The 57671-nt window shown below is 71.2% G+C and carries 43 protein-coding genes and 1 riboswitch (2 of these 44 only partly in view); of the genes, 14 read left to right on the forward strand and 29 right to left on the reverse strand.

The features are described 5' to 3' along the window. Positions 1 to 414, forward strand: the 3' portion of a protein-coding gene (locus H4W81_RS28430; RefSeq protein WP_192777626.1) for a GNAT family N-acetyltransferase. Its footprint begins 162 nt before the window's first position; the window shows 414 of its 576 coding nt (coding positions 163-576); its start codon lies off the left edge, out of view; it ends in the stop codon at positions 412 to 414. Positions 415 to 655: 241 nt separating this feature from the next. Here the strand turns inward: H4W81_RS28430 and H4W81_RS28435 are convergent, their stop codons facing one another. Further along, the gene (locus tag H4W81_RS28435; RefSeq protein ID WP_192777627.1) at positions 656 to 1753 is read right to left on the reverse strand and encodes a branched-chain amino acid aminotransferase; all 1098 of its coding nucleotides are present in this window, start codon (positions 1751 to 1753) and stop codon (positions 656 to 658) included. Between the two features lie 162 nt (positions 1754 to 1915). Then, the gene (locus H4W81_RS28440) at positions 1916 to 2968 is read right to left on the reverse strand and encodes a 3-isopropylmalate dehydrogenase (protein WP_192777628.1); all 1053 of its coding nucleotides are present in this window, start codon (positions 2966 to 2968) and stop codon (positions 1916 to 1918) included. Positions 2969 to 3066: 98 nt separating this feature from the next. Next, positions 3067 to 3211: riboswitch (cyclic di-AMP (ydaO/yuaA leader) on the forward strand. 12 nt (positions 3212 to 3223) lie between these two features. Between H4W81_RS28440 and H4W81_RS47670 the strand changes: the two genes are divergently transcribed. Further along, positions 3224 to 3892: a C40 family peptidase gene (locus tag H4W81_RS47670; protein ID WP_225958828.1), complete on the forward strand. Its 669-nt coding sequence runs from the start codon at positions 3224 to 3226 to the stop codon at positions 3890 to 3892. Between the two features lie 1083 nt (positions 3893 to 4975). Here the strand turns inward: H4W81_RS47670 and serA are convergent. Continuing rightward, positions 4976 to 6565 carry a phosphoglycerate dehydrogenase gene (gene serA, locus H4W81_RS28450; protein WP_192777629.1) on the reverse strand — a complete coding sequence of 530 codons (1590 nt, stop codon included), beginning with the start codon at positions 6563 to 6565 and terminating at the stop codon, positions 4976 to 4978. Positions 6566 to 6791: 226 nt separating this feature from the next. Between serA and H4W81_RS28455 the strand changes: the two genes are divergently transcribed. The 3 genes from H4W81_RS28455 to H4W81_RS28465 are packed head-to-tail and all read left to right on the forward strand — an operon-like array spanning position 6792 to position 9018. Next, positions 6792 to 7664: a hypothetical protein gene (locus H4W81_RS28455; protein ID WP_192777630.1), complete on the forward strand. Its 873-nt coding sequence runs from the start codon at positions 6792 to 6794 to the stop codon at positions 7662 to 7664. A 45-nt stretch (positions 7665 to 7709) separates the two neighbouring features. After that, the gene (locus H4W81_RS49500) at positions 7710 to 8321 is read left to right on the forward strand and encodes an MFS transporter (RefSeq protein WP_192777631.1); all 612 of its coding nucleotides are present in this window, start codon (positions 7710 to 7712) and stop codon (positions 8319 to 8321) included. Next, positions 8269 to 9018 carry a class I SAM-dependent DNA methyltransferase gene (locus H4W81_RS28465; RefSeq protein WP_397126464.1) on the forward strand — a complete coding sequence of 250 codons (750 nt, stop codon included), beginning with the start codon at positions 8269 to 8271 and terminating at the stop codon, positions 9016 to 9018. The genes H4W81_RS49500 and H4W81_RS28465 overlap by 53 nt, the downstream gene beginning before the upstream one ends. Here the strand turns inward: H4W81_RS28465 and H4W81_RS28470 are convergent. The 3 genes from H4W81_RS28470 to H4W81_RS28480 are packed head-to-tail and all read right to left on the reverse strand — an operon-like array spanning position 9011 to position 12740. Continuing rightward, positions 9011 to 11542, reverse strand: a complete 2532-nt coding sequence (locus H4W81_RS28470; RefSeq protein WP_192777633.1) for an FtsX-like permease family protein — start codon at positions 11540 to 11542, stop codon at positions 9011 to 9013. The genes H4W81_RS28465 and H4W81_RS28470 overlap by 8 nt on opposite strands. Continuing rightward, positions 11539 to 12231, reverse strand: a complete 693-nt coding sequence (locus H4W81_RS28475) for an ABC transporter ATP-binding protein (RefSeq protein WP_192777634.1) — start codon at positions 12229 to 12231, stop codon at positions 11539 to 11541. The genes H4W81_RS28470 and H4W81_RS28475 overlap by 4 nt, the downstream gene beginning before the upstream one ends. Next, entirely contained in the window at positions 12228 to 12740 is a 513-nt protein-coding gene (locus H4W81_RS28480; RefSeq protein WP_192777635.1) for a PadR family transcriptional regulator, read from the reverse strand. Before H4W81_RS28480 ends, H4W81_RS28475 begins: the two co-directional genes overlap by 4 nt. Before the next feature lie 89 nt (positions 12741 to 12829). Between H4W81_RS28480 and H4W81_RS28485 the strand changes: the two genes are divergently transcribed. Beyond that, on the forward strand, positions 12830 to 13384 hold the full coding sequence (locus H4W81_RS28485) for a DUF1707 and FHA domain-containing protein (protein ID WP_192777636.1): 555 nt from the start codon (positions 12830 to 12832) through the stop codon (positions 13382 to 13384). Positions 13385 to 13526: 142 nt separating this feature from the next. Next, the gene (gene dacB, locus H4W81_RS28490; RefSeq protein ID WP_192777637.1) at positions 13527 to 15071 is read left to right on the forward strand and encodes a D-alanyl-D-alanine carboxypeptidase/D-alanyl-D-alanine endopeptidase; all 1545 of its coding nucleotides are present in this window, start codon (positions 13527 to 13529) and stop codon (positions 15069 to 15071) included. Between the two features lie 87 nt (positions 15072 to 15158). Here the strand turns inward: dacB and H4W81_RS28495 are convergent, their stop codons facing one another. After that, the gene (locus H4W81_RS28495; protein WP_192777638.1) at positions 15159 to 15497 is read right to left on the reverse strand and encodes a transposase; all 339 of its coding nucleotides are present in this window, start codon (positions 15495 to 15497) and stop codon (positions 15159 to 15161) included. A gap of 113 nt (positions 15498 to 15610) precedes the next feature. Between H4W81_RS28495 and H4W81_RS28500 the strand changes: the two genes are divergently transcribed. Both H4W81_RS28500 and H4W81_RS28505 read left to right on the forward strand, forming a co-directional pair. Then, entirely contained in the window at positions 15611 to 16465 is an 855-nt protein-coding gene (locus tag H4W81_RS28500) for an NAD(P)H-binding protein (RefSeq protein WP_192777639.1), read from the forward strand. Between the two features lie 658 nt (positions 16466 to 17123). Next, positions 17124 to 17972 (forward strand): CAP domain-containing protein, encoded by an 849-nt coding sequence (locus H4W81_RS28505; protein WP_318782008.1) that lies wholly within the window; start codon positions 17124 to 17126, stop codon positions 17970 to 17972. Positions 17973 to 18417: 445 nt separating this feature from the next. Here the strand turns inward: H4W81_RS28505 and H4W81_RS28510 are convergent, their stop codons facing one another. Both H4W81_RS28510 and H4W81_RS28515 read right to left on the reverse strand, forming a co-directional pair. Next, positions 18418 to 20274: a LamG-like jellyroll fold domain-containing protein gene (locus tag H4W81_RS28510; RefSeq protein WP_192777640.1), complete on the reverse strand. Its 1857-nt coding sequence runs from the start codon at positions 20272 to 20274 to the stop codon at positions 18418 to 18420. 151 nt (positions 20275 to 20425) lie between these two features. Beyond that, positions 20426 to 23584, reverse strand: a complete 3159-nt coding sequence (locus H4W81_RS28515; protein WP_192777641.1) for an ATP-binding protein — start codon at positions 23582 to 23584, stop codon at positions 20426 to 20428. 182 nt (positions 23585 to 23766) lie between these two features. On the opposite strand from H4W81_RS28515, the gene H4W81_RS28520 reads away from it, so the two are divergent. After that, positions 23767 to 25539, forward strand: coding sequence for an MFS transporter (locus H4W81_RS28520; protein ID WP_192777642.1), 1773 nt, complete (start codon positions 23767 to 23769; stop codon positions 25537 to 25539). A gap of 158 nt (positions 25540 to 25697) precedes the next feature. On the opposite strand, the gene ilvC is transcribed toward H4W81_RS28520, so the two are convergent. From ilvC to H4W81_RS28545, 5 genes are all read right to left on the reverse strand, one after another. After that, complete coding sequence (gene ilvC, locus H4W81_RS28525) at positions 25698 to 26687, reverse strand: ketol-acid reductoisomerase (RefSeq protein ID WP_192781091.1); 990 nt, start codon at positions 26685 to 26687, stop codon at positions 25698 to 25700. 22 nt (positions 26688 to 26709) lie between these two features. Continuing rightward, positions 26710 to 27234, reverse strand: coding sequence for an acetolactate synthase small subunit (gene ilvN / locus H4W81_RS28530; protein ID WP_192777643.1), 525 nt, complete (start codon positions 27232 to 27234; stop codon positions 26710 to 26712). 82 nt (positions 27235 to 27316) lie between these two features. Further along, positions 27317 to 29110, reverse strand: coding sequence for an acetolactate synthase large subunit (locus H4W81_RS28535; protein ID WP_318782009.1), 1794 nt, complete (start codon positions 29108 to 29110; stop codon positions 27317 to 27319). A 151-nt stretch (positions 29111 to 29261) separates the two neighbouring features. Continuing rightward, a complete protein-coding gene (locus H4W81_RS28540; protein ID WP_192781092.1) occupies positions 29262 to 31907 on the reverse strand; it encodes a putative bifunctional diguanylate cyclase/phosphodiesterase in 2646 nt (881 codons plus the stop codon). Between the two features lie 257 nt (positions 31908 to 32164). Then, complete coding sequence (locus H4W81_RS28545; RefSeq protein WP_192777645.1) at positions 32165 to 33073, reverse strand: 2-hydroxyacid dehydrogenase; 909 nt, start codon at positions 33071 to 33073, stop codon at positions 32165 to 32167. 29 nt (positions 33074 to 33102) lie between these two features. Here H4W81_RS28545 and H4W81_RS28550 point away from each other — a divergent pair, with 29 nt between their 5' ends. Continuing rightward, complete coding sequence (locus H4W81_RS28550) at positions 33103 to 34170, forward strand: PQQ-dependent sugar dehydrogenase (RefSeq protein WP_192777646.1); 1068 nt, start codon at positions 33103 to 33105, stop codon at positions 34168 to 34170. Here H4W81_RS28550 and H4W81_RS28555 read toward each other — a convergent pair whose 3' ends face one another. From H4W81_RS28555 to H4W81_RS28565, 3 genes are all read right to left on the reverse strand, one after another. After that, positions 34171 to 36156 carry a VanW family protein gene (locus tag H4W81_RS28555; RefSeq protein WP_192777647.1) on the reverse strand — a complete coding sequence of 662 codons (1986 nt, stop codon included), beginning with the start codon at positions 36154 to 36156 and terminating at the stop codon, positions 34171 to 34173. It lies immediately after the preceding gene. A 74-nt stretch (positions 36157 to 36230) separates the two neighbouring features. Next, complete coding sequence (locus H4W81_RS28560; protein ID WP_192777648.1) at positions 36231 to 36884, reverse strand: response regulator; 654 nt, start codon at positions 36882 to 36884, stop codon at positions 36231 to 36233. Further along, entirely contained in the window at positions 36881 to 38419 is a 1539-nt protein-coding gene (locus H4W81_RS28565; RefSeq protein ID WP_192777649.1) for an ATP-binding protein, read from the reverse strand. Before H4W81_RS28565 ends, H4W81_RS28560 begins: the two co-directional genes overlap by 4 nt. Positions 38420 to 38555: 136 nt before the next feature. On the opposite strand from H4W81_RS28565, the gene H4W81_RS28570 reads away from it, so the two are divergent. From H4W81_RS28570 to H4W81_RS28580, 3 genes are read left to right on the forward strand one after another with little or no spacing between them, the layout of a single operon-like run. Next, on the forward strand, positions 38556 to 39524 hold the full coding sequence (locus H4W81_RS28570; protein WP_192777650.1) for a Bug family tripartite tricarboxylate transporter substrate binding protein: 969 nt from the start codon (positions 38556 to 38558) through the stop codon (positions 39522 to 39524). Continuing rightward, complete coding sequence (locus H4W81_RS28575; RefSeq protein WP_192777651.1) at positions 39524 to 40102, forward strand: tripartite tricarboxylate transporter TctB family protein; 579 nt, start codon at positions 39524 to 39526, stop codon at positions 40100 to 40102. Before H4W81_RS28570 ends, H4W81_RS28575 begins: the two co-directional genes overlap by 1 nt. Continuing rightward, positions 40103 to 41626 (forward strand): tripartite tricarboxylate transporter permease, encoded by a 1524-nt coding sequence (locus tag H4W81_RS28580; RefSeq protein ID WP_192777652.1) that lies wholly within the window; start codon positions 40103 to 40105, stop codon positions 41624 to 41626. Positions 41627 to 41741: 115 nt separating this feature from the next. Here H4W81_RS28580 and H4W81_RS28585 read toward each other — a convergent pair whose 3' ends face one another. From H4W81_RS28585 to H4W81_RS49505, 12 genes are all read right to left on the reverse strand, one after another. After that, positions 41742 to 43310 carry a heparinase II/III domain-containing protein gene (locus H4W81_RS28585; RefSeq protein WP_318782010.1) on the reverse strand — a complete coding sequence of 523 codons (1569 nt, stop codon included), beginning with the start codon at positions 43308 to 43310 and terminating at the stop codon, positions 41742 to 41744. Continuing rightward, positions 43307 to 44122, reverse strand: a complete 816-nt coding sequence (locus H4W81_RS28590; RefSeq protein ID WP_192777654.1) for a hypothetical protein — start codon at positions 44120 to 44122, stop codon at positions 43307 to 43309. The genes H4W81_RS28585 and H4W81_RS28590 overlap by 4 nt, the downstream gene beginning before the upstream one ends. After that, a complete protein-coding gene (locus tag H4W81_RS28595) occupies positions 44115 to 44675 on the reverse strand; it encodes an RNA polymerase sigma factor (protein WP_192777655.1) in 561 nt (186 codons plus the stop codon). The genes H4W81_RS28590 and H4W81_RS28595 overlap by 8 nt, the downstream gene beginning before the upstream one ends. 138 nt (positions 44676 to 44813) lie before the next feature. Then, on the reverse strand, positions 44814 to 46136 hold the full coding sequence (locus H4W81_RS28600) for an MFS transporter (protein ID WP_225958831.1): 1323 nt from the start codon (positions 46134 to 46136) through the stop codon (positions 44814 to 44816). 78 nt (positions 46137 to 46214) lie between these two features. After that, positions 46215 to 47699, reverse strand: a complete 1485-nt coding sequence (gene gatB, locus H4W81_RS28605; RefSeq protein ID WP_192781094.1) for an Asp-tRNA(Asn)/Glu-tRNA(Gln) amidotransferase subunit GatB — start codon at positions 47697 to 47699, stop codon at positions 46215 to 46217. Positions 47700 to 47704: 5 nt separating this feature from the next. Beyond that, on the reverse strand, positions 47705 to 49195 hold the full coding sequence (gatA, locus tag H4W81_RS28610) for an Asp-tRNA(Asn)/Glu-tRNA(Gln) amidotransferase subunit GatA (RefSeq protein ID WP_192777656.1): 1491 nt from the start codon (positions 49193 to 49195) through the stop codon (positions 47705 to 47707). Next, positions 49192 to 49491, reverse strand: a complete 300-nt coding sequence (gene gatC / locus H4W81_RS28615) for an Asp-tRNA(Asn)/Glu-tRNA(Gln) amidotransferase subunit GatC (RefSeq protein ID WP_183656201.1) — start codon at positions 49489 to 49491, stop codon at positions 49192 to 49194. The genes gatA and gatC overlap by 4 nt, the downstream gene beginning before the upstream one ends. Before the next feature lie 101 nt (positions 49492 to 49592). Further along, on the reverse strand, positions 49593 to 51641 hold the full coding sequence (locus H4W81_RS28620) for a putative bifunctional diguanylate cyclase/phosphodiesterase (protein ID WP_192777657.1): 2049 nt from the start codon (positions 51639 to 51641) through the stop codon (positions 49593 to 49595). A gap of 158 nt (positions 51642 to 51799) precedes the next feature. Then, positions 51800 to 52009 (reverse strand): EF-hand domain-containing protein, encoded by a 210-nt coding sequence (locus H4W81_RS28625; RefSeq protein WP_192777658.1) that lies wholly within the window; start codon positions 52007 to 52009, stop codon positions 51800 to 51802. A gap of 24 nt (positions 52010 to 52033) precedes the next feature. Then, the gene (gene ligA, locus H4W81_RS28630; protein ID WP_192777659.1) at positions 52034 to 54214 is read right to left on the reverse strand and encodes an NAD-dependent DNA ligase LigA; all 2181 of its coding nucleotides are present in this window, start codon (positions 54212 to 54214) and stop codon (positions 52034 to 52036) included. A 76-nt stretch (positions 54215 to 54290) separates the two neighbouring features. Further along, positions 54291 to 54692, reverse strand: a complete 402-nt coding sequence (locus H4W81_RS28635; RefSeq protein WP_192777660.1) for a hypothetical protein — start codon at positions 54690 to 54692, stop codon at positions 54291 to 54293. 9 nt (positions 54693 to 54701) lie between these two features. Next, positions 54702 to 57671, reverse strand: the 3' portion of a protein-coding gene (locus tag H4W81_RS49505) for a caspase, EACC1-associated type (protein ID WP_192777661.1). 1068 nt of this gene lie beyond the right edge of the window; only the last 2970 of its 4038 coding nucleotides appear in the window; its start codon lies beyond the right edge, outside the window — the gene reads right to left on this strand; it ends in the stop codon at positions 54702 to 54704.

Consider the following 57671-nt stretch of genomic DNA (forward strand, 5'->3'; position numbering starts at 1 on the left):
CTGCTGGCCTACTACGAGCGGCCCGACGGGTTCGGGTTCTGGGCGGCCGAGGAGAAGCTCACCGGTGAGTTCATCGGCTGGTTCCACTTCAGGCCGGGGAGGAACGCCCCTCCCGGCGAGCTCGAGCTGGGCTACCGGCTGCGGAAGGCGGCCTGGGGCAAGGGCTACGGCACCGAGGGCTCACGCGCGCTGATCGACAGGGGCTTCACCGAACAGGGCGTGGAGCGGGTGACGGCGGGCACGCTGGCGGCCAACACGGGGTCGAGGCGGGTCATGGAGAAGTCGGGGCTGAGGCACGTGCGGACGTACTTCGACGACTGGCCTGAGGGCATCGTGCGGTCACCGGAGGGCCTGGTCGAGTACGCGCTGACCAGGGCCGAGTGGGAGGCGGGCAGATCCGGCTTGGCGAGATGAGTCCATGTCCGTCTCACACGTCGAGCCGGAGCAGCGTCGGCCGGCTGTCCTGGGCGCGGCCTACCTGCTGCTCGGGACTGTGGCCGACGCCTGAGGACGTGGTAGCGGCTGACCAGTCCTTCGAGAGCCGCTGATCGGCACGTCGAGACCCGGGTGAGACGAGCACAGCCGCCGTGCCACTCGTGGGCGCAGGGCGCGAAGAACCCTCAGTGCAGGCCCTTTGCGCCCTGGCCGGCCGGCGTCAGGAGATCTTGTGGATCCAGCCGTGGGTGTCGGGGCGGGTGCCGTACTGGATGCCGAGCAGTTCCTCGCGGATCTTGAGGGTCACCGGGCCGGGGGTGCCGTCTCCGACGGTCCAGGCACGGTCGGCGCCCTTCACCGACCCCACGGGCGTCACGACCGCGGCCGTGCCGCAGGCGAAGACCTCGGTGAGCGCGCCCGACTCGCAGCCCTCCTGCCACTCCTCGATCGAGATGCGTCCCTCCTCGGCCTCCAGGCCCAGGTCGGCGGCCATGGAGAGGATGGAGTCGCGGGTGATGCCGGGCAGCAAGGTCCCGGTCAGCGCGGGGGTGACCAGCTTGTTGCCGAAGACGAAGAACAGGTTCATCCCGCCCATCTCCTCGACGTAGCGGTGCTCGTGCGAGTCGAGCCACACCACCTGGTCGCAGCCCTGCTCGACGGCCTCGCGCTGGGCGACGAAGGCGGCGGCGTAGTTGCCGCCGCACTTGGCCGCGCCGGTGCCGCCGGGGGCGGCGCGGGTGTACTCGGTGGACAGCCACACCGACACCGGCTTGACGCCGCCGGTGAAGTAGGAGGCGGCGGGCGAGGCGATGACCATGTACCTGTAGGACTTGGACGGGTAGTTCACGCCCAGCCCGACCTGCGTCGCGATGATGAAGGGCCGCAGGTAGAGGCTGTGCCCCTCGGTCGTGGGCACCCAGTCGCGGTCGGTCTGGGTGAGCAGTTCGAGGGACTCGACGAAGGTGTCCTCGGGCAGTTCGGGCATGGCCATGCGCAGACAGGAGGCGTTGAAGCGGGCCGCGTTCGCGTAGGGCCTGAACGTCACGATCGAACCGCCGGCCTGACGGTAGGCCTTCAGGCCCTCGAACAGCTCCTGTGCGTAGTGGAAGACGGAGGTCGCGGGGTCGAGGACCAACGGCCCGTACGGCTGCAGCCGCGCGTCGTGCCAGCCCTGGCCCTCGGTGTAGTCGATCGAGATCATGTGGTCGGTGAAGACCTGCCCGAACCCCGGGTTCGCCAGTACCTGCTCACGCTCTGCCGCAGTGCGAGCGTGGTCGGAGAGCTGCACATCGAAGCTGAGCTTCTGAGCGGTGGTCATGACGGAAATCCTTCTCTTTTCGCGAGATTTGCCCTGAGTCCATTTTGCGCTGGACCGGGTAACGGGAACCTACAGCAAACGCCTGGCGGTTCTCGCTGGCCGCCAGGCGTTGGTTGAGCACCGGCGGCCGCTTGGCCGCCGGGCTGGGGGTGCACACGACGGTCAGGCGCCGCCGGATACTCGTGCGGTGATGTCGTCACCGATCTCGTGCGTGGTACGGCCGGTCCAGCCGGTCAGACGCTCCACGATGTCGTCGGCGACGGCCTGCTCGACGCGGGCGGCCTCCTCGGCCAGGCCGAGGTGGTCGAGCATCATGGCGACCGACAGGATGGTCGCCGTCGGGTCGGCCTTGCCCTGCCCCGCGATGTCGGGGGCGCTGCCGTGAACCGGCTCGAACATGCTCGGCGCGGTGCGCTCGGGGTTGATGTTGCCGCTCGCCGCCAGTCCGATGCCGCCGGCGATGGCGGCGCCGATGTCGGTGATGATGTCGCCGAAGAGGTTGTCGGTGACGATCACGTCGAAGCGCTCGGGCTGGTTGACGAAGAACATCGAGGCCGCGTCGATGTGCTGGTAGTCGGTGGTGACCTCGGGGAAGTCGGCCGCGACCCTGTTGACCGTGCGCTGCCACAGGTCACCGGCGTAGGTGAGGACGTTGGTCTTGTGGACCAGCGTGAGCTTCTTGCGCGGACGCTCGGCGGCCCTGGCGAAGGCGTAGCGGACCACGCGCTCGACGCCGAAGGCGGTGTTGAGCGACTCCTGGGTGGCGATCTCGTGAGGAGTGCCGCGGCGCAGGACGCCGCCGGCTCCCGCATAGAGGCTCTCGGTGCCCTCGCGGACGACGAGCATGTCGATGTCCCCGGGGAGGGTGTCGGCGAGCGGGGTCTCCACGCCGGGGTAGAGCTTGACCGGACGCAGGTTGACGTAGTGGTCGAGCTCGAAGCGGAGGCGCAGCAGGAGGTCGCGCTCGAGGATGCCGGGCGGCACACTGGGGTCGCCGATCGCGCCGAGCAGGATGGCGTCGTAGCCGCGCAGCTCCTGAAGGACCTCGTCGCTCAGGGTCTCCCCGGTGGCGTGGTAGCGGGTGGCGCCCAGATCGTAGTGAGTAGCATCGATCTTGGCGCCGACCGCCTCCAGGACCTTGAGCCCTTCGGCGACGACCTCGGTGCCGATCCCGTCACCGGGAATGACGGCCAGACGAATGTTGCGCGACTCCATGGCCGGTACCTTACCGGGTCGTCTCGCTGGACGAACACCTGATCTCACCTTCCGGACATCTGGTTTGTCCGTATTGCGGTGGTTTGACCCTTTCGTTAGAGTCCGTTGGGCCTAATCCGTTGCGGCGTTCGCACGGAGCCGGGGACCCACTTCCCCCTGGGGCGAATCGGCGTCCCCACGCCGTAGGGCGGCTTCCACGCCCGAGCCCGTCAGCTAACCCGGTCGGCCACCTGGAAGGACAGTCCCCTGTCTCGCATGGTCACGACCGCGCTCGTTTGCGGTCTTCTCACCACAGGAGCCCTCGTCACGGCCTCCCCCGCCGTCGCCGACACCCCCGGCTCCGACGCCCCCCTCATCCTCGCCCCCGGCCTGGACCTCGGCTCCCGCACCCCCGCGAGCCCCGGCGTCGTCAAGGTCTCGGATCCCGCCAAGGGCACCACCATCACGGGCGCCGACGTCAGGAAGGCGCTCACCAAGCAGCAGCCCACTCCCGCCTGGCGGATCGCCCTCTCGTTCGCGATGGACAAGCGCGGCACGCCGTACGTCTGGGGCGGCACGGGCTCCCGCGGCTACGACTGCTCGGGCCTGATGCTGCGAGCCTACGAGAAGGCGGGCATCGAACTGCCCAGGGTGGCCGCCGACCAGTACCGGGCCTTCTCCCGGAAGATCGCTTGGAACGATCTACGCCCTGGTGACCTGGTCTTCTTCAGCAGCCTCGGTCACGTCGGCATGATCTCCAGACCCGGATACATGGTCCACGCTCCCCGCTCGGGTGACGTGGTGAAGGAGGAGGAGCTCAGCGCCTGGCGCCGGAGGGCGTTCGTCGGCGCCGTCCGTCCCGATCCGAAGGGGGTGGCGATGGCGGCGGAGCAGGCGAAGGCCAGGCAGGAGCCCGCCCCGGCGATGCTGACCGCCACCCTGTAGTCCCACCGTCCCCCCTGCGCCCTGGTCACCACGACAGCACGCAGGGGGGACGCCGCTCTTGGAGGAGCACACCCTCGCGGCCACCCGACCCACCAGAGGGCACGCCAGCGGGGTCACCTGGCGATCGGGGCACTGCGGCGGCCATCAAGGGACGCCCGCCGCTCGACCTTCTGAACGACTGCCGCTTGGGTTCACGGGCACTCGGTCGATCATCGGCTGAGGTGTCGCTGTTCACACGGGGGATATCGCCGTGCTCACCGCGGGGGCGCGGTCAGCGGTGTGAGATCTCCCCGGTGGAGCAGGGGGACCTCCACCGAGGACATCCCGGTTCAGCGAGGGGATGGTGCGCCGCCGTTGTCCCTGCGGTCCAGCGCCGTCTGGACGGCCTCCGCCGCCTCTTCCTCGGTGTCTTCCGCACGGTTCCATGGATACATGTCGTACACGTGGCTCATCTCGTTTCGCGGACGCGATTGGCTCGGACATCGGATCCCGGTCGCGAATCCGACCGGGCCTGAGCTCGTGCGGTCCGGATCACGGACCGGACGAAGGGGACTTAAGGCCGACGCAACGCCGCGCACCGCGACGGGTCGCCGACCTGCCCTAACAGGCCCCGTCGCGGCAGGTAATAAGTACGAGTACCCAGCGCATCTCTACCAAAGTACCTGGCACGATCCATGCTGTCTCGCTGGACGTCCAAACATCTCACGATATGAGACGCCGTTGCGGCGGCGCGGCGGCGCTCCCCGAGGAGCGTCCCCTGGACGGACGGGGGCGGTGAGCGCGGAGGCGCTTAGTGGGGCTTGCCGTACGGGCCGGAAGAACACCCAGCCAAGCACCGAACGCCCGCCAGCGAACCGAACGCCCGGCCACGCACAGAACGACCGTCTGAGGACCACGCGCCAACCGAGAAGGCACGCCACACGGAAGCCTGAAGCGCGGACCACACGGAGACCAAGAAGCCCACACCACGTGAGAAGCGCACGCCACCCGGAAACCAGAAGCCCGTGAGAAGAACGCCACGCGCAAAACAGCGAAACGCCCTCTCGCGGGGCTGCGGGAGGGCGTTTCGCGACAGGTGCCGGGTCAGTCGCTCAGGTCGACCGAACGGCCGCTGTCGGCGCCGATCTCCGTCACGATCTGCTCGATCACGTCGGCCGGGATGGCCGAGTCGACGGTCAGGGCGATCAGCGCCTTGCCGCCCTTGACGTCGCGCGCCACCTGCATCGAGGCGATGTTGATGCCGGTCTCGCCCAGCAGCCTGCCGACGACTCCGACGATGCCGGGACGGTCGGTGTAGGTGAAGAAGGCCAGGTGGTCGGTCGGCTCGATCTCCATCTCGTAGCCGTTGACCTCGACGATCTTGGTGACCTGGCGCGGGCCCGAGAGCGTTCCAGAGACCGAGACGGTACGGCCGTCGGCCAGCACGCCGCGGACGCTGACGACGTTCCTCCAGTCGGGGCTCTCCGAGCTGGTGACCAGCTCGACGGTCAGGCCGCGCTCCTTGGCGAGGAGCGGAGCGTTGACGTAGGTGACCGCGTCCTCGATGACGTCGGTGAAGACGCCCTTGAGGGCGGCCAGCTCCAGCACCCGCACGTCCTGACTGGCGATCTCGCCGCGGACCTCGACGTCGAGCTTGGTGGCGGTCTCACCGGCGAGCGCGGTGAAGACGCGGCCCAGCTTCTCCGCCAGCGGCAGGCCGGGCTTGACCTCCTCGGCGACGGCGCCGCCCTGGACGTTCACCGCGTCGGGCACGAACTCGCCCGCGAGCGCGAGCTTGACGCTGCGCGCGACCTGGGTGCCGGCCTTCTCCTGGGCCTCGTGGGTGGAGGCGCCGAGGTGCGGGGTGACGACGACCTGGTCCAGCTCGAACAGCGGGCTGTCGGTGCAGGGCTCCTTGGCGAAGACGTCGAGCCCCGCGCCGGCGACGCGGCCCTCCTTGATCGCGGAGTAGAGGGCGCCCTCGTCCACGATGCCGCCGCGCGCCACGTTGATGATCCGCACCGACGGCTTGACCTCGTGCAGCTCCTTGTCGCCGATGAGGCCGAGGGTCTCCTTCGACTTCGGCAGGTGCACGGAGATGAAGTCGGCGGTCCTGAGCGCCTCCTCGAGGCTGACCAGCCTGACGCCCATCGCCGCGGCGCGGGCCGGCGGCAGGTAGGGGTCGTAGGCGATCAGCTCGACGCCGAACGGCTGCAGCCGCTGCGCGACCAGCTGGCCGATCTTGCCGAGGCCGAGGATGGCGACGACCTTCTCGTCCAGCTCGACGCCGGTGTACTTGGAGCGCTTCCACTCACCGTTCTTGAGCGCGGCGTGCGCCTGGGCGGTGTTGCGGGCGCTGGCCAGGATGAGCGCTACGGTCTGCTCGGCGGCGCTGGTGATGTTGGAGGTGGGCGCGTTGACGACCATGACGCCGGCCTTGGTGGCGGCCTCGACGTCGACGTTGTCCAAGCCGACGCCCGCGCGGGCGACGACGCGCAGCTTCGGGGCGGCGGCGATGGCCTCGGCGTCCACCTGGGTGGCGGAGCGGACGATGAGCGCGTCCACGTCGGCGAGCGCGGGCAGCAGCTGGGAGCGGTCGGCGCCGTCGGTGTGACGGACCTCGAAGTCCGCACCAAGCACGGCGAGACCGGCTTCCGACAGCTCCTCTGCGACCAGAACGACGGGCTTGTTCACAGGTGGATCCTTAGGGCATGCGACGGGCTGAGGGACACGGCAGCGGGCCCCTCGGATCCCTCTGAGTCTATCGGTGCTTGTGAACGCATTCACGAAGGTCTCAGGATCTGGGCGCGCTACCCAGGAGTCCGGCAACTCATCCCGACCCGAGCCAACTTTGTCTTGATCGGGAGATTTATTCGCTATTAGCCTGATAAGCCGTGGGCTACTACCTATCGTTCACCCTATGAGCATCGGGAACCCCGCTCTCGCCGACGTGCTCGTCCAGCATGGCAGTCCGCACCTGCTGCTGGCCGCACTCGCCGATGGGGGAATCCTGGTGGCCGTGCGCTCTGACCGCTCGGTCGTCCTGGGCACCACCCAGGTCGGCGACCGCGTGCTGCTCGGTTACACCGGCCCCCAGACCTACGCGCGCCACCGGGGTGGCCACTCGCTGTCGGCGTGCGACGCCGACACCATCCTCGACATCCAGCGCGTCACGGGCGTGCGGGAGATCGTGATCGACGCCGCAGGCCCTGCCGCGGCAGCCGTTCCCATCGAGGATCTCCAACGTTTCCTGGCATCCACACGGACGGGACCCCAGCCCGTGCTGTCAGGGGCGATGCCCACGGCGTACGCGACGGGCGCCATGGCCGCGGTCTCGCAGGGGGCGGCGGTGATGCACGGCGCGCCGACGGCGCCGCCACCCGTGCGTTCCGCGCCCGCCGCGCCGCAGTCGTGGATCCCCGCGCCGCGTCCCCATCTGTCGGGCCCCATGCAGCAGGTGGATCCCGGCTACCGCCGCTGCACCCATCCGATCCTGCCCGCGCTGCGTGCGGCGATCGCGTTGCTGCTCGTGGACTACCCGCTGGTCCACCACGTGTGGATCTCTGAGGCGCGCACGACGTCGGGGGCCCCGGGGATCATGCTGCACGTCAAGGTGCACATGTCGGCGGCCGAGGACGTGGTGCGCGACCTGCACCGCGGGGTCCGCGCCAGGCTGCCGCAGCTGGCGGCCAGCGAGGCGCCGATCCTCATGGCGCGGGTGGCGGACGCGCGCAGCGAGCGCAGGATGGTGGAGCTGGGCGCGCACGTCGTGTGCGCCGATGTCACCGACTGAGATCTGGGCCTGCCCGGACGGAGTCCGCTCCGATTCAATGGGTTCATGATCGTCTCCAGGGGCGTGCGCCTCGGTTACGGTGTCGGCTCGTTCTGCACGGCGACCTTCGGCGCCGTGCCAGGACTGCTGCTGCTGTACTACATGACCAACTTCCTGGCCGTGCCCGCGTGGTTCGCCGGGGTCGTGGTCGCCGCGCCCAAGGTCTGGGACCTGGTCGTGAACCCGCTGGTGGGCCGGTGGTCGGACCACACGGTCTCGCGCATGGGCCCGCGCAGGCCGTGGATGCTGGCCGGAGCCTGCACGCTGCCGCTCGCCTTCGCCCTGCTGTTGGCGGGGCCGCCCCTCACCGGCGTCCCCGCCGCGGGGGTGTTCACCGGGCTGTGGACCGCGATCGAGAGCGCGGTCAGCGCGTTCGGCGGGCTGATCTTCGGTGCGGTGCTCACGATGGGTGGGTTCGTGTCATCTGATCCAGGAAGGCCGGTGCTCCAGCCCGATTCCGCGATCACCGCCGTGCTGCTCGGTCAAACCGCCGTGCCCGCATTCATTATTTTTCTTGCCGTGCTCATGACGTTCCGTTACCAATTGACGGCGGACCATGTTCTCCATGACCCGCAACAGCCTTCTACATCAGGCGAGATACGCCCTGCGGCACCCTGACAGAGTCTTCCCCCACGCGCGGCGACTCACCAGGGACCTGTGGTTCAGGCTCCAGGCCCGCGACCACGTGGACTACTACAGGGCTGTGATGCGCTCGGACACCGAGCGCAACCCCGACCGGGCGGTCGGTTCCAAGAGCAGGGAGCGGTGGCTGAAGCTCGGCCAGATGCAGTTCGACTACCTCGTGAAGCACGGACTGCACCCCGAGCACCGGATGCTCGAGATCGGGTGCGGGAACCTGCGGGCGGGGCGGCTGTTCATCGACTACCTCGACGCCGGCCACTACTACGGGATGGACATCTCTCCCGACATCCTGTTCGCCGCCCAGGAGACCCTGTTCGACTTCCGCCTGCAGGACAAGCTCCCGCACCTGACCCCCGTCCGCGACCTCCGCTTCACCTTCCTGCCCGACGAGTACTTCGACGTGGTGCACGCGCACAGCGTCTTCTCCCACTCTCCCCCACGCGTCATCGAGGAGTGCTTCGCGAACGTGGGGCGCGTCATGAAGCCGGGCGGGTGGTTCGACTTCACCTTCGACAGGACGCAGGGCAAGGAGCACCACGTCCTGCGCGAAGACTTCTACTACCGCACGGAGACGCTCGTCGAGATGGCCGAGCGGCACGGTTTCAAGGCCATGTTCATGGACGACTGGGAGCAGCTGCCGCACAAGCAGTCCAAGATGCGCCTGATCAAGTGAGCCTGCGGGTGAGTGGGAGCGCCCGCGTGCGCGCGAACGCTCCCGCCACTAGCGCGGCCAGCAGCGGCAACCCGATGACGATCGCGCCCACCAGTGACCAGGGCACCGCGACCGTCGCGCCAGCGGCCGGCTCGGCCATCCGCTGTGAGACGAACATCGGGTAGTCGCCGAACTTCGACGTCATCACCCAGGCGAGCGCCACGCCTGGGACCGCGCCCGCGACCGCGCCGACCAGCGCGCCGAGACCCGCGATGTATCCGGCCTGTCCCGCGACGACCAGCCGTCCTGTGCTGGACGGCGCGCCGACCGCCGCGATCGTCGCCAGGTCCGGCCGCAGGTCGGCGGCGGCCAGCGCGGTGGCCACGAACGTGCCGCCGAGCACCAGGACCAGTGCGCCGCCCATCAGCACGAGCAGCACGATCGCGAGGTCCCTCTGGAAGCCGTCCTCCAGGGAGACGGCGACGTCCGCGCTGACCACCGCGAGATCCTTCTGGAGCAGCGCCACGTCCTTGGGCTGGTGCCGCGCGTAGACCACGCGCTCCTCGAGCGCGAAACCCTTCGCCCGCACCGCGGCGGGCGGGAGCAGGACGCCGCCCATCCGGGGGTCGGCCGCCTTCGCCACAACCGCGGGCACCTTGAACACCTTGCCATCAGCGGATGTGCCGGAGGCGAAGTGGACGGAGAGCCTGCCGTCCCGCACCATCGAGGGGTCGAAGACCACCGCCTTCCCCTCCGCGAGCGCGGTGGCCGCCCCGGGATCGCGCCGGCCCTGCACCAGCTCGAGCAGCCGCTGGTCGCCGACGAGCAGCCCGTAGAGCATCGGGCCGCACGACGGGCACGCGAACGAGCGATCGGGCACCAGGACGACCAAGTCGCCGTTGGCGTCGACCGGCTGCATCCCTTCGACCAGCCTGACACCGGGCAGCCGCTCCTGCGCGGCCTGGCGGATCTTCGTCCATGTCGCGTCGTCCGCCCGGCGCGCGCTGACCGTCAACGTGCCGATCGGCGTCTCGGACCGAAAGGAGTCATGGGCCTGGACGTACTGGCTGTTGAATCCGATACCGACCGTGACCGCGCCGGCCGTCGCAGCCATCACGGCGGCCACGGCCGAGGCCGTACGCATCCGGTGGCGGACCGCGTCGCGCACGCCCAGCCGGGGTGCCAGCGGCAGCCGTACGGCCAGCCGCCCGGTCAGCGTGACCAGTGAGGGCACCAGCGCCACCAGGCCGAGCAGCCCGAGCGCGGCGGCGGCGAAGACCCACGCCTCGTGGGTTCTCGAGGCGTACAACGTCGCGGCCACGCCCGCGACCAACAACACCAGCCCGAGCACGGGCCGCCCCGACCCGCCCCGGGCCGTGCCCGAGCGTCCGGCCAGGACGGCGGCGGTGTCCTGCCGCCCCGCCAGCACGGCGGGCACCAGGGCCGCCACCACCCCGCTGACCAGCCCGAGCGCCATCACGCCGAGCACCGGCCACCACGGCACCTCGGGCGGCCCCACCGACCCCGAGAGCAACGGGACCAGCAGCAGCCCGCCGGCGACGCCGACGACGGCGGCCACCAGGGCCGCGGCCCCGCCCAGCAGGAGCCCGTCGGCCAGCACGATCGCCCGCAGCTGCGCCTTCGACCCGCCCTGCGCGGCGATCACCGCCAGCTCCGTCGCACGCCGCCGCAGGCCGATCGCGAAGGCGGGCCCCGCCAGCAGAACCGTCTCCATCACCACCATGAACACCGCGACAGCGATGCCCACCACCGCAGTGGTCCCCAGCGCCATCGCGGGCTCGCGGTCGAGGCTGGCCGCGGACAGGCCGACCAGCCCCACCTCGTTGAGGCGCTGGGTGTCCGCCCACGTCGGGGGCGCAGGGGTGTCGGCGAGCCAGCCGGTGCCGTGCCCATCGCGCTTGTCCATCATCAGGACGCCGCGGAAGCCGACGACCTCCACGTGCTCCGAGTTGAACGGGTACTCGACCACGCCGACCACCCGCACCCTGCGCTCGGCGCGGGTGACCTCGATCGTGTCGCCGAGTCCGCGTCCCAATGCCGGGGTCACCACCACCTCGTCGGGAGCCGCTGGATAGCGGCCCTCGATCAGCGGTCGCATGCCCCTGGTCAGCGGATCTCTCAGGTCGATCTCCATGGCGCTGACGTGGTCGTAGCCGCGGTCGGCCCTGACGTCCACGCTGCCCTCGTCGAAGCCGATCAGCCTGGAGCCGGGCTGGAGCCTGGCCGCCACCTCGGCCGCGGTGGTGGGCGCGGCGTTCGCCGGCCGTCCGCTCTCCTCGGTGCCCGGCACGCCGATGTCGCCGTACTGCTCGGCCACCCTGTCGTACTCGGTCGTCATGACTCGCAGGTCGGCCGCGCCCAGCTTCCTGACGATCCCCTCACGGAGGGTCACGTCGGCCGTCGCCGCGAAGGTGAACACCCCAGTGATCACTAACACCGGCAGGCCGATCATCACCATGATCAGCGCGGTGCGCCCCTTGGCCCTCCGGGCATCGCGGCGGGAGATCCGCAGCAGCGCTCTCATCCGACGCTCACCACCGGCGCGGTCGAGTCGACGATCTGCCCGTCCCGCAGGAACACCACCCTGTCCGCCCATCCGGCGTAGCGCGATTCGTGAGTGACGAGCAGCACCGCCGCTCCCGCCTCGCAGCGGCTTCTGAGCAGCTCGAGGATCTCGTCGCCGGTCGGCGTGTCCAGCGCGCCGGTCGGCTCGTCGGCCAGGATCAGTCTCCGCTCGCCCACCAGCGACCTGGCGATCGCCACCCGCTGGCGCTGTCCGCCCGAGATCTCGTCGGGGAACCTGTCGGCGATTGCCGCGAGGCCCACCTCCTCGAGGACGGCCAGCGCCTCAGCCCTCGCCTCACGCGCCCGCACGCCGTCCAGCTCGCGGGGCAGCATGACGTTCTCCGCCGCGGTCAGCGAGGGGATCAGGTTGAGGTCCTGGAAGACGTAGCCGACGCTCCTGCGCCGCAGCGCGGCCAGGTCCTTGACCGTCGACAGGTCCACGCCCTCGACGGTCACGCCGCCGCGCGAGGGCCGGTCGAGACCGCCGGCGAGGTTGAGCAGCGTGGACTTGCCCGACCCCGAGGGGCCCATGACCGCCACCAGCTCCCCCGCCCGCACGTCGAGACTGACCCCCCGCAGAGCGTGGACGGCCGCCTCACCCTCGCCGTGGACCCGCACCACGTCCGTGAGCGTCACCACACTCGTCATTCCGTTGCCTCCTTGAGTACGGCCTCGCAGTGGTCGAGCCAGCGCTGCTCGGCCTCCGCCTGAAAGATCATGGAATCCAGCACGAGGCGCTGCGCGGCGCCATCGGTCTCGGTGCGCTTGGCCTTGGTCAGCTGCTGCAGGGCGCGCATCGTGGCGGTCCGCTGCCGCTGGATGATCGCGCCGACGTCGACGTCCTTCGCCGCGACGGCCATGGCCAGCTTGATGACCAACTCGTCCCTCGGCCGGTCGGACTGGGCGACGGGGGTGCTGAACCATCGCGCCAACTCCGCCCGACCGGCCTCGGTGATCGTGTAGCCGACCCTGCCCTGCTCGTCCTGCTCCCCCGAGGAGACCAGGCCGTCGCGCTCCATGCGGGAGAGCGTCGTGTAGACCTGGCCGATGTTCAGCGGCCAGGTCGCCCCCGTTGACGTCTCGAACTCGGCTCGCAGCTGGTAGCCGTACCTGGAGCCCTGGCTGAGCAAGGCCAGCAGGCTCTGTCTGATCGACATGAATACTCAGTATGCATACTCAGTATGCTCCGATCAAGGGATCCGCGAATTCTGGACAGGAAACGCCGTTCGGGCCGATACTCAGGGACATGAGCTCGACGCAACCCCCATTTCGTGCTTCCGATGGGGAACGTGATCGCGCCATCGACGAGCTCCGCGACCGCGCCGTCGAGGGGCGCCTGTCCCATGACACGTTCGTGGGCCGGGTCGACCAGGCACTGCGCGCGCGCAGCCGCTACGAGCTCGACGATCTGGTCGCCGACCTGCCGCCGCGCAACACCTTCCGCCAGCGGCTGACCGACATGGTCGCCTCCGTCTCGGAGTTCACCACCCGCGTACAGTCGGCGTGGCGCAAGCCCCGGCTGCCCAGGCTCGCACTGCCCAACGACAGCAGGCTCAGGTACGTCGTGGGGCGCGGCTCGGCCTGCGACCTGGTGCTGGCCGACCTGACCGTCTCGCGGGTCCACGCCGAGCTGCGCAAGGAGGACGACGGGTCCTGGATGCTGGTCGACCTCGGCTCGCTGAACGGCACCAGGCTGAACGGCTGGCGCCTGGTCGGGCCCGCCCGCGTCCGCTCGGGTGACGAGATCTCGTTCGGTGACGTGGGATTCCTGGTCTCCTCCAGCGCGGCGCCCGCCTCCTGACCTCGGCCGCCGTCCTTCTCGACGGGCGGCTTTGGAACGCTCCAGGCCGCCGCCAGGGAAAGATACGGATATTTGCGGATTGCGGGGAGGGGTGCGCGCTCCCATGATCCCTCCGAGACCTCGTACGCACCCTGGAGCCTCCATGCGTCGCACACCAGCCTCATTAGTCGCGGGCGCGCTCGTCGTCGCCCTCGCGTGGGCGTCAAGTCCTGTCTCCCCCGCCATCGCCGCCGACCCCTCCCCCGGCGTCGCCGACCTGACCCAGGACCTCAACCAGATCCTCAGCGACTCGCGCCTGACGATCGCCAGAGCGGGCGTCGTGGTGAAGAGCGCGGCCACCGGCGAGGAGATCTACTCCGTCGACTCCGGCAAGCTCATGACCCCGGCGTCCAACGCCAAGCTGTTCACCTCCGCCGCCGCGGCCGAGGTGCTCGGCCTCGACTACCGCTTCACCACCAGCGCGCTGGCCGCCGGCCGTACGGCGGGGTCGTTCCTGCGGGGTGACCTGGTGCTGCGCGGCACCGGCGACCCGACCATGCTCGCCACCGACTACGACGCGCTGGCGGCGGCCGTCGCCGCCAAGGGCGTCAAGGTCGTCACGGGCCGGCTGGTCACCGACGACAGCTGGTTCGACTCGGTACGCCTCGGCCAGGACTGGGCCTGGGACGACGAGACCGCCTACTACGCCGCGCAGATCTCCGCGCTGACCGCCTCGCCCGACAGGGACTACGACGCGGGCACGGTGATCGTCTCGGTGGCCGCCGACGGGGACAAGGTCAAGGTCACGACCACTCCCGAGACCGACCACCTGAAGATCGTCAACAACGCGACCGTCGGCGCGTCGACCGACGTGCTCATCGAGCGCCAGCACGGCACCAACACCGTGCTGATCACCGGCACCGTCGCGAGCCCCTACAGCGAGTGGGTGGCCGTCGACGACCCCACCCGCTACGCCGCCTCGCTGTTCCGCAAGGCGCTGACCGCCCACGGCGTCAAGGTTCTCGGCCCCACCGTCTCGGGCGCCCCCGAGGGCGCGAGCGAGCTGGCCAAGCACGAGTCCATGCCGCTGAGCGAGCTGCTGGTGCCGTTCATGAAGCTCAGCAACAACATGCACGCCGAGATCCTCACCAAGGCCATGGGCCGTAAGGTCGCCGGCCAGGGCACCTGGGCCGCGGGACTCAAGGCCACCTCCGACTTCGCCAAGGCGAACGGGGTGCAGATCCTGAACCTGCGCGACGGCTCGGGCCTGTCCCGCCGCGACGGCGTCACCGCGGGCTCGATCGCCCAGCTGCTGCTGTCGGTGCGGAGTAAGCCCTGGTTCACGACCTGGTACAACGCCCTGCCCGTCGCCGGCGACGCCGACCGCTTCACCGGCGGCACGCTGCGCAACCGCATGCGCGGCACCCCCGCCGCCGGCAACGTCCACGCCAAGACGGGCTCGCTGACCAGCGTCACGTCCCTGTCCGGCTATGTCACCAGCGCCGAGGGGGAGCCGCTGGTCTTCTCCATCATGCTCAACCAGTACCTGTCCGGCTCTCCCAAGGACATCGAGGACAAGATCGCGGTACGGCTGGCGAAGTTCAGCCGCACCGCGCCCGACACCGCCGCCCAGCTCAGGAGCGACGGCCCCGCCGCCACCGAAGGGGGCGACCTGGAGTGCTCGTGGCGCAAGCCCGTCCACTGCTAGCCGCCTGACCCGCGCACGTTCACGGCCCGCCCGGTCTCAAGGGCGGGCCGTCCGCGTTCCAGGGGGCATGTCTCGTTTGGTGATTTTTCAGGGGTAGTGCCGGCGTGCCACGCAGTCACGGATCGCCCTGGTCCACTCGGCCAGCGCGGGGTCGGACGCGGTCGCCTCGTGCAGGTTCCGCCACAGCTCCGCCCTGGTCCAGCGGGCGAACCAGCGGTGCGCCGTGGGCACCGTCACGCCGAAGGAGTGCGGCAGGTGCTGCCAGGCGCAGCCGCTCGTCACGACGTAGACGACCGCCACCATGACCTGGCGCGCGTCGGCCGCGGCGCGTCCCCCGCCCTGGGGACGTGGCCGCTGTCCTGGCATGAGCGTGCTGGCCACCGCCCACATCTCGTCCGGGACCAGCCGCTGAGCGAGCGCCTCCATGCCGGTGATCCTCTCGCACGTGCCCTGACCTGCCAAATGAGACATAGGCCGATGTGCGGAGACGAGGTTCTCGGGGTTAGCGTCGGCCCCTCACCGACGAAGGGAGAAGATCCATGAGGATCCTCGTGACCGGTGCGACGGGCACGGTCGGCCGCGTCGTGGTCGACCGGCTGCTGGAGGCGGGACACCGGGTGCGCGCGCTGACCAGGAACCCGGCCACCTCCGGGCTGCCGGGCGGCGCCGAGGTCGTGGCGGGCGACCTCACCGTCCCCTCCAGCCTGGACGGCGTGCTCGACGGCGTGGAGCGGGCCTACCTCCTGGCCGGCGCGCTCGACCCCGGCCAGGCCGCCGAGCAGGCCCAGGCCTTCGTGAAGCAGGCGGCCGAGGCGGGCGTCGACCGCGTCGTCGACATGTCGACCGCCGCCGTGACCGTGCGGCGGCCCGGCAGCTACGAGATGTTCCACGACGTGGAGGAGGTCATCGAGGCGTCGGGCCTGGTCTGGACGCACGTGCGGCCCGGCGAGTTCGCCGGCAACAAGCTCGACATGTGGGGCGAGTCCATCCGCGCCGAGGGCATGGTGCGCAGCGCCTTCCCCGACGCGCTGGGGGTGCCGATCCACGAGGCCGACATCGCCGAGGTGATCGTGGCCGCGCTCCTGGAGGGCGGCCACGCGGGACACGCGTACACGCTGAGCGGGCCCGAGGCGCTCACTCACCGCCAGCAGGCGGACGCCATCGGCGAGGGGCTGGGCAGGCGGCTGCGCTTCGAGCCGCTGACGTACGGGCAGGCGCGAGCGGCCTACATCAGGGCGGGCTTTCCCATGGAGATCGCGGAGTACGTCCTCGGCTACCAGGCGGAGTACGCGGAGGAGCCGCCGGTCGTCACGCCGGACGTCGAACGGGTGCTCGGCAGGCCGGGCCGCACCCTGTCCCGCTGGGCCGCCGACCACGCGACCGACCTGACGTGATCCGTGGGGCGCCTCCATCCCGGAGTCGCCCCACCTCTCCAGACAGGTCGCCTCCATCCCTCCCCCCACCGAGCGGTCACGTCTTCGGCGCCTTCTTCCGACGACAGCCCCTCCGCCGCTGGAGGGTCTCGGCCACGAACTGCTTCCCCGGTCAGCGTTGGCCCAGGTCACCCGGTCCACCCTCGATCACACCACTCGACAGGGCACCACCAACCAGGCGGGCACCCCGAGCCCCCCGAGCCACCGTTCCGCGTGACCCGCTCGGAGCCTCCCCCCACGCCTTCGTGGTCCCTTCCTCGCGCCGTTTCATGTGGCCCCCGCCCTTTGGCGCACCCCTCCACGCACCCCACCTCGCGTGGCCTTCCGTAGCGGTGGCCGGACACGGGCGCTCGAGGATGCGTATCCCTCGAAGGAGGCCGGCCACGTGCCGAGGGTGGCGCTGGGGCGGCTTGCCGTACACGCAGAGACCACGGATCCTCCGGAAACGGTGGGGGTGGACGCGCAGGTGGGGGTGGTGGTTTACCTGGGGTTGGAGGGAAGATTATTACAAAAGGGACACATGAAACCCAAGATTTAGTTGGTTTTCTCTCGACATGACCGTTGTGTGCGGACCAGAATGCGTCCTCGAACCAGCGTCTAACCCCCAACGGAGGACATCGTGCGCAGACAGCTCCAGGCACTCGCCTGCCTCGGAAGTCTGGCGGCATTGAGCACTCCGGTCACCGCCGCCCACGCGGAGACCCAGCAGGACTCCTGTCGCGTCGTAGCGGCCAAGCCCTACCTCGACACCACCGGCACGGTCAGAGGCGGCGCCACGCGGGCGGGCTGCGACGACGAGGCGCGGCTGCGCGTCCGCATCATCCAGCTGCGTCCTGGCCCCGACCGCCTGGTCAAGAGCGGTTCCAAGCTCGTCACCAACGGCGACGTCGTGGCCGGGGTCCGGTGCACCGACGTGCCGCGGCGCCTCTACGTGACCGCGACCGACTACCGGGGCAACCTGCACCGCTCCGGCGTGGTCGCCCTCTCCTGCGACACCGCCCCCACTCCGACCCCCACCGACTCCCCCACCGCGACTCCGACGCCGTCCACCAGCCCCTCGCCGTCCCCCTCGGGCTCGCCCTCCGGTGGCTCGGCCGTGGAGGAGGAGGTCGTCAAGCTGACCAACGAGGCGCGCGCCACCGGCGGGTGCAAGCCGCTGACGCACGACCCGAAGCTGCACACCGCCGCCGAGGGCCACTCGGCGGACATGGCCGCCAAGGGCTACTTCGACCACACCTCCCCCGACGGCCGTAGCCCGGGCGACCGCATCAAGACCTCCGGCTTCTCTCCCATCAGCGCGTGGGGCGAGAACATCGCCAAGGGCCAGCGCACCGCGGCCGAGGTGGTGCGCGGCTGGCTGAACAGCCCTGGGCACAAGGCCAACATCATGAACTGCAACTACACCCACATCGGGGTGGGCCACGCCGACAAGGGCCCGGTCTGGACCCAGGTCTTCGCCCGCCACTGACCCTGACCCGCGTCGGGTACCCCCAACCACCCCACCCGGCGCTCCCCGCGGGCCCGTCCCCGCCTCCCCCTCCGCACAGGGAGCCGCAGGACGGGCCCGCCCCACAAACCGCCCGGCAAGGTACGGCGAGCATCAGATCGCCGCACCTGAGCGACGCCCCTCAACGTCTCTCACCACGCTCCAAGGGCGAGGAGACCCCGAACGAGCCGCCGCCGTGGTCACCTCAGCCGGCGTATCAGCTGTGCCAGGAGGGCGAAGGGGGGCCTGACCACCACGCCCGGACAGAGCACGGACAACTGCATGCCTGAGCGACGACCTGCAGTGAGCCGTTGAGCAGCCCGGTGGTCAGTCCTTGCCCGTGGTCGCCCACCCCGCTGGCGTCGGCGACCATCAGCGCGGAGACTCTGAGCACGAGAGCCCGGCCACCTGCAACGCCGCTGGTCTCTCAGCCGATCGGGGTGTCCATGATGGTCTTGATCTGTTGGGGTGTCAGCGCGGCGCGGTAGGCACGGACCTCGTCGATGACCGTGCCGTTGAGGGAGTTCCGTCCCTCGCCGCCCATCCCCAGCTGAGCGGTACCCCACAGGCCGCCGTCATCGGGGAGGCACCAGCGGAGCTCTCCATCGATGTAGAAGCAGAGGGTCTGGTGGCCGGCGTCGAAGGTGGCCGCCAGATGAACCCACTTGTCGGTGGGCAGTGCCCGGGGTCCGGTCAGCAGTTCGTATCCGTGCGTGGCGGCGGGCTTGTCGAAGAACCTGTTATGAGCTTGCAGGCTGAGGTCGGTCTGGGTCTCAGTGGCCCAGAGCGATATCGCGCGCTGATCGTCACCGTTCTGCTGCGGCTTCACCCATGCGGCGATGGTCGCGTTGCCGAAGGACGGCAGGGCGGTGACGCGGACGCTCGACCCCGCCCAGAAGGCCAGCCCCTTGCCGTGCTTCCCCGGCACCCAGAACGGGTTGGTCACCGTGGCCGGGTAGTAGACGTCGGGCTTGGCGTTGGCCACCGTCGTCCCGCTGCCCTCGTTGAGTCCGTACGCGGCGACCAGCTCCGACCGCAGGTCCGGAGGCGCGGAGATGTACGCCTCCACGGCCGGTGAGGGCTCGCTGACATGGGCGGCCGTGTCCACGGCCACGGTCCGGTAGAAGTAGTTCCCTGATGCGGGCACGTCGTCGGCGTACCGCCAGACCGTCGGGGCCAGCTTCGCGACAAGTGTCTCGGCGGAAGGCGTGAAGCCGGGCCGCTTCGAGCGATGGACCTGAACCTCGGTGACGCCTCTTTCGTCACTGGCGCCACTGAGCCCGAGCCATGCCCAGCCGGTGCGTGGCTGGACGGTAACGTCGGGCGCCGTCGGCGGGCAGTCGGGCCTGGTGATCTCGGCGGAGACCGCCTCGGAGGCGTGACCGGGCTGAGGAAGCGTGTCCAGCGCCACGACACGGTAGAAGTACGTGCCCCGTTCGACGCAGCCCTCGGTGTACGTGAGCCCGGTCACTGTGGCGACCCTGGTCTGGTCCGTGGGCACGAAATCCGCGTTCCACGAGCTGTGGATCTCGTATCCGGTGATGCCGTGGTCGTCCGTGGCCGCCTCCCACGACAACCGGGCGGTGCCGGAGCTGTCGTCGACCGTGAGACCGCCGGGAGCCGCAGCACGTGAGTCCGGCGCGACGGCCGTGACCATGTCCCGCTGGATCTCCTCGTCCGTCAGGGCACGCCGGTAGAGCCGGACCTCGTCGACTCTGCCCTCGTGGCAGCGGGCATACCCGTCGCCGCCTATCACCAGGGGCCCGCTGCCGAAGTCGACGGCGCCGGTCACCGGCACCGATTCACCCTCGTAGCCGTCTCCCAGGATCCGGAGCCTCGTCCCGTCGTAGACCACGGCGAGATGGATCCACGTCTCCGGGGTCAGCCACAGGGCCCCGCCATACGCTTTCCCGCCGATCCGCACCTGCCAGCCGTTGGACCCGAGTTTGAAGGACGGGTCCTGGTCCTCGAAGACCTTGGAGACACCGCACGATGAGTCGTTGTTCGGGGGCCGCACCCACGCCTCGAGCGTCATCGCCGATGACGTCCGCAGCCCGGGAGCGTCGGGGACGACCACCGTCCTGTCCACGTCGAGGTCGTAATGATCGAAGTGAAGCGTCTTCCCGATCTTGCCGGAAACCCACAGCGGGTCGCGGACCGTTCCGTCGTGGCCGTTGCCGGACTGGTCGCGAACCGTATTCCCCGAACCTTCGTCCATCCCGTATGCGGCGACCAGACCGGTGTCCCCCTGCGCTGGGGCAGCGGTCAGCGTTGCCGCCAGCATGATCAGCCCGATAGCAGCACGAAATAAACCCTGCAATGCACATCCCCTTGTGTCGTGACCGCTGGCCTGCGGCCGCTCCCCACAAACTCGTTATAGCGACACTACATAATGATTCTTATAGTGTCACCACAAAAAGATTCGGAAGGGCTCCCTACACTGCCACCGGCTGGGCGCCGCCCCTGGCGAACTCCGCGAGGAAGTCCGCCCGGTCGAGCGTCTGCCGGCACCGCGCGGTGATGCGATCGACATCGCCCCGTTCGGCCACCGGCAGCGGCCTGCCCACCGACGCGCGGGCCGCCGCGGCGGCGCCCAGCAGCCGCGCCGCCCCTCGATGATCGCCCGACAGCGACACGGCTCCCGCCATCCCCTCCAGTGCGAGCGCCTGCGCCCGCGGATCGGCGGTCGCCACCGCGTGGGCGTATCCCTCGCGGTGCAGCGACAGCGCCTGCTCGGCGTCGCCGCGCAGTTCGGCGATGAAGCCCAGCTCGGCCAGCAGGAGGGCGGCCCCCGACTCGCCCTCCATCTTCGTGATCCAGTCGAGCCACGTGCGCAGGTGCCGCTCCGCCACCTCGAGCCTGCCCTGCCGCCGCGCGCTGAGCGCCAGGCCGATCGCGGCGAACTGCTCGGCGTAGGGGTGCGCGTGCTCGACCGCCAGCCGCCTGGCCCGTTCGTGCAGCTCGTCGGCCCTGGCGTAGTCGCCCGCCAGCAGCGCGAGCCGGCCCAGCCCCGACATGCTGCGCGAGACCTCGAACCACAGCTCGAGCTCCTCGGCCATCGCCAGCGCCCGCCGGTGCAGGCCGGCGGCCCTGTCGTAGTCGCCGTCGATCTCGGCCAGCATGGCCAGCGGCTCGACCGCCTGGAGCACGCCCCAGTGGTCGCCCAGCTCCTCGAAGAGCCTGAGGCTGCGCCCGCCCTCCCGTTCGACGGCGGCGAAGTCGCCTCTGATCGTGGACTGAAAGGCCCTGGCGGTCAGCGCGGCCGCAGTGCCCCACCGGTCGCCGAGCGTCTCGAACGTGGCCAGCGACCGGTTGAGCAGCTCGGCGCTGGCCGACAGCTCGCCCTGGCCCCACTGGATGAAGCCGAGCAGCCACTGCGCCGTCGCCAGCCGCACGGGGTCGCCATCGGCTTCGAGCACCGCGAGCGCGTTCCTGGCCAGGCCCGAGACGTCTTCGCAGCCGCCCAGGCGCAGGGTGAGCCCCGCGTACCAGATCTCGGCCGTCGCCCTGATGCTCGGGTTGGCCTCGCCCGGCACCGACAGTGCCGTGGCCAGCGCCCTGCGGCCCTCGTCGAAGCGGCAGCGCAGCATGAGGTGCCAGGCCATGGCGCTGGCCAGGCGCAGCGCCGTGTCGGCGGCACCCTGGTGGGCGGCGGTGTCGAGGGCGGTGCGGACGTTGGCGCTCTCGGCGTCGAGCATGGCCAGCCACCGTGACTGGCCGGCCACCCGCAGGTCGGCCCGCTCGGCGAGGGCGAGGTAGTGGTCGGCGTGGCGCAGCTTCACGCAGTCGAGCTCGCCCGCCTCGCCGAGCCGTTCGACGCAGTAGGCGGCCACCGACTCGAGCAGACGGTAGCGGATGCCGCTCACCCCCGCGACGGCCACCACCAGGGAGCGGTCGACCAGCCTGGCCAGCAGGTCGAGCACGTCGGCAGGGCGCACGCCCTCGCCCGAGCAGACCGCCTCCGCCGCCTCGAGCGTGCAGCCGTCGGCATGGACGGCCAGGCGGCGCAGGACGACGCGCTCGTCGTCGGTCAGCAGCTCCCAGCTCCAGTCGATCATCGCGCGCAGCGTCTGCTGCCTGGCCGGGGCGTCACGCCTGCCCCCGGCCAGCAGGCGGAACCTGTCGTCGAGGCGCTCGGCGAGCTGGGCCGGGCTGAGCACCCGCATGCGGGAGGCCGCCAGCTCGATCGCCAGCGGGATGCCGTCGAGCCGCCTGCAGATGGCGGCGACCGCCTCGGCGTTGCCGTCGTCGAGCGTGAAACCGGGCGCGGCGGCGCTCGCCCGCGCGGCGAAGAGCCGGACCGCGCTGGAGGCGGTGGGCTCACCGGCGCGATCGGGCAGGTCGAGTGGCTGGACGGCGAACAGCACCTCGCCCTCGATGGCCAGCGCCTCCTGGCTGGTGGCCAGGACCCGCAGCGAGGGGGCAGCGCGTAGCAACAACTCGGCGACCGCGGCCACCTGCTCGACCACGTGCTCGCAGTTGTCGAGCACCAGCAGCATCCGCTTGTCGCGCAGCACCTCGACCAGCCGCTCGGGCGCGCCCGCGCCCCTCTTGCCCGCCGCCCTGTCGTCGCGGACGCCCACGACCGCGGCGATGGCGTCGACCACGCAACCCGCCGAGGGATGGGCGGCCAGCTCCACCAGGTAAACACCGTCGGGGCCGACGCCGTCGAGCCCCGACGCCGCCTCGAGCGCCAGCCTGGTCTTGCCGACCCCGCCGGGGCCCGTGAGCGTCACCAGGCGATGGGCGGCGACGAGCGAGCGCACCTCGGCCGCCGCCGCCTCCCTGCCGATCAGGCCGGTCATCGGCACGGGCAGGTTGGTGCGCGCCCTGGCGGGCACGGGGGCCAGGGCGGGGTCCTGCTCCAGGATGGCCCGGTGCAGCGCGACCAGGTCGGGGCCCGGGTCGACGCCGAGCTCGTCGCGCAGCAGGTCGCGCAGGTCGGTGTAGCTGTCGAGCGCCTCGCTCTGCCGCCCCGCCCCGTAGAGGGCGCGCAGGTGCACCGCGCGCAGCCGCTCGCGCAGCGGATGGGCGGCCACGAGATCGGCCAGCTCGGCCGCCAGCTGCCCGTGCTGCCCGAGCTCGAGCCTGGCCTCGGCGTGCTCCTCCAGCGCCACGAGCCGCTGCTCGGCCAGCCTCGCGATCATCGGCCTGGCGAACTCCTCGTCGGCGAAGTCGGCGAACGGCGCGCCCCGCCACAGCCCGAGCGCGTCGGCCAGCAGCGCCGACCGCACCGCGGGGTCGTCGCTCTCACGCGCCCGCGCGGTCAGCGCCCCGAACCTGTCGGCGTCGAGCGCGCCGGGATCCATCCGCAGCACGTAGCCGGCGGGGCCGAAGGCCAGCCGCTCCCTGCCGCCGGGCTCGGCCTCCTCCAGCACCCGGCGCAGCTGCGACACCTTGACCCGCAGCGCCGCCGCGGGCTTGCCCGGCGGCGCCTCACCCCACAGGTCCTCGATGAGGCGGTCGGCGGAGACCGGCCGCCCCGCGTGGGCGAGCAGGTCGGCCAGCAGCGCGCGCACCTTCGCCTCGGGTATACGCAGCGAGCGCCCCTCCGTCGACCAGACCGCCAGCGGGCCGAGCACCCCGAATCGCATGTCGCTCAAGCTAACAAAGGCCTCCGACAATTTCGCCGCCACCGTAAGCGCCCCCAAATCCATCCATAACCACCCGTCAGCAGAGTGCTGGCCATGAGTAAGAACACCGAGGCCGGGGTCACCGGTGGCACGCGCGGCGCCGTTGCCGTGCCCACCGGCACGACATGGTCCGGGGAGTGGTCATGACCGCCGCCACCAGGAGCCGGTGGGCGCTGCCCGTCCTGCTCGTCGCCGCCTTCGTCACCACGCTCGACTTCTTCGTCGCCAACGTCGCCCTGCCCGCCATCCGCGCCGACCTGGGCGCGGGCGAGTCCTCGACCCAGCTGGTGATCGCGGGCTACGGGCTGGCGTACGCGGCGGGCGTCATCATCGCCGGACGGCTCGGCGACATCCACGGGCCGCGCAGGGTCTTCGTCGTCGGCCTCGCCCTGTTCACGCTCGCCTCCGCGGCCTGCGGGCTGGCGCCGGGCCCTGGGTTCCTCGTGACGGCGCGGGTGCTGCAGGGCTGCGCGGCGGCCCTCATGGCGCCGCAGGTGCTGACCCTGCTCACGGCCCTCTACCCCGGCGCCGCTCGGGCCAGGGCCTTCGGCTGGTACGGCACGGCGGTCGGCCTCGCCGGGGTGGGCGGTCAGGCGATCGGCGGCGCCGTCGTCGCGCTCGACGTGGCGGGGCTCGGATGGCGGGCGTGCTTTCTCGTCAACGTCCCGATCGGCCTGCTCGCCCTGGCCGTCGTCCACCGCCTCGTCCCCGACGCGGGAAGAACCCCACAGCCCGCGGAAAGCTCACCACAGGCCTCGGGAAGGACCTCGCAGCCCACAGGCCAGTCGCCACAGACCTCGGGAAGGAGCCCGAAGCCCACAGGCCCGTCGCCACAGGTCTCAGGAAGGACCCCGCAACCGACGGGAAGGACGTCACAGCTACCGCAGCCCGAGGGAAGGGCGCCACAGGTCACGGGAGGGGAGTTGGGAAGGGCGTCTCGGGAGGGGGCGCGTCCTGGGGGCAGGCTCGATGTCATGAGCGCCGCCATGCTCGCCGCCGCGCTGGTGGCGGTCGTGTTCCCGCTCGCCCACGGCAGGGAGGCGGGCTGGCCCGCGTGGGCGTGGGCCTCGCTCGTGGCCGCGGTCCCGCTGACGGCGGCGTTCGTCGCCAGGCAGCGGCGGCTGGCCGAGCCCCTTCTCGACCTGGACCTCTTCCGCCAGCGCAGGTTCGTCACCGGCCTGGCCGCCGTGGCGCTGCTGTTCGGCGGCTCGTCAGGGCTGTCGTTCCTGCTGGCCCTCTACCTCCAGGACGGCAGGGGGCTCGGCCCGCTCGCCGCGGGCGCGGTGTTCACGGCCGTCAACGCGGGGTTCCTGGCCGCCTCGTTCGGCGCCCGTCGCGGCACGGGTGACCGGCCGGGCAGGCGGCTCCCGGTCGCGGGCGCGCTGGCGCTGGCGGCGGGGCTGCTCTGGACCTTCCAGGCGGTGGGCGGCGCGCCCGGCGCCCTGGTGCCCGGGCTGCTGCTGGCCGGCGCGGGGATGGGGTTGGTGATGTCGCCGCTGATGTCGATGGTCCTGGCCTCGGTACGGCAGGCGCACGCGGGAGCGGCGGCGGGCGTGCTCGGCACGGTGCAGGAGGTCGGCGGCGTGCTGGGCGTCACGGCCGTGGGGCCGCTCGTCTTCGGCGTGCTCGACGCCGCCGGCGACTGGACGGGCGCGGCGCGGGCCGGGCTCGCGGTGCTGGTCGTCGCCGCACTGGCCGCCTCGGTGCTGATCTGTCGGCTGGTGGAGACGGGCGCGGTCCGTGACGGCGAGCGACCCCGCGCGCCCGAGGAGCGTCCCCTGGACGGAGGCCGGCCGGTGACCACGGAGGCGGCCGGCACGGCTTGCCGTACGGACGAGAGGACGGAGAGCCGGGCGACCTGCCGCACGGACGACAGGACGGAGAGCGGCGCGGACCTGGTTGACGCGACCTGGTGACCGCAGGAGAAACAGGTGGCGCGGACCCGGTGAACGCGGGTTAGTGACCGCCGGGCGAAACAGGCGGCACGGACTGGGTGGACGCGGGCTGGTGACCGCCTGGTGGCCGCGGGAGGAACAGGCGGGGCGCCCCTGGAAACCGGGGCGCCCCTGGGGGATCAGCCCTCGGCCTTGAGCCAGCTCATCATCGGACGCAGCTTGGCGCCGGTCTTCTCGATCGGGTGCTCGGCCAGCTCCTCGCGGTAGCGGGTGAACTCCTTCTGCCCGCCGTCGAACTCCTCGACCAGCTGGCGCGCGAAGGTGCCGTCCTGGACCTCGGCCAGGATGCGCTTCATCTCCTTCTTCGTCTCCTCGGTGACGACGCGCGGGCCGCGGGTGTAGCCGCCGTACTCGGCGGTGTCGGACACCGACCAGTACATCTTGGAGACGCCGCCCTCGTACATGAGGTCGACGATCAGCTTCATCTCGTGGAGGCACTCGAAGTAGGCGACCTCGGGCTGGTAACCCGCCTCGATCAGCGTCTCGAAACCGGCCTTGATCAGCTCGGACACGCCACCGCACAGGACGGCCTGCTCGCCGAACAGGTCGGTCTCGGTCTCCTCCTTGAAGGTCGTCTTCAGCGCGCCGGCGCGGGTGCCGCCGATGCCCTTGGCGTAGGAGAGCGCGAGCTCCTGCGCGCTGCCCGAGGCGTCCTTCTCGACCGCGATGAGGCACGGCACGCCGCGACCCGCCTGGTACTGGCGGCGGACCAGGTGACCGGGACCCTTGGGGGCGACCATGGCGACGTCGACGCCCTCGGGCGCCTCGATGAGGCCGTAGCGGATGTTGAGGCCGTGGCCGAAGAAGAGCGCGTCGCCCTCCTGGAGGTTCGGCTGGATGTCCTTCTCGTAGATGCCGCGCTGCAGGTGGTCGGGCGCGAGGATCATGATCAGGTCGGCCTCGGCGGCGGCCTCGGCGGGCGTGACGACGCGCAGGCCCTCGGCCTCGGCCAGCTCACGGCTCTTGGAGGTCTCGGGCAGGCCCACGCGAACGTCCACACCGGAGTCGCGCAGGGACAGAGCGTGGGCGTGGCCCTGGCTGCCGTACCCGATGACGGCCACAACCCGCCCCTGGATGATCGACAGGTCGGCGTGGTCGTCGTAGAAGATCTCGGTCACTTACATAAACCTTTCAGGCGGTACGGTCCAGTGCCCTGAGGGACCGGTCGGTAATGGAACGGGCTCCGCGGCCGATGGCCACCATGCCCGACTGGACGAGCTCCTTGATGCCGAAGGGCTCCAGCACCTTGATGAAGGCCTCGAGCTTGTCCGGCGTGCCGGTGACCTCGATGGTCACGGCGTCGGAGGCCACGTCGACGCAGCGGGCCCTGAAGAGCTGGACCAGTTCGAGGACGTGCGAGCGGCTGTCGGCGTCGGCCTTCACCTTGATCAGCATCAGCTCGCGCTGCACCGACTGGGAGGTGTCGAGCTCAACGATCTTCAGGACGTTCACCAGCTTGTTGAGCTGCTTGGTGACCTGCTCGAGCGGGAGTTCCTCGACGGCGACGACGATGGTCATGCGGGAGATGTCGGAGTGCTCGGTCGGCCCGACCGCCAGCGAGTCGATGTTGAACCCGCGGCGGCTGAACAGCGAGGACACCCGGGCCAGCACACCCGGCTTGTTCTCCACCAGCACGGACAACGTGTGCCTGCTCATTGGTCGTTCACCACTCCTCGTTCACTCCGGGGGCGCTCGTTCCTCGCGACCCCTCCGCTCACTGCGTCGGGTTCACTCCTGGTCATTCTTCGCTCTCCCACTTCGGCGCCATGTCCCGGGCGATCTTGATGTCGTCGTTGCTGGTGCCCGCGGCGACCATCGGCCACACCATGGCGTCCTGGTGGACCACGAAGTCGACGACCACGGGGCGGTCGTTGATCTCCATGGCCTCCTTGATGACCGTGTCGACGTCTTCGGGCCGCTCACAGCGCAGGCCCACACAACCATAGGCCTCGGCCAGTTTCACGAAGTCGGGGATCCTGAGACTCGCCTGCAGGTTCGTGTTGGAGTAGCGCTGGTCGTAGAAGAGGGTCTGCCACTGCCTGACCATGCCGAGGTTGCCGTTGTTGATGATCGCGATCTTGACGGGCACGCCCTCGATCGCGCAGGTCGCCAGCTCCTGGTTGGTCATCTGGAAGCAGCCGTCGCCGTCGATCGCCCAGACCGTGGCGTCGGGGCGGCCCATCTTGGCGCCCATCGCGGCGGGGACCGCGAAGCCCATCGTGCCGAGACCGCCCGAGTTGATGAACGTGCCCGGGTTCTCGTAGTCGATGAACTGCGCGGCCCACATCTGGTGCTGGCCGACGCCCGCGACGAAGTAGGTGTCGGGGCCGGCGATCGCGCTCAGCCGCTCCATGACGTACTGCGGGGCCAGGGAGCCGTCGGCGAACTCCTCGTAGCCGAGCGGGTAGGTCTCCTTGTAGCCGTTGAGCGTCTTCCACCACTCGGTGTAGTCGCCCTTGCGGGGCTCGGCCTCGACCGCGTTGATCATCTCGGCGATGACCTCGCGGCAGTCGCCGACGATCGGCACGTCCGCGTGGCGGTTCTTGGAGATCTCGGCGGGGTCGATGTCGGCGTGGACGATCTTGGCGTGCGGGGCGAAGCTGGCCAGCTGCCCCGTGACCCTGTCGTCGAACCTGACGCCCAGGCCGATGATCAGGTCGGACTGCTGCAGCGCGCCGACCGCCGAGACGCTGCCGTGCATGCCGGGCATGCCCATGTGCTGCGGGTGGCTGTCGGGGAAGGTGCCGCGGGCCATCAGCGTGGTGACGACGGGGATGCCGGTCAGCTCGGCCAGCCTCAGCAGCTCGCCGGACGCGCCCGACTTGTGGACGCCGCCGCCGACGTAGAGGACGGGCCGCTTCGACTCGACGATGAGCTTGGCCGCCTCGCGGATCTGCTTGGAGTGCGGCCTGGTGACCGGACGGTAGCCGGGCAGCTGCATGACGGGCGGCCAGACGAAGGCGGTGTCGGCCTGCAGCGCGTCCTTGGAGATGTCGACGAGAACGGGACCGGGACGGCCGGTGGAGGCGATGTGGAAGGCCTCCGCGATCGTGCGGGGGATGTCGGCGGCGTCGGTGACCAGGAAGCTGTGCTTGGTGATCGGCATGGTGATGCCGGAGATGTCGGCCTCCTGGAAGGCGTCCGTGCCGATCAGGCTGCTCGTCACCTGCCCGGTGATCGCCACGATCGGCACCGAGTCCATGTAGGCGTCGGCAATGGGCGTCACCAGGTTCGTCGCACCAGGGCCGCTGGTCGCCATGCACACCCCGACCTTGCCCGTCGCCTGGGCGTAACCCTCAGCGGCGTGCCCGGCGCCCTGCTCGTGCCGTACGAGCACGTGACGAACCTTGGTCGAGTCGTAGAGGGGATCGTAGGCGGGAAGGATGGCGCCGCCAGGGATCCCGAACACGGTGTCGACTCCGACGTGCTCCAGCGCCCTCACGAGGGCTTGTGCACCTGTCATCCGTTCGGTCATCGCTCGTTCCTTGCGTGGCGTTGAGCACTGAGGACATAAAAAATGCCCCTCTCCCACGGATCTGTGGGACTCGGGGCGGCGCGCAGGTCGAAGTGCTTCGCTTAACGGCCTGCGCGCCAGCGAAGTACTACGAGAATCTCACTGCGAAGCATGGGCACCACCATAGCCGCTCCCGGGCAGTGCATGTCAACCTGGTGATACGCGCGTCTCACGATCCGAGACTGGTGAGGTTGGTCCGCATGAGCGAGTCGACCCCGCGCGCCGCCATGGGCCTGGCCACCAGGTAGCCCTGGCCTCGGGTGCACCCCATCTCCCTCAGCAGCTCGAGCTGCTCGGGCCGCTCGATGCCCTCGGCCACCACGATCAGCCCGAGGTCGCCGCCGAGCCGCACGATCGTGCGGGTGAGCAGGGTCAGCGTCTCGTCGCGACCGAGCCCTGAGACGAAGGACGGGTCGATCTTGATCATGTCGACCGGCAGCTGCCGCAGGAAGGCCAGCGAGGCGTAGCCGGTGCCGAAGTCGTCGATGGCCAGCCGCACGCCGAGCGCGCGCAGCTCCGACAGCCTGCTGATCGTCTCCTCTGCGTCCTCGACCAGCATCTCCTCGATCACCTCGAGGGTGAGCGCCGAGGCGGGCAGGCCGCTCTCCTCCAGCGCCTCGGAGACCGTCTCCACGAACCTGGGCGCGGTGATCTGCCGGGCCGACAGGTTGAGCGACAGCCCGATGTCCCAGGAGGAGGCGCGCCACGCGGCCACCTCGCGGCACGCCTCGCGCAGGATCCACTCGCTGAGCGGCACGATGAGCCCGGTGTCCTCGGCGGGGCCGAGGAACTGCTCGGGCGGCACGAACACCGAACCGCGCCACCACCGCACCAGCGCCTCGACCGCGGTCACCCGCGAGGTGGCCAGGTCGACCACGGGCTGGTACTCGATCGCGAACTGGTTCTCCATGAGCGCGCGCTGCAGGTCGGCGGCCAACTCCAGCCTGCGCACCACGTCGGCGTGCATGTGCGCGGCGAACACCTCGACCCGGCGACCACCCAGTTCCTTGGCCCTGGCCATCGCCACGTCGGCGTTGCGGATCAGGTCGCCGGCGGGCACGCCGTCCTCGGCGAAGGCCACGCCCACGCTGGCCGTCAGCGCCACGTCGCGGTCGGCCACCCTGAACGGCTCCTGCGAGACCGCCCGCACCAGCCGCTCGGCCACGTCGACCGCCACCTGCGCGGCCTCGGGCCCGGTCTCGACGAGGACGGCGAACTCGTCGCCGCCCCAGCGCGCCAGCGTGTCGTCGGGCCGTACGGCGCCGCGAAGCCGTCTGGCGGCCTGCCCGAGGAGGTAGTCGCCGCTGGCGTGGCCCACCGAGTCGTTGACCGAGGTGAACCCGTCGAGATCCAGGAAGATCACCGCCGTGCGCCCCGACACCTTGCCCTCGAGCACCTCGCGGGTGCGCTCCTCGAAGTAGGAGCGGTTGGGCAGCCCCGTGACGCCGTCGTGGAAGGTCAGGTGGGCGACCTGATTGCGCAGCGCCTCCTGGTCGCTGACGTCGCGCGTGGTGACCAGCAAGAGGTCCTCGCCGCGAACGTGGCGGGTGGCCACGGACTCGGTCGGCCGCCAGGTGCCGTCGGCGGCCCTGACCCTGCAGGCGATCAGGCAGGCGCCGGGCGCGACGGGATCCTCGTCGAGGCCCATCTGGCGCAGCGCGAGCTGGATGCCGGGCACGTCCTCGGGGTGGACGTAGTCGAAGATCGAGCCGCCGACCAGGTCGTCGGGGCGGTAGCCGTAGGTCACCTCGACGCCGGAGCCGATCTCGCGGACCACGCCCTCGTAGTCGCACAGCAGGACCACGTCGCCGGTGCTCTCGGCCAGCTCCCGCAGCTGTCGGTCGGCCAGCGCCACCAGGTGGCGCATGCGGGCGTTGGCGGTGACCAGCACGAACACGCGGATGACCAGGATCACGACCACGGAGGCGGCGACCAGCGCGACGCCCGTCACCGGCCGCCCCTGCGGCCTGATCACCAGCCCGGCCGCGGCGATCACGACCAGGACGAGCGGCACCACGGAGATCAAAGTGGCGGCCACCTGGCCCGTGCGGGGGCGGGACTCCTCGGCGCCCGCGTCGACGATCCGACTCGACCTTCCGCTCCAGGGCAGCGCGGCCAGCAGGAGGAAGGCGACGGGGGCGAGCAGCAGGCTCCAGCGGGGCGGATCGACGCCGCCGAGCCTGGCCACCGCCGCGGCCAGCTCGCCGATCGAGGCCGCGGCCAGCACCGCCAGGCCGGCCAGGCCCAGCGGCCAGATCGGCGATCTGGCGGTGACCACCACGGGCCCGACCGCGCAGGTCACCACGAGGCTGACCAGCGCGGGCAGCAAAGTGATCATGAACGTCGACGAGTCGCCGAGGTCGGTGTAGAGCGGTCTGAGCGCGACCACCCAGCTGATCAGGAACAGCGCGGCGGCGCACACGTAGGCGTCGGTGAGATGACGCAGGACGGCACGGGCGTGCAACGGCCGGCCCGCGGCCAGCACGCACCCGCCCGCCAGCAGCACGATCGCCACGAGCACGAGCAGGTCGGCGAAGTTGACCACGAGGCTCGAGCCCGCCGCGACGGGACGCAGGACCACGCCGAGGAGCCAGACGACCGCGCCCGAGCCGAGCCAGCGCGCGGCCGGCCGGTGCCCCGGCGCCATCTTGACCGAGGCGACAAGGAGCGAGACCGCGGCCAGCAGCGCGGCCAGCCCGCCGGCGACCGCGCCGGTCGCCAGGGCCGGCGCGCCCGCGAGCAGGGCAGCGGCGAGCCCCGCCACGCCTGTCGCGGCTGCGGCGGCGAGCGGCGCCCGTGGATCACGCCAGCGGATCAATGTCGTTGCCCATCCCGAGTCCGAGTCAGCTCACGTGACTGCCGGGGGTCGGCAGTCGCACATCGCCAGTGTGTGCGCTCCGGGGTGCGCGGGGGGTGACAACCCGGGAGTCGTCACCGATCTGATAACCATGAGGACCACTTCACTCGAAGATCTCCTTGACAACGGGTCAGCGAATGCTGTCGTGGAATCATCGATGACGCCCACCGTACGCACCGAAGGTCACGGGGCAGACACGTTCCGGAATCCCTTTGTCAGTACGACTCCGTGATCACGTTCTTCAGCGGCTCGCCCGCCAGGTAGCGCAGCAGCTGCGAGCGGATCAGCCGCAGTGACCTGCGGGTCGAGGCCGGCGTGCTGCCCGCGACGTGCGGGGTGATGAACACCCCTGGCGCGTTCCACAACGGATGTCCCTCGGGGATCGGCTCGGGGTCGCTCACGTCGAGCGCGGCGCGCAGCCGTCCCGACTCCAGCTCGGCCACCAGGTCGTCCGTGACGACCACCGCGCCCCTGGCGGCGTTGACCAGCAGCGCGCCGTCCTTCATCCTCGCCAGGAAGGCCGCGTCGACCATGCCCGTCGTCTCGGCGGTCGCGGGTACCAGGAGCACCACGACGTCGGCCTCGGGCAGCAGGCTCTCGAGCTCCTCCATCGCGTGGACGCCCTCGCGGGCCGTCCTCGCCACCCTGACCACCTCGACCTCGAACCCCTCCAGCCGGCGTTCGAGCGCGGCCCCGATGGAGCCGTATCCGACGATCAGCACTCGCGCGTCGGCCAGCACGCCGGTGTGGTGGTAGGTCCACTCCCCCCTGCGCTGGGCGTCGACGAAGCCGGGGAACTCCCTCAGCACCGCGATCATCGCGCCGACCGCCCACTCCGCGGTCCCCGCGTCGTGCACGCCCCGCGCGTTGCACAGCGTCACGCCCTGCGGCAGGTCCGGCCGGTACGGTTCGACGCCCGCGGTCACGGTCTGCACCAGCTTCAGCCGCTTCATCGCCGCCATCAGCCCGGGGGTGTCCGGCACCGGGATGAGCGGCGGGATCCACACCTCGACCTCGTCGGCCCCGTCGGGAACCGGCCCCTGGCCGTCGTAGACGACACACTCGACGTCGGGCAGGTCGGTCAGCACGCCGGCGGCCGCCTCGGACGGCACCCAGATCTTCATACGCCGAACTTTATGGGCACAGGGTCAGTATGGGACACATGAGGGCCTGGTTTGTGATCATGATGACCGCGTTCACGGTCGTGGGGTGCGCCGCGGCGCCGGCCGAGATCGCCGCCCGCCCGGCGGGCACGGCGAGCCCCACGACCACGCCGGGCGATCCCCGCACGATCGCCGAGGGGTTGTCGGTGCCGTGGGCGATCGCCTTCACGGAGGGCGGGGACGCGCTGGTGACCGAGCGCGACAGCGCGAGGCTGCTGCGCGTGACGGCGGCGGGGAAGGTCACCCCGCTGGGAGAGATCGAAGGCGTGGAACCGGACGGCGAGGGCGGCCTGATGGGGGTGGCCGCCCGAGGCGACCAGGTCTTCCTCTACTACACCGCCGCCTCGGACAACAGGATCGTCCGCTACCGGCTGGCCGGTGACACGCTCTCGGACCGGAAGGTGATCGTCAAGGGCATCCCCAAGGGCGGCATCCACAACGGAGGCAGACTCGCCTTCGGCCCCGACGGCTTCCTCTACGCCAGCACCGGCGAGACCGGCGACCAGGCCCTCGCCCAGGACCGCGACTCGCTCGCGGGCAAGATCCTGAGGATGACCGCCGACGGCGCGCCCGCGCCGGGCAACCCGTTCGGCACCCTGGTCCACAGCTACGGCCACCGCAACGTGCAGGGCCTGGCGTGGGACTCCTCGGGTCGGCTGTACGCCTCGGAGTTCGGCGCCAACTCCTTCGACGAGGTCAACCTGATCGAGGCGGGCGGCAACTACGGCTGGCCCGAGGTCGAGGGCGTCGGCGACGATCCCGACTACGTCAACCCGATCGTCACCTGGGACACCTCGGAGGCCTCCCCCTCGGGCATGGCCTACGCGGAGGGCTCGCTGTGGGTGGGCGCGCTGCGCGGGGAGCGGTTGTGGCAGGTGCCGCTGGACGGGGCCGGCTCGGCCGGCCGGCCGGTCGACCATCTGCGCGACGCCCACGGCAGGCTCCGCGCCGTCACCCTCGCCCCCGACGGCACCCTGTGGATCGGCACGAGCAACAAGGACGGCAGGGGCGACCCCCGTCAGGGCGACGACCGGATCATGTCGGTGCCCGTGGGCTGACTACTCCAGGTCGTCGGAGGGCGGCTTGACGCAGGTCACGAGCTTCTCCATGCGGTAGACCGTGGTCTTCGTGTCCCGCTTGACCTCCGCGCCGTCGTTGGAGATCACGCGGGTCACGTCGATCGTGAACCCCTCGTGGCCCTCGGTCGGCTTGCAGTCGGGGCTGTCGTCCTGCTCGCGGACCACCGGCACGACGTTCCTCTTCGGCGAGGTGACCGACTCGACCTTGTCGTAGCGCTTGGTGCTCCAGAGCGTGACCGTGATCGACGTGCTCGTGTAGGAGGTCTTGACCAGCACGCCGTACTCGGAGTCGTTCTTCCACTTCAGGTCGACGGTCGGCCAGAAGACGGTGGCCTCGCGGCCCGGCGGGTAGCGGGAGATCCAGTACATGTGGGCCAGGTGCTCGACGTCCTCGAAGCCGCCGAAGTAGGCCGCGTTGTACATCGTGGTCGCGAACTGCGAGACGCCGCCGCCGACGCCGTCCTCCATCTTGCCCGCGACGATCTGCCCGGCGGGCAGGTAGCCCTTGGCGGCGGTGCGCTCGCCCACGAGGCCGTTGATGGAGAAGGTCTCGCCGGGCCTGACGATGTGGCCGTCGACCGCGTCGGCCATCAGATGGATGTTGGTCACTCGGTTCTGGCAGCAGGGGTGCTGGGTGGTGAAGGAGCCCACCTTCTCCTTGATGCCCAGGCCGCGCAGCTCGCTGTCGGTCAGCCGCGGCGCGACGACCGCCAGCTCCACCGGGATGGTACGGCTGCCGCCCGACGCGAGCGCCTTGGCCACGTCCGCGGCGAGACGCTTGTCGTCCACGCCCTTGCCCTTGCGCGCGGGAACCAGCTTGAGCCGGTCGCCGACCACGTCGTAGGTGGCGTCGCGCGGCGCCTGGGCGGCGTCGATGAGCTGGCTCTCGATCCCGCTCAGCGCCTTCCTGGCGTCGAAGCGGGGTTCGAGGGCGCCCTCGCCGTCGGAGACGAAGGTGAGGTTGGCGGCGATGACCGAGGCGGGGATCTGCGCCTGCTTGCCGTCTCTGGTCAGGGTGATCGGTCCGGACACCGCCTTGGCCGCCGTGGCGGCGGCCGCCTTGACGGCGGCGGGCGTGGTCGTCGGCTGGTCCACCTTGACGGGCAGCGACACGGTCGCGCGCGGCTTGAGGAAGCCGTCGCTGATCAGCTTGACCGCGGCCTCCTGGTCGAGGACGACCCCGTCGCGCGGGGCCACGGAGACGGGCGTGGTCCCCTTGAAGACGACGCGCCCCTCCCTGGCCTTCTGGTCGACCTTGGCGGCCAGCGACTCGACGGTCCTGGCGAGCTGGGCGGACTCCACGGAGACCTTCGGCTCGATCTCGGTCGTCCCGGTCAGCGCCCGCCACACCTCGACGGGGTCGGGGAAGCCGCTGGGCGCCTGCTCGATCGTCCCCACGACGTCGAGCTCGACGCCCGCCTCGTCGGAGTCGATGGTCTCCTTGCGGCCGTTCACCTCGACGTCGAGGGGCAGCTCCACCTTGGGCGCCAGCTCGTCCCTGAGCGTGTCGGCCGCCTCGGTGACGGTCATGCCGCCGATGTCGACGCCGCCGACCCTGGTGCCGCGCAGCACGGAGCCGGACATGGCCACCGCGGGGACGAGGTAGGCCAGCGCCACCAGCACGCCGAGCACGATCGCGAGCACGGGGAGCAGGCGGCCGCCCCGCTTCGCGGGCGGGCGCGGCGGCTCCGAGGAGCGTTCCTGGAATCCGAAGTCAGGGGGCGGCGGGGGCGCGTCGTGGCGCTGCGGTTCCGCCATGGGCCACGGCTGGGGCACGGGGGCCACGGGCGGCAGCGCGTTCGGCCCGGCGGGAGCCGGTTCCCGCCGGCCTCCGGGGCCGTAGATGTCGGGTGAGACGCCGGGCGGCAGCCCGCCCATCCTGGGTTTCCTGCCATTACCCGGGGGTGGCGTGGGCACCGAGGCGAACGGGTCGGTCGGTGGATCGATCGGTCGGGCGTTCGCCACGCCTCAAACTCCTCCCCATCGCTGCTCTCCCTCAGGAAACAGTAAGGCACTCCTGGCACGATATGTACCTTGAATCAGGACATCCAGCGATAGCGGTGTTCGGGACGGCCCGTCGTGCCGTACCTGGGTCTCAGCTCGGCGCGGCCCGCCGCGCACAGGTATTCGAGGTAGCGGCGGGCGCTGACCCGCGACAGGCCGGTCAGCGCGGCGGCCTCGCTGGCCGACAGATCGCCGGCGGCCTGGCGCAGCGCGTCGGCGACCAGGGCGCACGTCGCCGAGGACAGTCCCTTGGGCAGAGGCGCGCGCACGACGCCGAAGAGGCGGTCGATGTCGTCCTGCCGTACCTCGGGGCCGATGGCGGTGAGCTGCCTGCGGGTGGCGGCGTACTGCGTGAGCCGCTCGGCCAGCGCGGCCGCGGTGAAGGGCTTGATCAGGTAGCTGATCGCGCCGCCGCGCATCGCCTCCCTGACCGTGGGCAGGTCGCGGGCCGCGCTGATCATGAGGACGTCCACGCCGCGCAGCCTGTTCAGCACCTCGAGCCCCGACATGTCGGGCAGGTAGATGTCGAGCAGCACCAGGTCGGGGTGCTCCCTCGCCACCGCGTCCAGGGCCGCGGCGCCGGTGTGGGCAGTGCCGACGACCTCGAACCCCTGCACCTTCGACACGTAGCCGCCGTGGATGCGCGCCACCATGAAGTCGTCGTCGACGACGAGCACACGGACGGTCATGGCAGCAACGCCGTGAACACGGCGCCTCCCGCGTTGTGGACGCGCACCCAGCCACCCCTGCGCATGCACGCCTGCCTGGTGAGGGCCAGGCCCAGCCCGCGCGGCCCCGAGTGCGCCGCCTTGGTGGTGAACCCCTCCCTGAAGACCTCTTCGACCAGGTCGGCGGTGATGCCGGGGCCCGAGTCGCCGACCCGCACCCGCAGGCCCTCCTCGGTCGCCCGCACCGAGACCTCGATCGTCCCCTGCGCGCCGTCGAGCGCGTCGATCGCGTTGGCGACCAGGTTGCCGACCACGAGCACGGCGTCCTGCGGGTCGTCGATCACGCCCTCGGGCACGCAGGTGTCGTCGGCGAGCACCAGGGTCGCGCCGCGCTCGGCGGCCTCCGCCGACTTGGCCAGCAGCAGCGCGGCCAGCGTGGGATCGGCGACGCGGTCGCGGATGCCGGTCGCGTAGGTGTTGCGGGTGGTCCTGGTGATGAAGCTGACCGCGGCGTCGTGCTCGCCGAGCTCCAGCAGGCCGACCACGGTGTGCATCCTGTTGGCGAACTCGTGGGCCTGGGCGCGCAGCGCCTCGGTGGCCGAGCTGGCCGAGTCGAGCTCGGCGGCCAGCCGTACCAGCTCGGTGCGGTCGCGCAGGGTGATCACCCAGCCGCGCTGCCTGCCGCGCACGGACACGGGGGTGCGGTTGAGCACCAGCACCCGCTCGCCGTGCAGCACGATCCGGTCCTCGCCGGGGTCGGCGCCGCCGAGGACGTCGCGCATGCGCTCGGAGACCGGCATCGCGGTCAGGTCGGCGCCGACCTCGCCGAGCAGCTCGCGGGCGGCGTCGTTGACCAGCGTCACCCTGCCCTCCATGTCGAGGGCGAGCACGCCCTCCTTGACCCCGTGCAGCACGCCCTCGCGCTGCTCGAGCAGCTTGGCGATCTCTCCCGGCTCGAGGCCGAAGGTCTGCCTGCGCACCCTGCGCACGATGAGCGCCGCCGCCGCCGAACCGGCCACCAGGACGGCGAGCGCCGTGTAGAGCAGTGGCGCCAGGACCGCCCCCACCTGGGCGTCCACCTTCTCCACGAGCACGCCGACCGAGGTGAGCCCGATGACCGTGCCGTACTCGTCGTAGATCGGCGCCTTGCCCCGCACGGTGGTGCCGATCGTGCCGGTCTGGACCCCGACCCACTTCTGCCCCGTCAGCACCTGCGAGCCGTCGGTGGACAGCCGCTTGCCGATGAGGGAGGTGTTCGGGTGGGCGTAGCGCTTCTGCTCCCTGTTGGCGATCACCACGTAGTCGGCGCCGGTCTCCAGCTGGACGCCCGCGGCGATGGGCTGCAGCAGCGCGGACGGATCCTCGGCGGCGAAGGCGGCCCGCACCTGCGGCATCCCCGCCACCGCCTCGGCGATCGCCAGCGCCCGCTGCTGGTACTGCGAATCGAGCTGGGTGCGGGTGTGCTGGGCCCACACGACAGCGGTGCCGCTGACGGCGAGGACGACGATCACCATCTGCAGCACGAAGAGTTGCGTGCCGAGTCTCACAGCTGCCATGCAAGCACCGGCAGGTCACGCCAGGGTCGCGACCAATATGTCCTTTACGACGGCAAGCGAGTAAATACTCGACGTGGGGGGATGTCCGTTTCACCATCCAGTATTCGAAATTGTGACCCCCCGTTTTGGAGTGATCATGCGACTCCGCATACTTGCCGCAATTGCCGCCCTCTCCGTCGCGGCCCTCACCGGCTGCGGCGGCCAGGGAACGACCGGCGGAACCGGCACACTGCGCATCATGGCGCCCGCCGCCGTCGGCGGCGGGTGGGACCAGACCTCCCGTACGGCGGAGCAGGCCATCAAGTCCGTCTTCCCCGACCGGAAGATCGAGGTCTTCAACGTGCCCGGCGCCGGAGGCACCATCGGCCTGGCCCAGCTCGCCGGCGAGAAGGGCAACGGCAACATGCTCATGACCATGGGCCTGGTCATGGTCGGCGCGATCGAGCAGAACAAGTCCAAGGTCACGCTGGCGGACACGACGCCCATCGCCAAGCTGACCGAGGAGTACGAGATCGTCGTCGTGCCCGCCGACTCGCCGCTGAAGACGCTGGCCGACCTGGCCGCGGCGTGGAAGGCCGACCCCGCCAAGGTGTCGGTCGCGGGCGGCTCGGCCGGCGGCACCGACCACATCCTGGCCGGGCTGATGGCCAAGGCGGCCGGCGTCGACCCCAAGCGGGTCAACTACATCGCCCACTCGGGTGGCGGTGAGGCGCTCAACGCCCTGCTCGGCAACAAGGTCACCATCGGCGTCTCGGGCGTCGGCGAGTTCGCCGAGCACGTGAAGTCGGGCAAGCTGCGCGCGCTGGGCGTCTCCTCGCCCGCCCGCATCGACTCGGTGGACGCGCCCACGCTGAAGGAGGGCGGCCTCGACGTCGAGCTGGCCAACTGGCGCGGAATGGTCGCCCCCGCCGGGGTGAGCGACGTCGACAAGAAGTCGCTCATCGATCTGGTGACCAAGATGCACGACTCGCAGGCGTGGAAGGACGCGGTGGCCAAGAACGGCTGGATCGACGCCTTCCAGACCGGCCAGCAGTTCGCCGACTTCCTGACGGCCGAGCAGACGCGCGTCAAGGCGGTCATCGCCGAGATGGGGCTCGTCTCCTGATGTCCGCGCCGCGCGACGACGGCGCCACCCCGGGTGGCGCCGTCCCTCCTCCCACCGGGAGTCATGCCACGAACCCACCAGGAGAGGCGAAGCGGCACGCCTGGTGGCGGCCCGAACTCGGCCTCTCCCTGGTCGTCCTCGTCCTGGGTGTGCTCGTCATCGTCGGCACGCTGGACGTCGCCGCCGCCACCTCGGCCCTCGGCCTCGGCCCTCGGTTCTTCCCGATGCTCGTCGGCGGCTCCCTCGTCCTCATCGGCGTCTTCTACACCCTCGACGTCCTGCGCGGCGGCAGGGGCGACCCCGAGGAGAGCGAGGACATCGACGCCGACGCCCCCGCCGACTGGAGAAGCGTCGGCCTGGTCAGCGGCATCTTCCTGGCCTTCACCGCGCTCCTCGGCACCCTCGGCTGGATCATCGCCGCCTCCCTGCTCTTCTTCGGCCTCTCGGTCGTCCTGGGCGCCGGCAGCAAGCCGAGGGCTGCGGTCATCGCCGTGGTCCTCGGCGTGCTCTCCTACGTGGCCTTCGTCAAGGGCCTCGGCGTCACCCTGCCCGGCGGCCTCCTGCAGGGGGTGATCTGAGTGGAATCGCTCCAGCTCCTCCTGGAGGGCTTCGGCACCGCCCTCACCCCGGTCAACCTGCTCTACGCGCTCGTCGGCGTCACGCTCGGCACGCTGGTCGGCGTCCTGCCCGGCATCGGGCCCGCCATGACCGTCGCCCTGCTGCTGCCCATCACCTTCACCGTGCCCCCGGCCAGCGCGTTCATCATGTTCGCCGGCATCTACTACGGCGGTATGTACGGCGGCTCCACCACCTCCATCCTGCTCAACACGCCCGGCGAGTCGTCCTCGATGATCACGGCGCTCGAGGGCAACAAGATGGCCAGGCGGGGCAGGGCCGCCCAGGCGCTGGCCACAGCCGCCATCGGCTCGTTCGTCGCGGGCACGATCGCGACCGGCCTGCTGGTCGTGGCCGCCCCCGCGGTGGTCGACTTCGCGATCTCCTTCGGCCCCGAGGACTACTTCGCGCTGGCCATCCTGGCCTTCACCGCCATCTCCTCCGTGCTGTCGCGCTCGATGGTCCGCGGCCTGGCCTCCCTCGGCCTCGGCCTGGTGATCGGCCTGATCGGCATCGACGTGCAGACCGGACAGGCCCGCCTCACCCTCGGCGTCCCCCAGCTGCTCGACGGCATCGACGTGGTGATCGTGGCGGTCGGCCTGTTCGCGCTGGGCGAGGCGCTCTACGTCGCCTCCAGGCTGCGCCACGCCAGCCCCGAGGTGGTCCCCGTGGGCGCGGCGTGGATGGGCCGCTCGGACTGGGGCCGCTCGTGGAAGCCGTGGCTGCGCGGCACCGCGTTCGGCTTCCCCTTCGGCGCGCTGCCCGGCGGCGGCGCCGAGATCCCCACCTTCCTGTCCTACGCCACGGAGAAGAAGCTCGCCAGCGGCGTGGCCAAGGAGGAGTACGGCAAGGGCGCCATCGAGGGCGTGGCGGGCCCCGAGGCCGCCAACAACGCCTCGGCGGCGGGCACCCTGGTGCCCCTGCTCACCCTGGGCCTGCCCACCTCCGCCACCGCCGCGATCATGCTGGCCGCCTTCCAGCAGTACGGCCTGCAGCCCGGCCCCCAGCTGTTCAACCACAACCCCGCCCTGGTGTGGGGCATGATCGCCTCGCTGTTCATCGGCAACGCGATGCTCCTGGTGCTGAACCTGCCGCTGGCCCCGCTGTGGGCCCGCGTCCTGCGCATCCCGCGGCCCTACCTGTACGCGGGCATCGTGCTCTTCGCCGCGCTGGGCGTCTACGCGCTGAACTCCTCGGCGGTGGACCTCGTCGTCCTGTTCGTGCTCGGCCTGCTCGGCTACGCCATGCGCCGCTTCGGCCTGCCGATCGCCCCCGCAGTGATCGGCATGATCCTCGGCCCCATGGCCGAGATCCAGCTGCGCAGGGCGCTGGCCATCAGCGCGGGCGACGTGACGACACTGGTGAGGAGCCCCATCGCGGCCGTCCTGCTCGCCCTGGCCGCTCTCGCCCTCCTGACGCCGCTGTTCCGGCGCCTGTGGGCACGCCGGCGCGGCGAAGCGGTCACACCTGCGTCACGGGTGGAGTAGCCCGGAGCCTCAGGGGGCATCTCCCCTGTGGTTCTTGGGACATGACGTCGAGGCCCCGCCGGCCCGTCCAGCCGGCGGGGCTTCCGTGTCGTGGCAGGCGACCTCGCCCCGGCGATCAGCGGATTCCCGCCGGAAAGGTGACGGTGCCGTCCCCGGTGCGTACGGTCACCGTCCTGCCGTCGCACGCCACCCGCGCCCGGCCCGGCACGACCACCGTCAGCAGCGATCGGGCGGCGGGAGAGGTGATCGTGACGGTCTTCACCCGCTTGAGATAGCCGGGCGAGATCTCTCCCGTGCCCACCCGTTGCCCGCCGATCCTGCGGCACGCGGGCATCTCCAGCTGGACCAGCGTGGGCCTGCTGCCCGGCGCCAGATGCCACAGGTTGCGCAGCCGATGCCCCTCTGGCACCTCGTCCAGGACGGCGAGCACGTCCGTGCCGTGGTTGACCAGCACCTTCCTGGTACGGCTGACGCCGTACGCGTCGTCGGTGAGCTCGTAGGTCTGCCGGGCGGGGGTGATGGACGAGCCGGTGAGCCGCGTCGCCGTACCGGGGCGGAAGGCCGCGCCCTCGACCACGGGCACGTTGTGCGCCTCAGGTGTGACCGTCCAGCGGGGGTAGGCCGCCTTCTCGTAGGAGTGGAAGCCCGCCTCCACCAGCACGTCGCGCCCCTTGGCCTGGTAGGTGACGCCCAGGTGGTCCTCGTGGCCGTGGTAGCGGCGCGGCGGGCCGAACCTGATCGAGTAGAAGGCGGCGCCAGGCGACCAGTCGGTCCTGCCGAAGACGTAGCCGCCGTCGAACACCCCCACCGTGGCGCCGGGACGGCGGAAGCCGGTGGGACGCATGTCGGCGGGGCCGTCGCCGATCGCGACGAGCCGGCCGTCGGGCTGGATGGCGTGCGCCACGTACGACTCCAGGGCCCGCCGCCTGGTGGACAGCTCCTTCGGCACGCCGAGACCGCACTGCCTGATGGCGGCGAACGCGACGCCGAGCCGCTGGTGGACGTAGACGCCGTAGCGCGGCGCCTGCTCCTGCAGGGTGCCCTGCCCGTCGATGGCGGCCCTGGCCGACTCGGTCATCCTGCGGAGCGCGAGGTCGCGCCACTCCGCCACGCCGAGCCTGCAGCCGATGCTCAGCAGCGCGATGTCCTGGTCGAGGCCGTGGTTGTGGCCGCCCTTGTAGAGCGAGGCGTCGGCCAGCACCTCAGCGTGCTCGACCAGCGTCTCCGACAGCCACTCGGCCTTCACGTAGGTGCTGAGGCAGACCAGCGCGGGGGCGCGCAGGGCGATCGGGTGCTCGGCCCACGCCCACTCGCTGACGCCCCAGCCGCCGCGCGGGTTGTCCCGCACCCAGTCGAGGGCGGTTCCCTCCGCGCGCCTGAGGGCGTCGGCGCCGCCCGTGGTCTCGTAGGCGACGACGAGGCGGCCGACCCAGCGCAGCGCGTGCAGGTTCAGCGCCCACGACCGGTTGCGGTAGGGGTCCATCCGCCAGTCGACGTCGACGCCGAGCTCGACGGGCGGCAGGCCGACGAAGGAGATCGGGCCCCTCATCACGTCGGCGGCGGCGAACTGGGTCCTGTCGCACATCGGTCGTCCGCCGGCCGCCGCCAGGCTGGGCCCGCCCGGCCTGACCAGGAAGCCGATCGCGAGCACGCAAAGGACGACCGACACGATCGCGCGCTTCACGGCTTGACGTCGGTCCATCCCGCTTCGAGCACGACCTCGGTGGCCGTGCCCGTGGTGGCGCGCAGGACCTGGCCGCTGCGCCGGTCGATGACCAGCTCGCGGCGCACCCCGCGCACCTCGTAGCTGAAGGCGCCCTTCCCCAGGTAACGCACGTTGGACAGGCCGGCGAGCGCCCGGTAGGCGGCGGCGCGGACGTCGGGCGGGGCCGGCTTGCTCCACAGCAGGCCGGTGAGCGCGTCGGCGACCACCCCTTCGCGGTCCTGCCTCGGGACGTCCTTGAGGATGCCGTTCACCCGTTCGCGCAGCGGCCCGACCTCGTCGGGCAGCGCCTCGATCTGGGCGATCGTCAGCTCATGACCGCCCATCGTGAAGGGCCCCTTGCCGGTGAAGGGGACCGGCTTCTTCCCGCCCTGGCTGGTCCAGGCGCGACCGTCCCTCGCCACCCACAGCTGCCTGACGTCCGATCCGTTGAGCACCCGCTTGACGTGCCAGTAGGCGCCCTTCGTCACGGGCCTGGTCTCCACCACGCCGGCGGCGGCCAGCAGCACGCCCTCTCCCTCGTCGGTCAGGAGCGCGGGCCCGGCGAAGGCCACCGCCGCCATCGCGACGATCGCCGCCCCTGCCGCGATCGGCGCCCACCACGCCCGCGCCCTGCTCGGCGGGCGCCGCGTGGCCGGCGCGGGCCCGCGGGACCGGCCCGCTCTGGCGGGCGCGGCGCGCTCCGCGTCGAGCCTGGCCGCCACCCGCGCCCTGACCTCCGGGTCCAGGGACGGCTCGCCGTACAGCTCGCGAACCTTGTTCAGCTCATCCACGGTCGCCCTCCATCGGGTTGGTGCCGCCAAGGGCCTTGCGGAGCTTCTTCCTCGCCCGGTTCAGCCGGGAGCCGACCGTGCCGTAGGGGATGCCGAGCGCCGTGGCGATCTCCTCGTGGGAGAGCCCGGCGAGCGCGACGAGCAGGAGCACGTCGCGGTCGCCCTTGCCCAGCCTGGAGATCGCGCCGGCCAGGCTAGGGCCGAGGCTCTGCGCGCTCACCCGCACGGCCACCCCTTCCGCGAGGCCCTGCACGTCGCGGTCGTGGGGCAGGCGGTCGAGCGCCCTGAGCGCGCGGACCTCCGAGCGGCGGTGCTTGCCGACGAGGTTGGTGGCGATGCCGTACAGCCAGGACCTGACGCTCGCGCGCGAGGGGTCGTACTGGCCGCGTTTGCGGAAGGCGGTGAGGAAGGTCTCGGCGACCACGTCCTCGGCGTCGTCGGGGCCGAGCCGCTGGGCGACGTACCTGTGGATCTCCCCGAAGTGGGCGTCGAAGATCTCGCCGAAGCCCTCGGGGTCGGCGAGATCCGGTTGGTGCACCGCGGCTGCGGTCATGGGCGGCCTTCCGTGTGCGAAGCGGTCGATAGGTATCACCCGATCAGCCGGTTCACTTTCACGGTCTTTTCCGCGCGGGTCGCGGGTCACTGCGAAGAGCGCCGGACAGACTCCCTCACCGCCCAGCGCACGGCGGAATCATGACATATGGGCAATTGCCGGGGTGGTGACTCGTGCGGTCTGGAAGCGCGGCGCGACCCAGAGCCCGCCCAGCGCCATGACCAGCGTGGCCGCGTAGACGGCCCAGTAGCCCGAGCCCGCCGCGACGAACAGCGCGCTGGTGACCGCGACCGAGACCACCGAGAAGACCGACTCACCCACCTGCAGGGCCGAGCTGTTCACGCCCTCCTCGCCGGGGCTCGACAGTTCGAGCGTCAGCACCGACAGGGTCGGGTAGACCAGCCCCATGCCGAAGCCCGTGACGATCCAGGCCGGGTAGGCGAGGGCGACGGGCACGCTCTCGAAGGTGACGGCGCCCATGAACAGGATGCCGAGGGCGATGGCCGCCGAGCCGCCGAACAGGTTCGTCCTCCTGCTGAACACCTCACGCCCCTGCAGCCAGGAGGCGAACGACCAGGTGAGCGCGCCTCCGGTGAGCGCGAATCCCGCCAGCAGCGGAGACAGGCCGCGCTGGTTGATCAGCATCAGCGGGATGATCACCTCGGCGGCGAAGAAGGCGCCGGTGGCCAGGCCGCGCAGGGCCACGACCGAGGGCAGGCCCCTGACGGCTCGCAGCGTGCCCGCCGGCAGCAGCTTCGGAAGGGCAACCAGCAACACGACGAGCCCCACGGCCAGCAGGAGGAGCCTGCCGTCGCTGCCGTACTGCATGAGGCCCGCGCCCACGGCCGTCAGCACCGCCCAGCCGACCTTCCTGGCCAGCCCCGGGGCGGGCTCGGCCTGCCCGCCGGTGATCGGCTGCCCCGCCAGGCCGCGCAGCAGGATCAGCCCGGCGAGCACGGTGAGCACCGGCACCGAGAGGAAGACCCAGCGCCAGCCCAGCGTGTCGACCACGAGGCCGACGATGGCCGGGCCCACCATCGACGGCACCACCCACGCGGTGGCGAACAAGGAGAAGATCTTCGGATGTGACTCATCGGGATAGACCCTGGCCACCACCACGTAGAGAGCCACGCTGACCAGCGCGCCGCCGAAGCCCTGGACAAGACGTCCGGCGATCAGCATCTCCATGGTGGAGGCCGCGCCGGCCAGCACCAGACCGAGGATGAACCCGGCCGTTCCCGTCCACAGCGGGGCGCTCGGCCCTCTCAGGTCGGCCCATCGGCCGCCCAGGACCGTGCCGACGACCGCGGCGGCCATCGCGCCGCTGAACGCCAGTCCGTAGAGGTGCAATCCGCCCAGCTCACGAGCCACGACCGGCATGGCGATGGCCACCGCGATGTACTCGAAGGCCACCAGCGACACGAGCGCCACCAGGCCCGCGGTCAAGGATTTGTGCGTCATGGGTGCGACGCTACGATGGCGCGCCGCGCAGCACATCGGGCCGAGGTCCTAGGCATCGGCCTAGGACCTCGGCGACGACTACTCCGAGACGCCGAGCCGCTCCAGGATCAGCTCGCGGGCCCGCGCGGCGTCGGCCTTGCCGCGGCTGGCCTTCATGACGCCGCCGACCAGCGCGCCCACCGCGGCGATCTTGCCGGAGCGCACCTTCTCCGCGGCGTCGGCGTTGCCGGCGAGCACCTGGTCGACGATGGTCACGAGCTCGCCCTCGCCGGCGATCCGCAGCCCCCTGGCCGCGACGACCTCGTCGGGACCGCCCTCGCCCGCCAGCACGCCGTCGAACGCCTCACGGGCCAGCTTGTCGTTGAGCGCGCCCGAGGCCACCAGCTCGGTCACCCTGGCGACCTGCGCGGGGGTGATCGGCAGGTCGGCGAGCGCCTTGCCCGACTCGTTGGCCCTGCGGGCCAGCTCGCCCATCCACCACTTGCGGGCGTCGGCGGCGGGCGCGCCCGCCGCGATCGTGGCCTCCACGATCTCGATGGCGTCGGCGTTGTGCATCGACTGCATGTCGTGGTCGCTCACGCCCCACTCGGCCTGCAGCCGCCTGCGCCGTACGGCCGGCAGCTCGGGCAGCTCGGCCTTGAGCTTGGCCACCCACGCGGGGTCGGGCGCGATCGGCACCAGGTCGGGCTCGGGGAAGTAGCGGTAGTCCTGCGCCTCCTCCTTGGACCGGCCCGGCGTGGTCACGCCGGTGTCCTCGTGGAAGTGGCGGGTCTCCTGGATGATCCGGCCGCCCTCGGCGAGGATCGCCGCCTGCCGCTGGATCTCCCCGCGAACCGACCGCTCGACGCTGCGCAGCGAGTTGACGTTCTTGGTCTCGGTGCGGGTGCCCCACTCGGAGGCGCCGCGCGGCATGAGCGAGACGTTGACGTCGCAGCGCATGGAGCCCTCCTCCATGCGCACGTCGGAGACGCCCAGCGAGCGCATGAGCTCACGCAGCTCGGTGGCGTAGGCGCGGGCGACCTCGGGGGCCAGCCCGTCGGTGCCGGGGATCGGCTTGGTGACGATCTCGACCAGCGGGATGCCCGCGCGGTTGTAGTCGACGATGGAGTAGTCGGCGCCCTGGATGCGGCCGGTCGCGCCACCCATGTGAGTGGACTTGCCGGTGTCCTCCTCGAGGTGCACACGCTCGATCTCGATGCGCACGGTCTTGCCGTCGACCTCGACGTCGAGGTAGCCGTCGGTGCAGAGCGGCTCGTCGTACTGCGAGATCTGGTAGTTCTTCGGCATGTCCGGATAGAAGTAGTTCTTCCGGGCGAAGCGGCACCACTCGGCGATCGAGCAGTTCAGCGCCAGGCCGATGCGGATCGTCGACTCGATCGCCATCTCGTTGGCCACCGGCAGCGAGCCGGGCAGCGCGAGACAGGTCGGGCAGACCTGGGTGTTGGGCGGCGCGCCGAAGGTGGTCGAGCAGCCGCAGAACATCTTCGAGTGGGTGCCCAGCTCGACGTGGGTCTCGAGGCCGAGGACCGGCTCGTACATCTCCAGGGCCTCGTGGAATGGCATGACGCTCACAGTCCGGGAGCCTCCTTCAGCAGCGGGCCGCCCCAGCGGCTCTCCAGTGCCTTCTCAACGGCCGCGCCGACCCGGTAGCAGCGGTCATCGCCGAGGACCGGGGCCATGATCTGCAGGCCGACCGGCAGGTTGTCCTCGTCGGCCAGGCCGCACGGCACGGAGATGGCCGCGTTGCCCGACAGGTTGGACGGGATCGTGCACAGGTCGGCGAGGTACATCGCGATCGGGTCGTCGGCGCGCTCGCCGATCGGGAACGCCGTGGTCGGCGTGGTCGGCGAGATCAGCACGTCGACCTGGTGGAAGGCGGCCTCGAAGTCGCGCGAGATGAGCGTGCGGACCTTCTGCGCCGAGCCGTAGTAGGCGTCGTAGTAGCCGCTCGACAGCGCGTAGGTGCCGAGCATGATGCGCCGCTTGACCTCGGGGCCGAAGCCCTGGGCCCTGGTCAGCGCCATGACCTCCTCGGCGCTCCTGGTGCCGTCGTCGCCGACGCGCAGGCCGTAGCGCATGGCGTCGAAGCGGGCCAGGTTGGAGGAGCACTCGGACGGCGCGATCAGGTAGTACGCGGGCAGCGCCGTGGTGAACGACGGGCAGGAGACCTCGACGACCTTCGCGCCCAGCGACTCGAGCAGCTCGACGGTGTCGTGGAAGCGGTTGAGCACGCCCTGCTGGTAGCCCTCGCCGGCGAACTCCTTGACCACGCCGATGCGCATCCCCGCGATGTCGGCGTTCTTCGCCGCCGCGACGACGTCGGGCACGGCCGCGTCGATGGAGGTGGAGTCCATCGGGTCGTGGCCGGAGAAGGCCGCGTGGAGCAGCGCCGCGTCCATGACGTTGCGGGCGAACGGGCCGGGCGTGTCGAGGGAGCTGGCGAAAGCGATCAGGCCGTAGCGGGAGGACCCGCCGTAGGTCGGCTTCATGCCCACGATGCCGGTGACGGCGGCGGGCTGCCTGATCGAGCCGCCGGTGTCGGTGCCGGTGGACAGCGGCGCCTGGTAGGCGGCGACCGCCGCGCTCGACCCGCCGGAGGAGCCGCCGGGAACCCTGGTGAGGTCCCAGGGGTTGTGCGTCGGGTGGTAGGCGGAGTTCTCGGTGGAGGAGCCCATCGCGAACTCGTCGAGGTTGGTCTTGCCGAGGATGACCAGCCCGGCCTGGCGCAGCCGCGCGGTGACGGTCGCGTCGTACGGCGGGTGCCACCCCTCGAGGATCTTCGAGGCCGCGGTGGTGGGCATGTCGCGCGTGGCGAAGATGTCCTTGTGCGCGATCGGCACGCCGGCCAGCGGACCGAGCTTCTCCCCCTTGTGGAGGCGCTCGTCGACGACGCGGGCCTGCTCCAGCGTGACCTCGCGGTCGACGTGGAGGAACGCGCGCACCTTGGGCTCGACCTGCTCGATGCGGTCGAGATGGGCCTCGGCGACCTCGGTGGCGCTGGCCTCGCCCGAGGCGATCAGCGCGCCCAGCTCCGCGGCGGTCTTGTGGATCAGACTCATGCTTCCTCCCCGAGGATGCGCGGAACCCGGAAGCGGTCGTCCTCGACGGCCGGAGCGCCCGAGAGCGCCAGCTCGGGCGTGAGGGACTGTCGCACCTCGTCGGCACGGAAGACATTGGTCAGCGGGAGCGCGTGCGACGAAGGCGGGACGTCCTCGGCGGCGACCTCTGCCACCTTCGCGACCGCGGCGATGATGTCATCGAGCTGGGTCGCGTAGTGGTCGAGTTCGTCGTCGGAGATCGCCAGCCGGGACAACCGGGCCAGGTGCGCGACCTCGTCGCGGGTTATGGCGGACATGAGTCGTTGAACCCGTTTCGTGGATGGAGTTTGGACAGTGTCATCCTAGGGCTCTTGACTGAGCGTGGCCGAACCATTAACACGCCTGTAGCGTGCGGCCGCTAGATCTCGACGTACTCGGCCTCCTGCACGCCGACGCGCTCCCTCAGCCATACGGTCGCGTCGGCGGGCGCCATCGGCCTGCCGAACAGCCAGCCCTGGGCCATGTCGCAGCCCATGTCCGTCAGCCTGAGCGCCACGTCCTCGGACTCGACCCCCTCGGCCACCGACCGCAGCCCCAGCGAGCGCACCAGGTCGACGATCGAGCGCACGATGCGCTCGTCGTCCTCCGACGACGACAGCCGCTGCACGAACGAGGCGTCGATCTTCACCTCCGAGGCGGCCAGCCGCTGCAGGCGGATGAAGGAGGAGTAGCCGGTGCCGAAGTCGTCGAGCGCGAGCGGCACGCCGAGCGCCGCCAGCGCCTTGATGGCCTCGTGGGTGTAGGCCTGGTCGCCCATCAGGATGCGCTCGGTGACCTCCAGCTGGATCGCCTCCGGCGGCAGCCTGAACCGCGAGAGGCAAGCCTCCAGCTGGTCGGGCAGCGCGGAGTCGAGCAGGTCGCGGGCGGAGATGTTGACCGAGATCTGCACCTGCAGGCCCGTGTGCCACCAGCGGGCCGCCTGCTCCATCACCGCGTCGATGACGTACTCGGTCAGCTGCCGCATCAGATACGACTGCTCGGCCAGCGGGATGAAGTCGTCGGGGGCGATCGTGCCGCGCACGGGGTGCCGCCAGCGCAGCAGCGCCTCCATGCCCCGCACCTCGCCGGTGGCGAGCTCGACCTTGGGCTGGTAGTGGAGCCGCAGCTCGCGGTTGTCGACGGCGCGGCGCAGGTCGCCGAGCAGGCCGAGGCGTTCGGGCGAGTTGCGGTCCTTGTCGGGCTGGTAGAGCTCGACGCCCGTGCGTCCCTCCTTGGCCAGGTACATCGCCACGTCCGCGCGCTGCAGCAGCAGCTCGAAGTCGGGGGCATGGTCGGGGAAGAGCGCGATGCCGACCGAGCCGTCCATGTCGAACGTCATGCCCTCGAGCCGTACGGGCTCGGTCAGCGCGGCTCTGAGCCGCGCGGCGACCTCCCTGGCGGCGTGGGAGTCCCTGATGGACGGCAGCAGCACCGCGAACTCGTCACCGCCCAGGCGCGCGACGACGTCGCCCGGCCGTACCGAGTGGGTCAGCCGGTGCGCCACCATCTGCAGCAGCCGGTCGCCGACCGGGTGCCCCATGGTGTCGTTGACCTCCTTGAACCTGTCGAGGTCGATGAGGAACAGCCCCACCCGCTCGTCGTGGCGCGCCTCGGCCAGCGCCTCCTCGGTGGAGACGATGAGCATCTTGCGGTTGGGCAGCCCGGTGAGCTCGTCGTGCATCGCCTGATGGTCGCGGCGCATGGAGAGCGTGGCGGTGAAGTAGACCGCGGCCAGCGGCGCCACGAACAGCGGCACCAGTCCCGGTGAGTCCTCCATGACCACGACGACCAGCGGGGCGAGGCCGAGCAGCGCCGTGTAGACCAGCGCCTGCGGGCCCACCGTCGACCGCAGCACCCTGCTCAGCGAGCGCCGCTCGTGCAGCGCCACGGCGCCGCAGACGAGCATCGCCCGCGCGGCGAAGTAGGCGAGCCCCGACAGCGCGACGGCCGCCAGGGTCGGCCCCGAGGGCACCCACGGCGACGACGGGCTCGGCACGATGCCGAACAGCCCGAGCACCACCGCTGCCGCGGTGAAGGCCAGTGTCGCCTGGGCGATGTTGAAGCTCACCCGGTGCCAGGCCTTGCGGGTGACGACGCCGTTGACCACGATGCCCACGACCTGCATGAGCACCGCCACGGCGAGCCCGTAGTGCAGGAGCACGGCGAAGGTGAACATGGTCGCCGGATAGGTGCCGCCCACCGCGGTGGCCGACGACACCATGACGGGACGCAGCTCGCCGAGCACGACCAGGACGGCCAGCACCCAGAAGAGCGGCGCCCTGGCCAGCTCCGCCAGCTCGAACACGTCGAGGCGCAGCTCGGCCACGATCAGCGCGGTGAAGCCGATCACGGAGACGCCTGCGAGGAAGGCCCACAACGGGGTGCCTACGCGTGGTCCCGTGTCGCGCGTGTCATTCGGGTCGGTCATTGGTAACAGAACCCCCATGAGGTCACTATGGGAGGGTACGACCTTCACCCCACTTCCCGAAACCACCCGCCTACGTTCCGTCACCCCACTTGCCCATATTTTTCGGCAAGAAGCGTCTTTTGTACGGTTTTGCGAAGGAGGCGAGCGTGCGGGGGCTGTCAGCCCAGGAGACGGACGAACTCCTCGAAGGAGATCCGGCCGTCTCCGTCGGCATCGGCGGCCTCCTCCAGCGATCCGAGCGCCTCGGCGGGCAGGTCGGGGAAGTGCCTGAGGAACTCCTCCTCGCTGATGAACCCGTCGCCGCTGGCGTCGATCGAGTCGAAGGCCTGACGGAGCTCCGCCAACCGCTCACCGCTGAGATCGGACATATGGCCACCTTTCTATAGGTAAGCCTATTCTTCCGGCTTTACGGCGACCTCCGCAGCGGCTTCGGGACCTTGGTCCAGCAGCACCCTGAACCCGGCCTCGTTGAGGATGGGCACGCCCAGGCTGACCGCCTTGTCGTACTTGGAGCCGGCGTTCTCGCCCACCACCACGAAGGCGGTCTTCTTCGAGACCGACCCGGCGACCTTGCCCCCGCGCGAGGTGATGGCCTCGGCGGCCGAGTCGCGGGTGAAGCCCTCCAGGGTGCCGGTGACCACGAAAGTGAGCCCCTCGAGGATCTGCGGGCCCTTCTCGGGGGCGGGCTCGTCCTCCATGCGGACGCCCGCCGCCTTCCAGCGCTCGACGATCTCACGGTGCCAGTCGACCTCGAACCACTCGCGGATGGTCGCGGCGACCCTCGGGCCGATGCCCTCGACCGCGGCCAGCTCCTCCTCGGAGGCGTTCATGACCGCGTCGATGGAGCGCAGCGCGCCCGCGAGCTCCTGGGCGGTGGGCGGCCCGACGTGGCGGATGGAGAGCGCGACCAGCACCCGCCAGAGCGGCACCTTCTTGGCCTCCTCCAGCTCGGCGAGGAGCTTCAGCGCGTTCTGGCTCGGCACGCCGCTGACGTTGGAGAAGAACGAGACCACCTTCGGCTCGCCGGTCTTCGGGTCGATCTTGGGCAGGCCGGTCTCCTGGTCGCGCACCACCGACCTGATCGGGATCAGCTGCTCGAGCGTGAGGTCGAACAGGTCGGCCTCGGTGCGCAGCACCGGCTCCTGCCCCTCGACCGGCTGGGTCAGCGCGGTGGCGGCGACGTAGCCGAGGCCCTCGATGTCGAGGGCGCGCCGCCCCGCCGCGAAGTAGAGCCGCTCACGGATCTGCGCGGGACACGAGCGGGCGTTGGGGCAGCGCAGGTCGGCGTCGCCCTCCTTCTCGTAGGCCAACTCGGTGCCGCACTCGGGGCAGTGGGTCGGCATGACGAACTCGCGCTCGGAGCCGTCGCGCAGCGCCGTCACGGGGGCGACGATCTCGGGGATGACGTCGCCCGCCTTGCGCAGGACGACGGTGTCGCCGATGAGCACGCCCTTCTTGACGACGATCGCCGCGTTGTGGAGCGTGGCCCGCTCGACCGTGGACCCCGCCACGAGCACGGGCTCCATCACCGCGTAGGGCGTGACCCTGCCGGTGCGGCCGACGCCCACCTCGATGTCGAGGAGCTTGGTGTTGACCTCCTCCGGCGGGTACTTGTAGGCGATCGCCCAGCGCGGCGCCCGCGAGGTGGAGCCGAGCTCGCGCTGGGTCCTGATCTTGTCGACCTTGACGACCACGCCGTCGATCTCGTAGGCGGGGTCGTGGCGGTGCGCCCGGTAGTGCTCGATGAAGTCGTTGATGCCGGTGAGGTCGGGCACCACCCGGTAGAGGTCGCTCACCGGCAGCCCGAACTCCCTCAGCCGGTCGTAGACCTGCGACTGGGTCTGCGGCTCGGCCGCGCCCTCCCAGACGCCGACTCCGTGGACCAGCATCCGCAGCGGCCGCTGCGCGGTGATGCGGGGGTCCTTCTGCCGCAGCGTGCCCGCCGCGGCGTTGCGCGGGTTGGCGAAGGGCGCCTTGCCCTGCGCGACCAGCTGCTCGTTGAGCTTGCCGAACTCCTCGACGGGGATGTAGACCTCGCCGCGCACCTCGACGAGCGAGGGCACGTCGTCGCCCTCGAGCCGGTGCGGGATGCCCTTGATCGTGCGGACGTTGGGCGTCACGTCGTCGCCGGTGCGCCCGTCGCCCCTGGTGGCGCCGCGGTCCAGCTTGCCGTCGCGGTAGACCAGCGCGATGGCGAGACCGTCGATCTTCAGTTCGCACAGGTAGGGCCCGGGGTCGCCCTCCGCCAGCCGCTCGGCCCTGGTCTGCCAGGCGGCGATGTCGGCGTCGTTGAAGGCGTTGTCGAGGCTTTCCATCTTCTGCAGGTGCTGGACCTTGGCGAAATCGCCCGCGGCCGGCGCGCCCACCTTCTGCGTCGGCGAGTCGGGCGTCTGCAGCGTGGGATGGGCTTGTTCGAGCTGGAGCAGCTCGTTGAACCACCCGTCGAACTGCGCGTCGCTCACCGTGGGCTGGTCGAGGACGTAGTAGCGCCAGCGCGCGTCCTCGACCAGCTCGCTCAGCTCGGCGTGCCGCTTCAGCGCGTCCACCGGCACGCCCTCGACCTCGGCGCTCATCAGGAATCTCCCTCCGTCAACCCTGGGAGAACGCTATCTCGCGACACCGACAGACCGGAGCCCGTAGGGGTGCTGTTCACCGCTCGCTCAGCGGGACCCAGGTCTCCGAGCACGGAGAAGCGGGCCTGGATCGCGACGAGACGCACAACTTCGCCCATGCCCGCGCGATGCCGTCTCTGGAGAAGGTGGGGAGATCGTCTGTCCTGTTGCCGCAGTTGCGGTTGGTGGCGGCCTCCCAGGTGGGCACCGTCCGCTTGGGCCCGCTCGTGCGTTGCAGACGCAGGATCACCCAGGTGCACTTGGGTCTGTTCTTGTCGGTGACCCGGGGAATGCGGACGGTCAGCTTGTGGCCGTTGTCGATCGAGGCGTAGATCGTGGCCCGGTTGCGGTCGGGGCCGGTGACGACTGTGGCCGAATCCGTGGCGGCGGGTAAGAGGGCGGTGGTGAGCAGGGCGGTGACGGCGATTCGCATGATCACGGTCTTCTCCTAACGACACGAACGCTGGTAGGCGAGCCCGTCGGTCAGTCGCATCCACTCCTTCTCGTCCAGCCCTCCATGGGCGATCTCGCATGCCTCGGCGACCGGATCGCGCAGCACCCCGGCCAACCGCGACAGATCCCACACCACGGCCCCCGTCAGGTGGCCGTTGGCGAACATGCGCGTTCCCTCCGCGCTGAGCGTCACCTCGTCGGCCGAGGGGAGCGTCGCGTACCGGCGCGCCTCCCCCTCCCCTGTCACGTGCCACAGGCTCACCGGGCCCCCGCCGGCCCCCGTGTACGCGACGGCCGACCCCAGCGCGAACCCGACCGAGGCCACCACCCTGAAGTCGTTGTCCAGGTCAGCCAGGCGAACGGGCCTGGCAGGGTCGCTGACGTCCCACAACCTGGCGAGCTTCTCGCTCCCGCCGACGAGCAGCCTGCGCCCGTCGGCGGACAGCGCGGCCGAGACGACCCCGTCGGGATCGGCGGGGAAGTCCGCCACGGGGCGCGCGGGGTCGGCCAGGCTCCACAGCCGGACCCTGCCCGACGCGTCGCCCGTCGCCGCGAGCCTGCCGTTCGCGCTGATGGCGACCGCGTCCACCGACCCGCGCGAGGGCGGCAGCCGTACCGGATCTCGGGAGGAGAGCGGCCACAGCGCCGCGGTTCCGTCGGCGGCGCCGACGAGCGCCCAGCCATCCGCCGACGCGACCGCGGTGATCCGGGAGCCGGACAGCCGCGAAGCCGCCGAGGCGTCCTGCGACGAGGAGCGCCACAGCGCGGCCGTGCCGTCCTCGCCGCCCGTGACGGCCACGCCGTCGCCGGCGGCGAGCGCGGAGACCCGGCCCGCGTCCTCGGCCAGGACCGCGCGCCGCCGCAGGTCGCCGCCCAGCTCCCAGAGGGTGAGCGCGTGCTCGGCCGTCACCGTGACCAGCCGCCTGCCGTCGCCGGCCAGCGCGCCCCGCCCGACCCCCTCCTGCGGCACCCTGGCCAGTACGGCGGGCGGCCCCAGCCTGGAGGTCTCCCACAGCACCGTCCGGCCGTCGCCGTCAGCGGTCACGAGGTCGCCGGTGACGGGGTCGAACGAGACGGACCGCAGCTCCGCCGCCCGGCCCCCTACCACGGCGCGCTGGACGGGAGCGCCCCGCGACACCTCCCACACGATCGCGCGCCCGTCGGCCCCGGCCGTCGCCAGCAGCCGCCCGTCGCCGCTGAAGGCCACCGCCGTGATCGCCGAGGCGTGGCCCGCGAGGTCGGCCAGCAGCCTGGGCCTGGACCCCTCGATGGTCCAGAGGTAGGCGCGCGACCTGTTCCCGCTGGTGGCGATCGTCCTGCCGTCGGGGCTGACCGCGAGCGCCCAGGTGACGTGCGCCTGCTCCCCCTCCACGGCCGGGGGCGTGGAGAAGCGCACGGCGGCCCCGCCGGACGGGCTCCACAGCGCGCAGTCGGTGAACCTGCCGCACGTGACCACCCGCCGCCCGTCCACCGTGAAGGCCACGGACCCGACGGGATCGTCCCGTCCCGCCTTCCTGACCGCCTCGGCCCGCTCGCCGCCCATGGGCCACACCAGCGCGGCCGCGTCGGCGCCGACCGCGAGCCGCCTGCCGTCGGGGCTGAAGTCCAGCGCGTGGATCCCGCCGCGGCCCGGTTCGATCGTGGCGATCCTGGCCCAGTCGGAGCTCCGCCAGACGATCACGCTGCCGTCCTCGCCGCCGGTGGCGAGGGCTTTGCCGTCCGGGGTGAACGCCGCGGCCCGCACGGCTCCCCCGTGGCCGTCGAGCACGGCGACCCGGGCGGGCGCGTGCCGGTCTTTGGTGTCCCATACCTCGGCCGCGCCGTCGAGGCCGACGGCGGCCACGAGCCTGCCGCGAGGGCTGTGGGCCAGGGCCAGCGCGGGTTCGCCCGGCCCCAGGGCGGCGGCGTAGAGGGAGCCCGCCAGCAGCCCGACCAGGGCGCCCCTGTGCCGTTCTCCCGGCTCGATGGCCAGGGCGGCCAGCGCCAGACGGAGGGCGTGCGCGGGGTCGGCCTGGCTCTGGGCGCCGGCCTGCTGCATGAGGGCGCGGGCCGTGGCGCTCCTGCGGGCCGCCTCGGCGCTGCCGTACAGGGTGAAGGCGACGCCGCTTGCGGCCACGGACAGGATCAGCAGCACGCCCAGCACGCCGGACAGCAGCACCCTGCGCCTGGCGCGGCGGCGCACCGCCCGTGCCTCCCCCTCCTCGTGGGCGACGGAGGCCGCGAGGAAGCGTCCGGCCGCCTCCGGCAGCCGCCTGCCGAGCGCCCACTCGCGCGCGAGCGACAGCCTGGAGCCGCGGTACAGCCCCTGCGTGTCGCCCTCCCACGCGGCGGCGGCCGCCATCAGGTGCTGCTCGACGAGCAGGCCGGCCCGGTCGGAGTCGAGCCAGCCGCGCAGCACGGGCCAGGCCGTCAGCAGCGCCTCGTGGGTGATCGCGACCGTGGGTCCCTCGATGGTGATCAGCCTGGCGGCGGCGAAGAGGTCGACCACCTCGCAGGCGGCCAGCGGGTCGGGGACCTCGGTGAGCAGCCGGTCCAGCTCCACCCGCCGCCTGGTGTCGTCGCTGCTCTCTCCCACGTGGACGAGCCGCCTGAAGACCGCCCTGGCCGCCGCGTGCGAGGGGAGCGCGGCCAGCACCTGGTCGGCGCTGGCGGCGAGCGCGCCGTGGATGCCGCCGGTGGCCTGATAGCCCGCGACGGTGAGCGTGCGACCACGCCGCTGCCGCCAGGTCACCAGCAGGGCGTGGGAGAGCAGGGGCAGCCGTCCCGGCTCGGTGCCCAGCTCGCGCAGCAGCAGCTCGACCAGGCCCGGTTCGACGGTGAGTCCGGCCGCGAGCGCGGGACGCTCGACGGCCGAGCGGAGCTCGGCCGGGCTCATCGAGCCGACCACGACGGGCCCGCGTTCGAGCCCCTCTCTCAGCTCCGGTACGGCGGCGCACCTGCCCAGGAAGTCGGCCCGCACGCCGAT

The organism is Nonomuraea africana, assembly GCF_014873535.1.
Classification (GTDB): Bacteria; Actinomycetota; Actinomycetes; order Streptosporangiales; family Streptosporangiaceae; genus Nonomuraea; species Nonomuraea africana.

Excerpts from the sequence above, each read along its gene's own strand:
- H4W81_RS28575 (WP_192777651.1), top strand. The coding sequence starts at position 39,524 with ATGTCCGCGCCGCGCGACGACGGCGCCACCCCGGGTGGCGCCGTCCCT.
- H4W81_RS28515 (WP_192777641.1), bottom strand. The coding sequence starts at position 23,584 with ATGCGATTCGGGGTGCTCGGCCCGCTGGCGGTCTGGTCGACGGAGGGG.
- H4W81_RS28565 (WP_192777649.1), bottom strand. The coding sequence starts at position 38,419 with ATGGCAGCTGTGAGACTCGGCACGCAACTCTTCGTGCTGCAGATGGTG.
- H4W81_RS28520 (WP_192777642.1), top strand. The coding sequence starts at position 23,767 with ATGACCGCCGCCACCAGGAGCCGGTGGGCGCTGCCCGTCCTGCTCGTC.
- ligA (WP_192777659.1), bottom strand. The coding sequence starts at position 54,214 with ATGAGCGCCGAGGTCGAGGGCGTGCCGGTGGACGCGCTGAAGCGGCAC.
- H4W81_RS28560 (WP_192777648.1), bottom strand. The coding sequence starts at position 36,884 with ATGACCGTCCGTGTGCTCGTCGTCGACGACGACTTCATGGTGGCGCGC.
- gatC (WP_183656201.1), bottom strand. The coding sequence starts at position 49,491 with ATGTCCGCCATAACCCGCGACGAGGTCGCGCACCTGGCCCGGTTGTCC.
- H4W81_RS28545 (WP_192777645.1), bottom strand. The coding sequence starts at position 33,073 with ATGAAGATCTGGGTGCCGTCCGAGGCGGCCGCCGGCGTGCTGACCGAC.
- dacB (WP_192777637.1), top strand. The coding sequence starts at position 13,527 with ATGCGTCGCACACCAGCCTCATTAGTCGCGGGCGCGCTCGTCGTCGCC.
- H4W81_RS28465 (WP_397126464.1), top strand. The coding sequence starts at position 8,269 with ATGACCCGCAACAGCCTTCTACATCAGGCGAGATACGCCCTGCGGCAC.
- gatA (WP_192777656.1), bottom strand. The coding sequence starts at position 49,195 with ATGAGTCTGATCCACAAGACCGCCGCGGAGCTGGGCGCGCTGATCGCC.
- H4W81_RS28620 (WP_192777657.1), bottom strand. The coding sequence starts at position 51,641 with ATGACCGACCCGAATGACACGCGCGACACGGGACCACGCGTAGGCACC.
- H4W81_RS47670 (WP_225958828.1), top strand. The coding sequence starts at position 3,224 with ATGGTCACGACCGCGCTCGTTTGCGGTCTTCTCACCACAGGAGCCCTC.
- H4W81_RS28480 (WP_192777635.1), bottom strand. The coding sequence starts at position 12,740 with ATGTCGATCAGACAGAGCCTGCTGGCCTTGCTCAGCCAGGGCTCCAGG.
- H4W81_RS28625 (WP_192777658.1), bottom strand. The coding sequence starts at position 52,009 with ATGTCCGATCTCAGCGGTGAGCGGTTGGCGGAGCTCCGTCAGGCCTTC.
- H4W81_RS28495 (WP_192777638.1), bottom strand. The coding sequence starts at position 15,497 with ATGGAGGCGCTCGCTCAGCGGCTGGTCCCGGACGAGATGTGGGCGGTG.
- H4W81_RS28510 (WP_192777640.1), bottom strand. The coding sequence starts at position 20,274 with ATGCTGGCGGCAACGCTGACCGCTGCCCCAGCGCAGGGGGACACCGGT.
- ilvN (WP_192777643.1), bottom strand. The coding sequence starts at position 27,234 with ATGAGCAGGCACACGTTGTCCGTGCTGGTGGAGAACAAGCCGGGTGTG.
- H4W81_RS28485 (WP_192777636.1), top strand. The coding sequence starts at position 12,830 with ATGAGCTCGACGCAACCCCCATTTCGTGCTTCCGATGGGGAACGTGAT.
- H4W81_RS28500 (WP_192777639.1), top strand. The coding sequence starts at position 15,611 with ATGAGGATCCTCGTGACCGGTGCGACGGGCACGGTCGGCCGCGTCGTG.
- H4W81_RS28455 (WP_192777630.1), top strand. The coding sequence starts at position 6,792 with ATGAGCATCGGGAACCCCGCTCTCGCCGACGTGCTCGTCCAGCATGGC.
- H4W81_RS49500 (WP_192777631.1), top strand. The coding sequence starts at position 7,710 with ATGATCGTCTCCAGGGGCGTGCGCCTCGGTTACGGTGTCGGCTCGTTC.
- H4W81_RS28470 (WP_192777633.1), bottom strand. The coding sequence starts at position 11,542 with ATGAGAGCGCTGCTGCGGATCTCCCGCCGCGATGCCCGGAGGGCCAAG.
- H4W81_RS28550 (WP_192777646.1), top strand. The coding sequence starts at position 33,103 with ATGGGACACATGAGGGCCTGGTTTGTGATCATGATGACCGCGTTCACG.
- H4W81_RS28440 (WP_192777628.1), bottom strand. The coding sequence starts at position 2,968 with ATGGAGTCGCGCAACATTCGTCTGGCCGTCATTCCCGGTGACGGGATC.
- H4W81_RS28475 (WP_192777634.1), bottom strand. The coding sequence starts at position 12,231 with ATGACGAGTGTGGTGACGCTCACGGACGTGGTGCGGGTCCACGGCGAG.
- H4W81_RS28595 (WP_192777655.1), bottom strand. The coding sequence starts at position 44,675 with ATGACCGCAGCCGCGGTGCACCAACCGGATCTCGCCGACCCCGAGGGC.
- H4W81_RS28570 (WP_192777650.1), top strand. The coding sequence starts at position 38,556 with ATGCGACTCCGCATACTTGCCGCAATTGCCGCCCTCTCCGTCGCGGCC.
- gatB (WP_192781094.1), bottom strand. The coding sequence starts at position 47,699 with ATGCCATTCCACGAGGCCCTGGAGATGTACGAGCCGGTCCTCGGCCTC.
- H4W81_RS28435 (WP_192777627.1), bottom strand. The coding sequence starts at position 1,753 with ATGACCACCGCTCAGAAGCTCAGCTTCGATGTGCAGCTCTCCGACCAC.
- H4W81_RS28600 (WP_225958831.1), bottom strand. The coding sequence starts at position 46,136 with ATGACGCACAAATCCTTGACCGCGGGCCTGGTGGCGCTCGTGTCGCTG.